51 protein-coding genes are annotated in these 50,455 nt (G+C 43.8%); 19 read left to right on the top strand and 32 right to left on the bottom strand.

What is annotated here, in order from left to right:
• Positions 1 to 872: 872 nt before the first annotated feature.
• Together QUA03_RS15980 and QUA03_RS29030 are read right to left on the bottom strand one after the other, a co-directional pair.
• Positions 873 to 1,310, bottom strand: coding sequence for a hypothetical protein (locus tag QUA03_RS15980; RefSeq protein ID WP_333213253.1), 438 nt, complete (start codon positions 1,308 to 1,310; stop codon positions 873 to 875).
• Between the two features lie 646 nt (positions 1,311 to 1,956).
• The gene (locus tag QUA03_RS29030; RefSeq protein ID WP_445304856.1) at positions 1,957 to 2,067 is read right to left on the bottom strand and encodes a Tn3 family transposase; all 111 of its coding nucleotides are present in this window, start codon (positions 2,065 to 2,067) and stop codon (positions 1,957 to 1,959) included.
• Positions 2,068 to 2,194: 127 nt separating this feature from the next.
• Between QUA03_RS29030 and QUA03_RS15975 the strand changes: the two genes are divergently transcribed.
• Positions 2,195 to 2,353: a hypothetical protein gene (locus tag QUA03_RS15975; protein WP_333213252.1), complete on the top strand. Its 159-nt coding sequence runs from the start codon at positions 2,195 to 2,197 to the stop codon at positions 2,351 to 2,353.
• A gap of 106 nt (positions 2,354 to 2,459) precedes the next feature.
• Here QUA03_RS15975 and QUA03_RS15970 read toward each other — a convergent pair whose 3' ends face one another.
• The 5 genes from QUA03_RS15970 to QUA03_RS15950 form a co-directional block, all read right to left on the bottom strand.
• Positions 2,460 to 2,738, bottom strand: a complete 279-nt coding sequence (locus QUA03_RS15970) for a hypothetical protein (protein ID WP_333213251.1) — start codon at positions 2,736 to 2,738, stop codon at positions 2,460 to 2,462.
• Positions 2,739 to 2,856: 118 nt separating this feature from the next.
• Positions 2,857 to 3,045 carry a hypothetical protein gene (locus tag QUA03_RS15965; protein ID WP_333213250.1) on the bottom strand — a complete coding sequence of 63 codons (189 nt, stop codon included), beginning with the start codon at positions 3,043 to 3,045 and terminating at the stop codon, positions 2,857 to 2,859.
• 1,036 nt (positions 3,046 to 4,081) lie between these two features.
• Positions 4,082 to 7,204 carry a DUF3854 domain-containing protein gene (locus QUA03_RS15960; RefSeq protein ID WP_333213249.1) on the bottom strand — a complete coding sequence of 1,041 codons (3,123 nt, stop codon included), beginning with the start codon at positions 7,202 to 7,204 and terminating at the stop codon, positions 4,082 to 4,084.
• A 105-nt stretch (positions 7,205 to 7,309) separates the two neighbouring features.
• Positions 7,310 to 7,483: a hypothetical protein gene (locus tag QUA03_RS15955; protein ID WP_194010830.1), complete on the bottom strand. Its 174-nt coding sequence runs from the start codon at positions 7,481 to 7,483 to the stop codon at positions 7,310 to 7,312.
• Between the two features lie 44 nt (positions 7,484 to 7,527).
• Positions 7,528 to 7,761, bottom strand: a complete 234-nt coding sequence (locus tag QUA03_RS15950) for a ribbon-helix-helix domain-containing protein (RefSeq protein ID WP_333213248.1) — start codon at positions 7,759 to 7,761, stop codon at positions 7,528 to 7,530.
• A 164-nt stretch (positions 7,762 to 7,925) separates the two neighbouring features.
• On the opposite strand from QUA03_RS15950, the gene QUA03_RS15945 reads away from it, so the two are divergent.
• The 10 genes from QUA03_RS15945 (at position 7,926) to QUA03_RS15900 (ending at position 13,832) form a co-directional block, all read left to right on the top strand.
• Complete coding sequence (locus QUA03_RS15945; protein ID WP_333213247.1) at positions 7,926 to 8,567, top strand: hypothetical protein; 642 nt, start codon at positions 7,926 to 7,928, stop codon at positions 8,565 to 8,567.
• Entirely contained in the window at positions 8,564 to 8,740 is a 177-nt protein-coding gene (locus QUA03_RS15940; protein WP_333213246.1) for a hypothetical protein, read from the top strand. The genes QUA03_RS15945 and QUA03_RS15940 overlap by 4 nt, the downstream gene beginning before the upstream one ends.
• Positions 8,741 to 8,745: 5 nt before the next feature.
• Positions 8,746 to 8,946: a hypothetical protein gene (locus QUA03_RS15935; protein ID WP_015179858.1), complete on the top strand. Its 201-nt coding sequence runs from the start codon at positions 8,746 to 8,748 to the stop codon at positions 8,944 to 8,946.
• A gap of 3 nt (positions 8,947 to 8,949) precedes the next feature.
• Positions 8,950 to 9,165, top strand: coding sequence for a hypothetical protein (locus QUA03_RS15930; RefSeq protein ID WP_015179857.1), 216 nt, complete (start codon positions 8,950 to 8,952; stop codon positions 9,163 to 9,165).
• A gap of 64 nt (positions 9,166 to 9,229) precedes the next feature.
• The gene (locus tag QUA03_RS15925) at positions 9,230 to 9,952 is read left to right on the top strand and encodes a hypothetical protein (protein WP_333213245.1); all 723 of its coding nucleotides are present in this window, start codon (positions 9,230 to 9,232) and stop codon (positions 9,950 to 9,952) included.
• A gap of 14 nt (positions 9,953 to 9,966) precedes the next feature.
• On the top strand, positions 9,967 to 10,512 hold the full coding sequence (locus tag QUA03_RS15920; protein ID WP_333213244.1) for a hypothetical protein: 546 nt from the start codon (positions 9,967 to 9,969) through the stop codon (positions 10,510 to 10,512).
• Entirely contained in the window at positions 10,512 to 12,665 is a 2,154-nt protein-coding gene (locus tag QUA03_RS15915) for a hypothetical protein (RefSeq protein WP_333213243.1), read from the top strand. The genes QUA03_RS15920 and QUA03_RS15915 overlap by 1 nt, the downstream gene beginning before the upstream one ends.
• 137 nt (positions 12,666 to 12,802) lie before the next feature.
• Positions 12,803 to 13,042, top strand: coding sequence for a hypothetical protein (locus QUA03_RS15910; protein ID WP_333213242.1), 240 nt, complete (start codon positions 12,803 to 12,805; stop codon positions 13,040 to 13,042).
• A gap of 8 nt (positions 13,043 to 13,050) precedes the next feature.
• Positions 13,051 to 13,503 carry a hypothetical protein gene (locus QUA03_RS15905; RefSeq protein ID WP_333213241.1) on the top strand — a complete coding sequence of 151 codons (453 nt, stop codon included), beginning with the start codon at positions 13,051 to 13,053 and terminating at the stop codon, positions 13,501 to 13,503.
• Between the two features lie 80 nt (positions 13,504 to 13,583).
• The gene (locus QUA03_RS15900; protein ID WP_333049008.1) at positions 13,584 to 13,832 is read left to right on the top strand and encodes a hypothetical protein; all 249 of its coding nucleotides are present in this window, start codon (positions 13,584 to 13,586) and stop codon (positions 13,830 to 13,832) included.
• A gap of 44 nt (positions 13,833 to 13,876) precedes the next feature.
• Here the strand turns inward: QUA03_RS15900 and QUA03_RS15895 are convergent, their stop codons facing one another.
• The 7 genes from QUA03_RS15895 to QUA03_RS15865 all read right to left on the bottom strand — a co-directional run bounded on the left by QUA03_RS15895 (position 13,877) and on the right by QUA03_RS15865 (position 16,692).
• Positions 13,877 to 14,017 (bottom strand): hypothetical protein, encoded by a 141-nt coding sequence (locus tag QUA03_RS15895; RefSeq protein WP_333213240.1) that lies wholly within the window; start codon positions 14,015 to 14,017, stop codon positions 13,877 to 13,879.
• 441 nt (positions 14,018 to 14,458) lie between these two features.
• The gene (locus tag QUA03_RS15890) at positions 14,459 to 14,803 is read right to left on the bottom strand and encodes a hypothetical protein (RefSeq protein WP_333213239.1); all 345 of its coding nucleotides are present in this window, start codon (positions 14,801 to 14,803) and stop codon (positions 14,459 to 14,461) included.
• Positions 14,800 to 14,982 carry a hypothetical protein gene (locus tag QUA03_RS15885; protein ID WP_333213238.1) on the bottom strand — a complete coding sequence of 61 codons (183 nt, stop codon included), beginning with the start codon at positions 14,980 to 14,982 and terminating at the stop codon, positions 14,800 to 14,802. The genes QUA03_RS15890 and QUA03_RS15885 overlap by 4 nt, the downstream gene beginning before the upstream one ends.
• Positions 14,983 to 15,095: 113 nt before the next feature.
• Complete coding sequence (locus QUA03_RS15880) at positions 15,096 to 15,500, bottom strand: hypothetical protein (protein ID WP_333213237.1); 405 nt, start codon at positions 15,498 to 15,500, stop codon at positions 15,096 to 15,098.
• A gap of 85 nt (positions 15,501 to 15,585) precedes the next feature.
• Complete coding sequence (locus QUA03_RS15875) at positions 15,586 to 15,795, bottom strand: hypothetical protein (RefSeq protein WP_333213236.1); 210 nt, start codon at positions 15,793 to 15,795, stop codon at positions 15,586 to 15,588.
• Positions 15,788 to 16,303: a hypothetical protein gene (locus QUA03_RS15870; protein ID WP_333213235.1), complete on the bottom strand. Its 516-nt coding sequence runs from the start codon at positions 16,301 to 16,303 to the stop codon at positions 15,788 to 15,790. The genes QUA03_RS15875 and QUA03_RS15870 overlap by 8 nt, the downstream gene beginning before the upstream one ends.
• Before the next feature lie 44 nt (positions 16,304 to 16,347).
• The gene (locus QUA03_RS15865; protein WP_333213234.1) at positions 16,348 to 16,692 is read right to left on the bottom strand and encodes a hypothetical protein; all 345 of its coding nucleotides are present in this window, start codon (positions 16,690 to 16,692) and stop codon (positions 16,348 to 16,350) included.
• A 244-nt stretch (positions 16,693 to 16,936) separates the two neighbouring features.
• Here QUA03_RS15865 and QUA03_RS15860 point away from each other — a divergent pair, with 244 nt between their 5' ends.
• The 4 genes from QUA03_RS15860 to QUA03_RS15845 all read left to right on the top strand — a co-directional run bounded on the left by QUA03_RS15860 (position 16,937) and on the right by QUA03_RS15845 (position 20,766).
• Positions 16,937 to 17,512 carry a hypothetical protein gene (locus QUA03_RS15860; RefSeq protein WP_333213233.1) on the top strand — a complete coding sequence of 192 codons (576 nt, stop codon included), beginning with the start codon at positions 16,937 to 16,939 and terminating at the stop codon, positions 17,510 to 17,512.
• A gap of 227 nt (positions 17,513 to 17,739) precedes the next feature.
• A complete protein-coding gene (locus QUA03_RS15855; protein WP_333213232.1) occupies positions 17,740 to 18,456 on the top strand; it encodes a hypothetical protein in 717 nt (238 codons plus the stop codon).
• 79 nt (positions 18,457 to 18,535) lie between these two features.
• Positions 18,536 to 19,549 carry a tyrosine-type recombinase/integrase gene (locus QUA03_RS15850; protein ID WP_333213231.1) on the top strand — a complete coding sequence of 338 codons (1,014 nt, stop codon included), beginning with the start codon at positions 18,536 to 18,538 and terminating at the stop codon, positions 19,547 to 19,549.
• Between the two features lie 686 nt (positions 19,550 to 20,235).
• Positions 20,236 to 20,766 carry an RICIN domain-containing protein gene (locus QUA03_RS15845; RefSeq protein WP_333213230.1) on the top strand — a complete coding sequence of 177 codons (531 nt, stop codon included), beginning with the start codon at positions 20,236 to 20,238 and terminating at the stop codon, positions 20,764 to 20,766.
• 374 nt (positions 20,767 to 21,140) lie between these two features.
• On the opposite strand, the gene dnaK is transcribed toward QUA03_RS15845, so the two are convergent.
• The 6 genes from dnaK to QUA03_RS15815 form a co-directional block, all read right to left on the bottom strand.
• Positions 21,141 to 22,922, bottom strand: a complete 1,782-nt coding sequence (gene dnaK, locus QUA03_RS15840) for a molecular chaperone DnaK (protein ID WP_333213229.1) — start codon at positions 22,920 to 22,922, stop codon at positions 21,141 to 21,143.
• 513 nt (positions 22,923 to 23,435) lie between these two features.
• A complete protein-coding gene (locus QUA03_RS15835; RefSeq protein ID WP_333213228.1) occupies positions 23,436 to 24,098 on the bottom strand; it encodes a pentapeptide repeat-containing protein in 663 nt (220 codons plus the stop codon).
• Complete coding sequence (locus QUA03_RS15830; protein ID WP_333213227.1) at positions 24,091 to 24,699, bottom strand: hypothetical protein; 609 nt, start codon at positions 24,697 to 24,699, stop codon at positions 24,091 to 24,093. Before QUA03_RS15830 ends, QUA03_RS15835 begins: the two co-directional genes overlap by 8 nt.
• Before the next feature lie 85 nt (positions 24,700 to 24,784).
• Positions 24,785 to 25,600, bottom strand: coding sequence for a pentapeptide repeat-containing protein (locus QUA03_RS15825; RefSeq protein ID WP_333213226.1), 816 nt, complete (start codon positions 25,598 to 25,600; stop codon positions 24,785 to 24,787).
• A gap of 26 nt (positions 25,601 to 25,626) precedes the next feature.
• A complete protein-coding gene (locus QUA03_RS15820) occupies positions 25,627 to 26,097 on the bottom strand; it encodes a hypothetical protein (RefSeq protein ID WP_333213225.1) in 471 nt (156 codons plus the stop codon).
• A 476-nt stretch (positions 26,098 to 26,573) separates the two neighbouring features.
• Positions 26,574 to 27,323, bottom strand: a complete 750-nt coding sequence (locus QUA03_RS15815) for a hypothetical protein (protein WP_333213224.1) — start codon at positions 27,321 to 27,323, stop codon at positions 26,574 to 26,576.
• A 479-nt stretch (positions 27,324 to 27,802) separates the two neighbouring features.
• Here QUA03_RS15815 and QUA03_RS15810 point away from each other — a divergent pair, with 479 nt between their 5' ends.
• From QUA03_RS15810 to QUA03_RS15800, 3 genes are all read left to right on the top strand, one after another.
• Positions 27,803 to 28,348, top strand: a complete 546-nt coding sequence (locus tag QUA03_RS15810) for a hypothetical protein (RefSeq protein ID WP_333213223.1) — start codon at positions 27,803 to 27,805, stop codon at positions 28,346 to 28,348.
• A gap of 316 nt (positions 28,349 to 28,664) precedes the next feature.
• The gene (locus tag QUA03_RS15805) at positions 28,665 to 30,371 is read left to right on the top strand and encodes a leucine-rich repeat domain-containing protein (RefSeq protein ID WP_333213222.1); all 1,707 of its coding nucleotides are present in this window, start codon (positions 28,665 to 28,667) and stop codon (positions 30,369 to 30,371) included.
• A gap of 316 nt (positions 30,372 to 30,687) precedes the next feature.
• Positions 30,688 to 31,158, top strand: a complete 471-nt coding sequence (locus QUA03_RS15800; protein WP_333213221.1) for a thermonuclease family protein — start codon at positions 30,688 to 30,690, stop codon at positions 31,156 to 31,158.
• 210 nt (positions 31,159 to 31,368) lie between these two features.
• Here QUA03_RS15800 and QUA03_RS15795 read toward each other — a convergent pair whose 3' ends face one another.
• The 7 genes from QUA03_RS15795 to QUA03_RS15765 all read right to left on the bottom strand — a co-directional run bounded on the left by QUA03_RS15795 (position 31,369) and on the right by QUA03_RS15765 (position 42,939).
• Positions 31,369 to 32,010, bottom strand: a complete 642-nt coding sequence (locus QUA03_RS15795) for a hypothetical protein (RefSeq protein ID WP_333213220.1) — start codon at positions 32,008 to 32,010, stop codon at positions 31,369 to 31,371.
• Between the two features lie 247 nt (positions 32,011 to 32,257).
• Positions 32,258 to 32,962 carry a thermonuclease family protein gene (locus QUA03_RS15790; protein ID WP_333213219.1) on the bottom strand — a complete coding sequence of 235 codons (705 nt, stop codon included), beginning with the start codon at positions 32,960 to 32,962 and terminating at the stop codon, positions 32,258 to 32,260.
• Between the two features lie 170 nt (positions 32,963 to 33,132).
• Positions 33,133 to 36,408: a helicase-related protein gene (locus QUA03_RS15785; protein WP_333213218.1), complete on the bottom strand. Its 3,276-nt coding sequence runs from the start codon at positions 36,406 to 36,408 to the stop codon at positions 33,133 to 33,135.
• A 6-nt stretch (positions 36,409 to 36,414) separates the two neighbouring features.
• Entirely contained in the window at positions 36,415 to 38,205 is a 1,791-nt protein-coding gene (locus QUA03_RS15780) for an AAA family ATPase (protein WP_333213217.1), read from the bottom strand.
• The gene (locus QUA03_RS15775) at positions 38,202 to 41,750 is read right to left on the bottom strand and encodes an Eco57I restriction-modification methylase domain-containing protein (RefSeq protein ID WP_333213216.1); all 3,549 of its coding nucleotides are present in this window, start codon (positions 41,748 to 41,750) and stop codon (positions 38,202 to 38,204) included. Before QUA03_RS15775 ends, QUA03_RS15780 begins: the two co-directional genes overlap by 4 nt.
• Before the next feature lie 350 nt (positions 41,751 to 42,100).
• On the bottom strand, positions 42,101 to 42,388 hold the full coding sequence (locus tag QUA03_RS15770; protein ID WP_333213215.1) for a hypothetical protein: 288 nt from the start codon (positions 42,386 to 42,388) through the stop codon (positions 42,101 to 42,103).
• A 50-nt stretch (positions 42,389 to 42,438) separates the two neighbouring features.
• Positions 42,439 to 42,939: a hypothetical protein gene (locus QUA03_RS15765; RefSeq protein WP_333213214.1), complete on the bottom strand. Its 501-nt coding sequence runs from the start codon at positions 42,937 to 42,939 to the stop codon at positions 42,439 to 42,441.
• 378 nt (positions 42,940 to 43,317) lie between these two features.
• Between QUA03_RS15765 and QUA03_RS15760 the strand changes: the two genes are divergently transcribed.
• A complete protein-coding gene (locus tag QUA03_RS15760) occupies positions 43,318 to 46,650 on the top strand; it encodes a hypothetical protein (RefSeq protein ID WP_333213213.1) in 3,333 nt (1,110 codons plus the stop codon).
• 204 nt (positions 46,651 to 46,854) lie between these two features.
• Here the strand turns inward: QUA03_RS15760 and QUA03_RS15755 are convergent, their stop codons facing one another.
• The 5 genes from QUA03_RS15755 to QUA03_RS15735 all read right to left on the bottom strand — a co-directional run bounded on the left by QUA03_RS15755 (position 46,855) and on the right by QUA03_RS15735 (position 49,527).
• Positions 46,855 to 47,178 carry a hypothetical protein gene (locus tag QUA03_RS15755; RefSeq protein WP_333213212.1) on the bottom strand — a complete coding sequence of 108 codons (324 nt, stop codon included), beginning with the start codon at positions 47,176 to 47,178 and terminating at the stop codon, positions 46,855 to 46,857.
• A gap of 65 nt (positions 47,179 to 47,243) precedes the next feature.
• Entirely contained in the window at positions 47,244 to 47,492 is a 249-nt protein-coding gene (locus QUA03_RS15750) for a hypothetical protein (protein WP_333213211.1), read from the bottom strand.
• A gap of 34 nt (positions 47,493 to 47,526) precedes the next feature.
• Positions 47,527 to 48,066, bottom strand: coding sequence for a hypothetical protein (locus QUA03_RS15745; protein ID WP_333213210.1), 540 nt, complete (start codon positions 48,064 to 48,066; stop codon positions 47,527 to 47,529).
• A gap of 717 nt (positions 48,067 to 48,783) precedes the next feature.
• Positions 48,784 to 48,945, bottom strand: a complete 162-nt coding sequence (locus QUA03_RS15740) for a hypothetical protein (protein ID WP_333213209.1) — start codon at positions 48,943 to 48,945, stop codon at positions 48,784 to 48,786.
• Positions 48,946 to 49,299: 354 nt separating this feature from the next.
• Positions 49,300 to 49,527, bottom strand: coding sequence for a hypothetical protein (locus QUA03_RS15735; protein ID WP_333213208.1), 228 nt, complete (start codon positions 49,525 to 49,527; stop codon positions 49,300 to 49,302).
• Between the last annotated feature and the right edge of the window lie 928 nt (positions 49,528 to 50,455).

Raw genomic sequence — 50,455 nt, 5'->3', positions numbered from 1 at the left:
CGAATAAGCCCCCAAATTCAGCTAAGAATTAAGTTGAGTTTGCACAAGTTTACTCGCACATTCTCAGAAAAAACAGCCAAAAACAGCCAAAAACTCACGAAAACTCAGTCCTAAAAAGTTAATTTTGAGGTTTTTTCCTGTCCCGGTACGCTTAAGATTTATTTAACAATTTAACAGCAAACTCTACAATCCCAAATTCAGCGATTGTAGCAGAGGCAAGCTACCAACTGTAGCATTTAAGCAAACTGTACTTTCATAATTGAGCAAGCCGAACTAAACGAAAAGACGGTTAAAGTTGCCTAAAAGATAGCGGCCTCGTTATTAGCCATTCAGCTATGGCATATTAATGTATCGGAACAATAGCGGTAGCGTTTTTCTCTTCTTGAGTTGCAGTACAGGGAGCCGAGTTTGATTGAATGCAGTGCTAACGCACTTTTGTATAAGAGAAGTGAAGTGGAAGAGTAATTTTTTCGGGCTGCCAGAATGCTCATGCAGAGTGTTCGCTATCTTCATCTGCTCTGTTGCCTCGCTGATTCAGGTACTAATGCCAGTGATGTTACGACTACTACAAAGGTCAGGTTCTTCTAAGAAGTAATGCCTGCCAGCAATAAGCGCGAGTTGCATTCTCCACACAGAGGGTGCAACTTTTTGTGAGAAGAAACAACATCACAATTGTTACTGAGGACTACAAAAAGCTTTATATTTTAACCCTTATATTTCCTCTTATTTCCTCTTATTTCCTAATATCTCCTACTTGTCCCTAATATTTCCTAATATTTCCTCCAAAATTCACAAAATTTAATTAAGTTAAATTAAGTTTCGCTGCTTTTTAATTGATTTTTTGTACTCCGACACCTCTTGAATCCTCCTAGTTAGTGCGCTAGTCGCATAGCAAGCCATGTCAAATAGACGTTATAGGGGGGTAAAAATGAGCAATTTATGGTTTTTATGGTTTTTGCAAGAGTGCCAGAGGATTTGTTGGGAGTTGAAGTTAGCGATCGTTCACTTTCGACAGCCAAGGCTCGAAAGTTTGGCTCTTGGCTGTTTGGACTTTGATAAAACTGTGCTTGACGCGAGCGTGAGTCGATATTGAGGCCAGGAGCGAGCCTGTTGGTGTACAGGGTAGCCGCCTTTACGATGGAGTGGATCATCGCACGACGCATTCGAGTTGGTGCTGTTGAGTATCGGCGGAGGACGCCCAACGCGATCGCGCCTTGCCCTCCTGTTTGCAAGCGAAGCAGCCGGCTGATGTCGATGATGGCGAGGGAATCGTTCGTCCGATAGCCAGCAAGAGCGCGATCGCCTTGCACTTAGGATTACCCCATTCATAAGAGTGCATCGTTTTTATTTAAAAGTAATAAATAAAGCTTTGTACGGACAAAACCATTGCTTGCTACCGAGAAAGAACCGCCATAACCAGCCTCAACAGGCAAAGGCAGTCCTTGCACAAAAAAACAGTAATTTGACCGAAAAAGTCAGGCATTTGCAGGATATTTTCAGGTAAATGCAGGTAAAGTGTACCCCCTGCAAATACCTGCTTTCCGCCTGACTTTATACTGCAAACGCCTGACTTTATACTGCAAATCCCTGACTTTAGCTGACGCAACAATTAGCTAATTTTTTAGCGTTTTTAACAAAATCCGAATTGATTTAATAGTCAAGTTACAGTATCTAAATTGAATAAAAAATCAAGTTGAGCAAGTGCGAGAAAAGTGGAAGCGCAGCAGCCGTTATCTAAATTGAATAAAAAATCAAATAAGGAGTATGAGAAAATTGGCACCACAGCAGCCGTTATGTCAGCCTTGACAGTCGCGTAAATTGCTGTTGTCGGACTCGCGCTTTGCAATGGGCTAAACTGTTGTTGTCTAACAAAACTTGACAGTCGGATAAAAATTTACCGCCTGACTCGGTTTACAGTAGTCGCTCGGTTTACAGCAGTCGCTCGACTCCTAGCTATCAATGGCAGTTATAATTCTCCACGTTATTAATACAAGCAGTAATCTCTTGCCGTAAAGAGCGATCGCTAATACATTCCCACAAAAAAATAGTTCGCCGTCCCTGTCCCATACCTTACCGCTCTTATTGATGTATTTGGGCTTCAGTAGCCACTCGCGAGTCGTTCCTTATTCCATATCAACAGGGGTTGAACTGTGGGTAAGCAATATGCTCAATATTGATGGGGGGTGGATATTTTTTGTCTGCACCAATTAGTCAGGTTTGTGATCACAAAAACATTGCTTGCTACCGAGAAAGAACAGCTATAACCGACCTCAACAAACAAATGCACTCTCGACCCAAAAAAGCAGTAATTTGGCAGGTATTTGCAGGTGGCAAGCAGGATATTTTCGGGTAAATACAGGTAGAGTGCAGTCCCTGCAAAAGCCTGCATTCTCACGTTCTTTTGTACAGCAAATGCCTGGTTTTATACGGCACTTGCCTGACTTTAGGGCACCCAAAAATTAGCTAATTTTTTTGGTGGCAGCTTCGATCGACGGTGCGAGTCGCGAACAGATAAGTCTGCTGGCGGGCGATCGAGTTACCGCATCAAGCCGATCGCCTGGTTCATTCCGTGTCAGCACGAAGAAATCAAAAAACGGGGCAACGATCGGCAATCCGCTTGAACCGGGCAAGTTCTGCCGCGCCGACAACCGCCACAACATTGGCTTTTGTGACTTTCCGGCGTCGATCGCCTCCACAAAAACCGCCACAACAACAGGAGCAATGTGAGCAATCGGCACAGTCGAATATCGGGTAAAAATCAAGCGCCTTGATACCTAAGATTCCCCATTCATAAGGGTGCATTGTTTTTATTTGTGTACGTAAAAGTCAGGTTTGTGATCACAAAAACATTGCTTGCTACCGATAGAGAACAGCCATAACCAGCCTCAACCAGCAAAGGCACGAACAGCACAAAAAAACAGCAATTTGACCGAAAAAGTCAGGCATTTGCAGGATATTTTCAGGTAAATGCAGGTAAAGTGCAGCCCCTGCAAATACCTGCAAAGCCCTGACTTTATACTGCACTTGCCTGACTTTATACTGCACTTGCCTGACTTTAGCTGACGCAACAATTAGCTAATTTTTTAGCGTTTTTAACAAAATCCGAATTGATTTAATAGTCAAGTTCCGGCATCGGAATTGAATTAAAAATCAAGTTGAGCAAGTGTGAGAAAAGTGGCAACACAGTAGCCGTTATCTAAATTGAATAAAAAATCAATTTGAGCAAGTGCGAAAAATTTGGCAGCGTAGCAGCCGTTATGTCAGCCTTAACAGTTGCATAAATTGCTGTTGTCGAGCCCGCGCTTTGCAATCGGCTAAACTGTTATTGTCCGATCAAGCTTGAAAGTCGGGTAAGCACTATGCTCAATATTGATGAGGGTGCATTATTTTTATGTCTGCACGCATTAGTCATGGTTTGTGATCACAAAAACATTGCTTGCTAGCAAAACTAAACAGCCTTAACCAGCCTCAACAAGCAAAGGCACGAACAGCACAAAAAAGCAGTAATTTGGCAGGAAATTGCAGGCATTGGCAGGATATTTTCGGGTAAATACAGGTAAAGTGCACCCCCTGCAAATACCTGTAATCTCCCTGACTTTATACTGCACTTGCCTGACTTTATACCGTAAATGCCTGACTTTAGGGCACACAAAAATTAGCTAATTTTTTTGGTGGCGGCTTCGAGCGACGGTACGAGGCGCGAACAAATAAGTCTGCTGGCGGGCGATCAAGCTTTCACATCAACCCGATCACCTGGTTCATTCCGTGTCAGCACGAAGAAATCAAAAATACGGGGCAACGATCGGCAATCTGCTTAAACCGGGCAAGTTCTGCCTCGCCGACGATCGCGTAAGAAATTTATATTAATGGTTCTATCCCTTCTAGCCGTAGGAAATATACGCGACCGGATGCGTCGCCTGCGACAATTGTGGCTCCATCGGTGCAACAACGTAACAGGCGATTGGGCGTAAGCGTGTTTATTGATGCCTACATCAGTTTGATTTTGAGGCAAAACAAGGACAACGAGCTACAAGTCACTGAAACCGGACAATTTTGTGTGGTTTTTTATTGACTGTCAAAATTAGCAGCTACCCTCCGAGCGTCGGCGAATCAGTTCGCCTATCCGCTCACGCACTACGGCATCCTCAGAGGCTAGCCAAGCGGTAATGGTGGCGACACCGTACCGAGTCCCCGGCGCACAATGGCCAAACATCTGTGTAATCAGGGTTTGAAGCTGTTGTGGGTAGTATTCGGGCCACCAAACAGTCGCAATTTCTCGCAATTTTTCGGCATCGGCGGGGGCGATAATTTCTGGCTCTGGCACGGGTTGGGGGGGGTTTGGTTCTTGCGGATTGTCGCCCAGTGCCATCGGCAGAGCCGTCAGTTCCGAGAATGTCGCTCGCTCCGAATCGGTCAAAGCGGCCCAAACTTTCTCGCGGTTGGCAGCTCCCCTGGCACAGACATCTTTAAGGATTGGCAGAATGTCGGCCGCTGCCCGTCGTGCGATTTCAGTATCGAGTTCTGCCGTTGCTACACGAATCATCTCCACCAAGTCACGCTCGTCTTCATTGAGTTCAAAGTGCTGACCTGAATGTAGACCTGAATGTAGACCTTGTGACGGCTGGATACCTTGCTCTGTATGGCTCGTGTAGACCGTGTAGACCGTGGGGGGGGGTGAAACTTCTACAGCATCAGCAGTAGTGTTTACTTGGTCAGATGAGGTTGAATCTGTACCAGCGTCAACAATGAGGTTTGAATTAGCAGAAGTATTTTCATTTTTTTCTGCAAGTTCTGAGGTTAGGTCTACATGGTCTACACAATCCTTATGGGGTATGGGTTCTAGGTCTACACTCAGGTCAGCACTGTGTAGGCTTAGGTCTACATTTTTCTGTTCAAGCGTTTCCTCTACGGTCACAATGCCTTTGTCGGTATCCGTCCGCAACCTCAACCCTTTGATTACTGCACCAGCAGCAGCACGCTCTTTGCTTACGTCTTTCCAGCCAAGCACTTCCCGGCAGAGTTCAACCAAATCTGCTGAGAAATTGTTCTTGCCTTTGGCGCTGTACCCACCGCCAGTACAGTAATGACTGTAGGAGCCAAACAAGGTAGAACTGGTTGGTATGTAAGTTTTATCTTTCCATTCGTTTTTGTCGGCTCCGACAGCAGTTTTAGCGTCGGCATCATGTATCACTAACTCATTGAGCCATGCTGCCATCGGGTCAGCGCGTACCCTGTCCTCCCAGAATGTGCTGTTTATAGATTGGTCTTCAGGGTCTAAGATTTGTTCAATTTCTGATACCGGGATTGAGAGTAAATACTTGGTAAATGCGCTTATTTCTGGCTCGAATTCGCGTACCAAGTTACGGTTGCGCTTAGTAGGAGTGTATGCAAATTCCTGCTGTATAATCCTTCGTTTCAACCAGGAAAGCGCACTTGCTGGGAAGCAGGGCTGGTTAGCAGTTATCAGTACCAATCCAGGGAACCGAAAAGTTACTGAACGCTCGTAAAGATTGCGACCGCTAATCAACGCACCGCCAGTCATTGACCGGAAGTTTGACAGATTGCCTGTATACTTTTCTTGGTCGTCAAAAATAGCTAATCGTTTGGTTTGTAATTCGGCTACTTTGTCTTGTTTGGTGAGGTCTTCAAGCTTGCCAACCCAAACATTTTCTTCTCCTACAACCATTGTTATCAATTGAGTAAGAGTCCCTTTCCCCGTGCCTCCATATCCAGTCCCTAGCAAGCATTTCTGAAGTTCAGCCTTTCCTCGCAAAGTAGCAGCACAAAAGGCTAATAATATATCCTTCATGTGCTTGTCGCCCTTAGTTGCTTGGTTTAGCCAATTTTCAATCTTTGACCATCCAGCATTCACAGCACTGCCTTTGTATTTATGTGGTAAAACCCAAGTCATTCTGAATCCTGGGCTGTGTTCGTGCCATTTATTGTTTTCAACTTCTAGTACACCGTCTTGAAAAGGTAAAAGTTCATTTGACGGTCGTTCCAGCCACTTGAATTCAAACAATGTGCGCTGGAGCCAGCCTAAAACATTCTTAATGAAATTGTCATTCGGCATTACTCTCCGCGCCCGACACAAGTTATGAACTAAATGCCGAACATAATCCTCTGCAACTCGTGTCCAAACTCCTGGGAATTCGAGACTATATTTCATCCAAGATTTATGAGAACTTGAATATAAGAGTTCGTCGCGCAAGTCCTCAGCGAGTTCGTCTCCGATGGTTTGTGGTGTTATCTCTTTCTCTTTCTTTTCCCCTTCGGCATTACCCTCTTTCTCGCCAAATAATTTGGCTTTGGTGAGGATTGCTCGGAATTCTTCAATCCCTTTGTGCTGAATAAAATCATCCATTCCTTTAAATTCATCCTTCGGACCGGCTTCCCAGCACCCGGTGACTGAGCGTACTGGCACATTAAATTTAGCCAATTGCTTGGCCAATTTCCGCTCGGCCGCACAGATATTGGAATTTGTGAGGGCATCAGCATCAAAGGCAATAATAAAGCCAAAACCAGCTTCTGCAAGCCTTCTCAGTGCGGGCACTAAAAATCGCTGATTTTCGGGGTCACGGGCCTTGCCAGTAAGACCTTGCTCTACTCCCAGCAGGGAAATTGTAGGGATGCCATTTGAGCATCCAGCAAGGGCCTTGAATACCCCCTCAGTAAGGAGGATATAAGGCACATCATTTATATAAAAAGCTTCTCGCTTTAGCGCTTCAATCTCCCAGTAGAGCGGGTTGTCGGGAGATGGGGGGACGAGAGCATCGAATTCTCCGACTGACGTTAAATACTTTGGCGGCTCCTTCTTGCCTCGCTTCGGTTCTCGGATATCCGGCCGGTATTGTACTTGCCCATTTTGCCCTATGAACAGGATGCCCGCCGATTTTGTCGAAATCCCATAGAGCGAAGCTTGGGCGATGCTGGCACTGAAGCTGCATTCGCGGGCCCAAGGATTGAGTAAGCCTCTGCCTGCGATGTGGGCTTCATGTTCGGGGGTGAGGAATTTTTCGCCGATGCTGCATAGAACTCCCCCTAACTCCTGATTTCCTTGCACCAGTGGGGGGCATTCTGCTAGAATTGAGGCAGGTTGTGTGTTTGGCGCATCCTCTTGGTGGGGGGATGCAGATTCAATTAAATTGTCTACAGATTGACTTGTATTTTCGTTAGAGTATGGCACAATGAGTGTAGCTTTCACTCTTTGTTAGAGTGTGAAAGCGATGTCCTAGCTCTTTAATCCGTAGCAAGATTTGGGGGAGTTAGGGTGAATATAGAAATTGCAAAAAGCGCGTAATCCCTTTGATTAGGCGCTTTTTTGCTGCGACGCTTCATCATCAAATTCAATTGCCAGAAACAACCGCACGGCGCGCTCAACCAGGCTGGAGCGCGTGAGTTTCTGCGTGGGGCCGCGATTCTCATCTAGGGCTTGGATAAGAACCGGGTCGATAGATACGTTGATACATTGTTTGGTTCGCATCGGTTGATTTTCCTCTGGGTTCTAGTAATAGTGTCACCACATTTTTAAGTTTTGCTAGTTTTACTCCTTTTGGTTTTGCTTGCTGTGGTTGGTTTGGCTGCGGGTGAGTCTTTGGGTTCAGGAGGGGGGTTGGTTTCTAGCCATATTTGCATCGCATCCTCAATCAAGATATTGCACAAATTAGATATACTCCTCCTTTCCTCCTTAGCCCGACGTTCCAAAGCCTGATAAAGCTCTGGGTCTAAATATATAGTCGTTCTCGGTTTTGGTGTTGGCACTGAAAGCGATTGAAAAGGGTGATGTTCATTATTCTCCCTTTTCAAGCTCCTTTTGTCATTCAGGTGCATTCTTTATTGACAAGTTCATTGTTAATTGCTAAATTAACACGTATATCGATAGAAATCGATTTTATCGATAAAGTACCGATTTTTCCTGATAAATTATGAAACCCGACGAACAAGCCCAAAGCCTTGCCGTGATTGATGTAGAGTCCGAAGCAATCGATAATTGTGTCGAACCAGAGGAGCTAGAGGAGACTGAGCAATGGTACTCAGCTTTGCAGATCCAGGGGCTGCTGCGGTTGTCTAAAGCCGGACTGCAACAATCGATTTCCAAGTTGCAAAGCATCTACGGGCTGGATATCACAACCCTACGCCGTGGCGCTGCCAGAGCTACCCAGTATTCTGAGCTTGCCCGCAAAGCTTGCAAATTGTTAAATGCTGGAAAACTTAGCGAATTGCGGAAACTGGTAGAAAACGCACCGACCGCATCCCCTGCTTCCCAAGTTTCCACGTTAACAATTTCGGAATATACCCCAGTTCTTGATAGACGGATTGCAGAATTGAAGCAAGTTTCTACTTCTAATTCCGCCTCTCTAAACCAAAATGTGCAGCAGCTTCTAGCTCAAATTGCTTCCGAAAATCAGGCAGCCCAACAGCGCGATGCTGACTTGGACAATGCTGAAATCAATGCTGCTCAAAACCGTGGGGCCACGCGTGCTCTGGCAGTATTTCAGGCTGAGCAAAAAGCTCAAGCTGAAGTTCTGGCACAACTGCGGGCAACGAAGCTGGGGGCTGAATCATGAGCTTTTACAAAGTGAAAGTGCAGCGCGAAAGCAACACCCCGCGAGTGTTTAATGTCAATGCCAAAAAGTCTCAGGACGCTGTTCTAGTGGCAGCCCAAAGCCTTCGAGAGGAAGGGATAACAGACGCGAAAGGTATCGAAGTCATCGGTCAAGTCAACAGTTTAAGGGATTGATTAATATGGTACGAATCATCAATGGCGTAGTGTTTGAAGACGGCAAACCGGGAAAACGGGTTATCAATACTAACGGCGGAAATTACGTTGAGAAAATCGAGGGTGATTTTATCGCTGGCACAGTTATCAATCACAAGCCGACTCCAACACGCCAGGACTTATCTAAAGATGGCGATGCAATTGACGTGAAATCTGAGGAGGTTTAGGCGATGCTTGATGATGACAAAGACTTCGACAAAAACGTGACACGGCTGATGATTGGCGGTGCGTTATTGACCAACGCTCTTGTCTTTGCGGTCGGCTACGACACAGGCTATCAGTCTGGAGCAAAACGAGTCCCGGAGCCGACAATTATTCACGGTAACGTCACGATTAACAACAACAACAGCAACAATTTCAGCCAGCCGTCACCCGTCGAAAAGTAGGCGGCTGGCTTTGTAAACCTCTCCTAGCTTGCGCTGGGAGAGTTCTATCTAAGGAGATTGTACTATGGATTTTGGACGCAACGACAGCAGTAGCATAGCGATACGCAACCCCGCAGCGGGACACAGCCCATACATTGATGAGAAGGCGGGAGATTGGGCTGACACAGAAGCGGACATCCTCTCTTACTTGAGCGATGTTAATAAGTTGGAGGCGATGGCAGATAAAGCTTCCAACGCCGAACAACTCGCTCTAGTTCTGGAACCGTTTTTGGACAACGCTACGACCTATCTGGAGGCGCTGGAAAAAATCAGTGACGGTCAAGTCAGGTGGACAGAAATTAGGAAGAAATTCGGCTCTAAAGTCGGGAATGCCATCGCTAAAATCCGCAAGCTCAATGCGGAATTTGGGGCTGAGATGGAGCAACTAGATGCCAAAGACCGTGCAGCAATGCTCAAGATTGAAACCAAGCGTCAGCACGGACTAGCCGAGATTGCTTCCGAGCTCACAGGCGACTTACAGGCCGAGCTGTGGCGACACGAGAACAAGATGGAAGCCATCGCCAATCGCGGTGAGGTGGCGTCCAAGCGCCAAACAATTCAAGAATCACTTCGAGAAAGGCGACAGAAGCTGCTTAGTCGCGCAACAGTCGGCTCGGACAAAGGGATTCAGGAAAAAGTACCAGTTGTCATTGGATCAGCCAGCCTCTCCAACAGCGTTTCGGCAACTGGTACGGCTAGAGGGTTTGGGGGCTGGTTTGCGAACGTAATGAATTTCAACAACCGTTAAGCAAAAGGGGACTTATGCACGAATTTATCGGGGCGAGTCCCCTTTCCTTTTCGGGAGGGGGAATTCAACAGCACCAGCACCAGCAACAGCAATATCAAGCTACAGCACCAGCACCAACAATTGACCAACCGCAGCCGGAAGAAACCAATGCCGAACGCCAATACCGGGATGCTGCTAATTTCTGTGAAGTTATCGCACCCACAGCTATTGGTTCAGCAGTGGTTTTTGCCTTCCATGCCATGCAAGTCGCAGGCGGGTCAATTGTTGCAATCGGGATTTACCAGATTTATCTATTAGCCAAGATTACCGGGCAATCGAAGCATCGCTTGCCTGCTGCAATTGTTGGTGCTGGGGTGACTATCGGCATGGTTGCTAGCCTTGCCGAGCCAATAGCTGAAGTACAACAAGCAAGCGATGCAAAAACACGTCTAGCGACAGGAATTAAAGAGATTCAGACAGTAAAAAAACCTGTTTCCAATAACTTTGATTACTTGCCGTCCATCGCACTTGCCGCCATCATTTTGTGCCTAATTTTCAAATTCAAAGGAGCGAGCAAGTAATGGCATTAACTTCAAAACACGCTCAATTGCTTAAATCTAATCGTGCGCTCCTCCTGACCTTTGAAAGCTTCCCGATTGCGGGTAAATTATCGGCAGTTGCTCTGGCACTTTTGCTGGGGATATATGGCGGAATAAACGCGCTCAAAGGGACGGCCAGCGATACGGTACAGGTCTGTATCCGCAACAAACAAGCGCTGCAATGTGCTGACAAGGCAGGTAAACCCTACATCATGACCAAGTACCACGCAGAGCAGTGGAAAGCGGACGGCGTACCCGGTGAGGTAGTTTTTCAAAAGTCTATCCCCGCAGCCAATCCACACAAAGCGCTGTGGATGGCACTTGCTGCTGGTAGTTTCGGTGTTGCGGGAGTGGGTTTAAGAAGCTTGCAGAACTCTGAACGCCAGCTTGCAAACTATGAGGTCATTGCAGAGAAACGCGACCTAGCAAAAGGGCAACTGGCTGCTCGTGCTGAGTTACTGGAAGATTACCGCAATGTGACAATTAGGGAAGTCCAGGTGCAGGGCGATTTGGATGCTACCGCCAACGATTGCGCTGTGGTTCTCAAGCAATGCGAAGTTTTGGGTGAAGCCGATATTAAGATTGCTCAACTGGAGGCTGAGGAAGCCATTTTTGATGCAGAAACTGCGGGATTGTCGGATGAGAAGAAGCAAGAATACATCGCCTTTTTGCGAAACCAAAAGACTCCCTTCCAATTGACAGGTACTCAAACACTCGACGGTATTAACAACCCTAGCGACAAAGTAGAATCTGATTCAGTATCAATAATTAAGTCAGCCAAAACCCCCGGAGAACAACTCTTAGATGACTTGGCATATTCCGACAAGTCAATGATTCTTGCAGGGTCTACCGGGGCGGGGAAAAGTCACACTCTGAGTGCGTGGTTAGATTCTGTGTACAGCCAAGCACGAAGCAAAGGACAAACTGCATCGGTATGGATTCTTGGACGGAAAAACGATAGTTTCTGCGGGTTGCGGGAAGCGGGGAAACTAACAATTTTTAATTCGATAGACCCGACGAAAGCTTACAAATTAATTGAGAATTTCCACAAGAATTTCTTAGCCAGACTCGAAAACATATCCGAAGATGAGCGCAAACATCTACCCCCGTTACGCTTGATTTTAGAGGATTGGTCATCCATCGTTTTGACGCTTCGGAAGGCTTACAAGGCTCTCTGGGCAAAGATTGAATTGATGTTGCTCGACATTATTACAGTCGGTCGAGATTACAATGTTTGCCTTCTAGTCTTAGCTCAGTCGCTAAACCTTGAAGCGCTTGGATTGGTTGGAGATGCAAACTTGCGGGCAAACATGGCGATTGTAGCCCAGGGGCTTTTGGTCAAGACCGCAGACGGTAAAACTAAGGGCGATTATCTGCTGGTTGAGTTGTCGATTAAGAACCAGTACATCGTCTCCGATAACGCTCAAAGGGCAATGCTCTTAGCACAGCTTAACGAGTTAATGGCTGAATCTGAAGCCAAGCAGATTCCAGTTTTCTTTACGACTTTGGGGAATGGAAACGTCGGTTTGTTGCCTCGCATCGAGAAGGCTGTCATCACACTTACGCCCAAAGAAAGACACGAACAATTGGCTTTTGATATCGAGAAATTCAGGCAGTATTTGATTCAGTGTGAGGCAGGGATAGCGACTGCTGAAACCTGCCAATATTCACAGCCATCTGGCTCTGAATATTGGCAGCGAACTTACGATTTAGAGTTTAATTTGGGCGATAAAAAGCCGTCCGATAGTCCGACAGAGGATTCCCCAGAGGATTCCCCAGAGGAAGTGTCCGACTATGACAACGGACAGCCAGAACCGTTGTCAGACAAGCTGTCCGGCGAAGTGTCCGGCTTCGTGTGGACTGTCCGACGGTTTGGTCAGATGTTCCCTAACCTGGCTCCTGAGCAATTATTTGTGTCCGTGTCCGAGGCTGCTTTATCGGGCGCAAATATCCGCACAATTATCAAGTCAGTTTTAAAGTGTGGTGAAAAAAACGGTCATCCCACACGCAGCTATTCACGCCACGGAAAAAGCCTCTTGAAGTGGTTAATTCAAAATTACGATGATGGAGAGATTGCACAGTTGCCAAAAATTCAAGAGTTCCTACAAAACGAAAGGGGTAATAACAATGCTTAGTAAGTTATTAAGGGTGATTCCCGGCTAATTGCTTGATGCAATTTACGATGCCATTTTTGCAGAGTTAGTCAGGCGCGGTGACATCATCCTCTCTGATGACTTGAACAACAACGACTACAACTAAGGAGAGCAAAACGATGCCAACCATGAAGCAGTACGAACATTCCGGCAATCCACCAATTCCTGATGAATTAGCTACCTGCATCGCCTTCTTGCAAGCTGCCCAACTCAGAGCCGAAGCGCACATCTGCAATCCATTTACAGATACGTCGTGGCTGGAAGAACCAGAACAGAAATTGATAGATATTGCCAGCGAAAGCATTGACTTAGCTGTAGCCAATGCAAGAAGCGTTAAGGGAGGCGTTGAGACGGAATGAGGATGAAGATGAATAAACCCAGCAGCACTTACTTAATCTCTGTCCGCCCGACGTGGGCTGATGCGTTCTTCCTCTCTCAGAATCCTAAGACGATCGAACTGAGAAAAGGCAATTTCGGAACCTCTCTAAAACCGGGCGATAATATTGCAATTTACGCCACGATGCCAGTTGCTGAACTGCTAGGAATTGTCCGGGTTTTGAAGCGTGAGATACTACCTATCGATCGACTGTGGCAAGCATCGCAGCACGGAAGGCTGGCAAAAGTATCACGCCAACAGTTCGATGCTTACTACTGCAATCAGGAATCAGGTATTGGGGTTTGGGTACAATCAGCCCAACTGTTACCTAAGCCGATCGCACTTTGCCGACTTCGCCAGTTCTGGGGTCATCGCTGGCAACCGCCCCAGCAATTACAACAATTGAGTGATGATCGACTGGCCGCACTGAACATCGCCCGCTGAACATTGCCAACACAACCGAGCGCTACGGTGTTACAGACAATTTGACTGAAACGAACTAACAACTAATAGGAGAAAAAAAGATGATAGGAGATAAAAGCTTTTACGATGTCTGTACGAAAATGTGGGGGGCAAACCTAGAAAAAGCACCAGAGGAGTACAAGCAAGAATTGCTAAGCGAATTAACAAGCCTGTACGAAGTAGGTGGCTGTTTTGAGGATGAAGGTTTCATCTCTTCGTCCTGCAATGAGGAAAAATTCACCATCAAGCCGATGAACTGGTTTCGGTCAAGAATCGAGTGTGAAGCTTTAATCGAATTCTGCAAGAGCTAAACCACTGAACATCGATCGCTGAACATTGCCAACCTAAACGAGCGCTACGGTGTTAAGCGCAATTTAATGCCGTAGCACCAACCAATACCCAAACCCAAAAACTTATGAGCTCGATCGAGACAATCTTCTTTTACCGCAGTTTTCTTTGCTGGTGCGATCGGCGAGGGGACTGGATTCCACTGCACAGATTACGGGTATTCTTACCCTGGAAAAGGTGGCAAGGATGCCGCTAAGGCACAAGTAGATTATTGCCTAAAACTGCGGTACGGGAAGCGCCAAAACCCCTAGACCCGCTATACTGCGATTATTGGGGCATAGGATGAAATACCAATTGCCAATTACCAATTATCGATTACCCATCGTGTAAAAAGCTCCCCCGACCGAAAATGTCAGGGGAGCTTTTTTGTTTGGACGATCGGGCAAGCCAAAAAAACCCGGCATTAACCGGGGTATCGATTCCTAAAGCCTGGGATGTGTCTTCCAGAACTCTTCAATTATCTCAACCATCGCATCAGCATCACCTAAGCTAGCCTTCGATTTTGGATTCTTGGCTTTCAACTGATTGAGCAAGTCGGCCGCTTAAATTCCCCAGAACCAGAGCGGATTTGGAGGAAGATTGAAGCACATCAAACTGACACCCAATAGACTTCCCCGGTTTCGGCGCTTACATCAACCACGCAATCACCCATCCGACAGCGCCACCACCGGTTATCCGGGGAGGTATCGTTTAAAAGTTTCAGCAATTCACAACACTTCCTCCAATCTTCCAAGCTCACAGAAGCACCCCATTCCGGTAAATCCCCACGCTCTTGCGCGAACAGAATTAATTTGATTGCTTCCTCTACGTTGGGTACGGTTTGCTCCGCTAAATATTCTGCTTTAAGTTCGGCAGCCCTCTTATCGTATTCCGCCCAAGGTAGACGTGCTCTTCCTAGCTCAGTGAGTCTGGCGTGGTACTCTTCAATTTTCATGCTCCCTCCAAAATCTCCAATATCGTCTCCACATCTGCAAGCTCCACCTTTGATTTATTGCGTCGCCCTTTCAACTGGTTGAGCAAGTGGGCTGGCTCTGGTAGTTCGATCAAGTTAGCAATCGCCAAAACTACTGAAGCCGCTACACTGTGGTTAATTGGAATAGCACCCGTTGCCAATTATCGATTACCCTTCATTGAATGCCCCCGACTTTGTGCCGGGGTTTTTGTTTGAGGGGCGATCGACCACTGCATATAACGGAATTATCCGCATTGTCAGTTTTATACAAACTTTACAAATTTCCCCTATCGCTTCTGCCGAGTACAGCGTCGTAGGGGCGTGGACTCGGCCCGCCACGAGCGGCAAGAATCTTTTGCAGAGTGGGACTGATAACCAACTCTGCAGGCGACATCTCTAGCCACTTGCAAATAGCCAAAAAATCCTCAAAGTGGATATAAGCTAGTAAAGGTCGATTCTCGATGTGGGCTGTTTCCGCCCTGTAAATGGCGACAAGAGATACTCCAATCTCTCTTTTTACATCCTTGTAACCACGTCTTCCCCGCTTCTCACTGACTAACCTCCCCAACCTCTTCGCATCAAAATCACTTGGATTGAGATAGGGGTACTGTGACTCATAGCTTGTGCCTCCGAGTACAGCGTCATAGGGGCGGGGCTGTGGTTGTCGCTGTTCGTTCATTTTTCTGTTTTTTAGATCTAGTAAAGCCCCGAAGTGAACCGGGGCGGTAGCTTCCTAATTTCCTGGGATGTAGCTCAGGACTCTTCTATTCTCCCCGCTCGAACCGCTGCATTTCAGCATAGTTTCGCATCTCTTCCCGCTCCTCTCCTTCGAGATCGGTGATGTTCTCAAAAGTGTGATTGCAGGCTGCACACCGATAATTGGTAAATTCCTCCAACGTTTCACGGTGGCTTACGGAAAGCACGGTCAGCTCGGTGCTGCCACAGTTCGGGCATTCAATCGGTTCGTCATTCATTGCCGTCTCCCTCAATAATTTCTAAAATTGTCTCAATATCGGAGAGCGATGCGGTGGACTTTTTACCCAAAGCTTTTCTTAATTTTTTGAGCACGTTGGCCGCTTCTGGTAAATCTTTGTTGGCAGTGGCTGATTTCTGTTGCAGTTCAGCCACAGATTCCAGCTCGTCTAGTCGATTTTGCTTCTCTGCCAGCCGTCGGGACTGTGATTCATCCCGATATTCAAGGGTTTTGATTTTTTCTTCGAGCTTCTGCTTCTCTTCCCTGCTTTTGATGCAGAGTAAGCGGTTGCGCTCCTCTAATTCCTCAATCTTTGCATAGAGCTGATGCTGTGGCTGTGGCTGTGGATTTTGTTTCAGTTCTGCGACTTGCGCTTCAACCTTCTCCCGTTCTTCACGTTCTTCTCTAAGGCGGGATTGTAATAGTGCTACCACCTTGCGCTGGTTGTCGATCGTCGTAGAACTCGATTCTAAAAGCTGATCGTAGTCCTGCTGATTCTCTGTCGGCATCGAGTCTAATTGCCGCCTGAACGGTTCGTCATGGGTACGATCGGTCAGGCTGCGGACTCCCCCAACAGTTCAGCCTTTAATTCTGCCTTTAGCGCTGCGCGCAATGGTTCAGTCTTACGCTCGATAATTTCTGTAATACGCGCATCTAACAAGCTGTCTGACAAGTTTTGTCTTACGTCAGACGGCTGTTGTCTGACTTCTTCAGGTGGGGGTAACACCACGGAGCCATCATTTAGCGCCTCGATGCCCGCCCGCATAATGTCGATCAAAGTCTTAGAGCGATCGCACCCGTGTTTAGTATTAGTCGCCGGATAACGCTCTTTCCCTAGATTGTCGATCGCCTCCAACACTTCATCGGGACAGCGAAAAGTTAACGATGTTGACGCCATTGCCTTACCTCAATCAAACGTGTATGACGCTATTGTATAACACCTATCGCCGTTTGTATGACACATAAGCAGAATCTGTCATACGCTTGCTTGTCATACACCTTGCTTATGTCTAACAAAATAGTCTTACAACCGCTTGACAAGTGTCTAACAGATTGCTAGTATGTAAGACATAAGGGTAAGACACCTCAAACAAACCCATATACGGCAAGCACTACAGCCACATCACACCACAGGAAAAACCATGCAATTACTCGCCACCAAATTCAACCAAATCGCTACAGCAATCGAAACGACTAACGCCCAGATTGCAGCCCTACAAGCCAAGCTCAGCGAACTCCAAGAACATCAACAGCAGCTCCTATCAGTCGAGCAAGCTTGCCAGTCCGCACTTGCCCAAGTCGGGACAGCGCTGAGTATGCTCAATCATGTAGATCCCGCCGAAATTGGCACGTTTAAGGCAGCGGTTGAGGCACAGTTCGGGACTGACGCGATCGCATTCTTGGAACCCGCCGCACCAGCGGAAACAGTCGAACCGGAACCGACAGTGCCGACAGCGCCGAAACCAGCAGCCACGCCAGAGATTGAGCCAGCTATTGATGTCGAAGTTGCACCAGCAACGGAACCCGCAGCGCCGATCGTCCCGACACCGACAACAACAGCAGCCGACATCGAGGGACTGCTTAATAAAATGTCGATTCAGAACATCCGCAAGCTGGCATCAGCAAAGGGAACCGACACAAAAGGGACGCGGGCAAGCATCGCAGCGAGGTTAAAAGCACTCGTCACACAGGCTGATATCTGGGATGCCACCGCCTAACCCAAAGTACAAACTAAGGCAAGCGTAAGACCACAACCTCACCCGGTCTTACACTTGCCTTAAATTCGTCTTACTTATGTCTAACAATTTGTCTAACTACTATTGACAAGTGTCTAACAATCTGTCATAATGTAAGACATACAGGTAAGACAAGCTTACCCAAAAACAAACCACCGCCCAAAGTTTACGAGGCCGCAGGCGGTGGCTAGCCCTAATAGGACATAACAATGAAATTAGCACAATCAACGATCGCCCGCCCGACTTCCCCCACCGCACTGACTTGCTCTGTCTGTCCTTTTGCCCGCCAGATTGAGGATAACCGCTACGTCTGCCAAGTGTCTGAGACTGCCGCCGATGTAGTTCGCGGTCACTGGCCAGCTAAGGCAAGCTGTCACGAAGCGGTTGAAGCAGCCGAAAAAGCTACCCAAGCACCGATCGCCCAAACCGACACAACCGAACAAACTCCGATCGCGCCCACAGCAACCGCAACACCTGCACCCACCGCGACAGGGGAGAACGACGAACTCCCGAACCGAGGCGACAATGGGCGAGGCCGGCTGCAACCTATGCCAGTTAAAAAAGTTTCGGCTGCTCCGATTCCCGGTAAGAACAGTGATGAGCCGATCGCAGCCAAAAAACTAATGCTGACATTGGTTGCCGTCAAGCGCATTACATCGGATGTGGCGGCTTCCAACTTCGATCGCAACGAGCTAGAAATTGCTGGTGAGCTCAGTCTGGCGATCGGCGGTTTTGTTATTCCCCCGGTGGTGGTGCGAGACAGTCACGGGTACAAGATTATCAGCGGGCATTTTCAGTATCACGCGGCAGTTCTGGCCCGACAATTAAATCCCAGAGCCGGCGAGCATATCCCAGCGATCGTCCTTGAAACCGAAAATCAAACGACAGCCTCAGCAATGCTTAAGATGCTGAAGTTCGCGGCCTAGATTTGTAGCCCCGCCTAAAACGGACGGGGCCCCTTTTTGTCCTAGTGTTATCGGAAAGAGCGATTATCAATACCGTACAATGAATAAAATATCAGTTTCGATCGCACCCCTTGAATCTTCCCTAAGTGCCAAAATTGAGAGGCACTTTGCCCCACTACTGGATGAAGACCCCGACGTGCTTAAGCAACTTTTGGCAGATAAACGCTCGCCGAATACCAAGCGGGCTTATGAAAAAGACGTTAACGACTTTTTTAGAACTATGACGGGCAAGCCTCCGAGCCCTGACAGCGTTCTCGAATTTTTGCACCTCGAAGGGTCGCAGGCTGTGGCGGTGGTACTCAAGTACAAAGCTTTGCTGGTCAACGGTGACGGACAGAAGGCAGCGCTTTCCGAAGCCACAGTTAATAGGAGGCTGGCGGCTATCAAATCTCTGGTGCAGATGGGGCGGAAACTGGGAACCTGCTGTTTCACCTTAGAAGACATTAAGGGGGAGAAAACCCAGAAATATCGCGACACGACGGGCATTGATGCGGCGACTTTTTCTCAAATCTTGCAACAGTGCGATCGGGCGACGGTGGCGGGTAAGCGAGATTACGCTTTGCTCAGACTGCTGTGGGGCAATGCTTTGCGACGCAACGAAGTTAGCCAGCTCAATCTTGCCGACTTTGATCGGGTACAGGGGACGCTGCGAATTTTGGGCAAGGGGCGGGGGATGCAAGCGGAAACAATAGAACTAGGGGCTGCGACGGTGGCGGCTATCGGCGACTGGGTGGAAGCTAGGGGCGGCAGTAACTCACCGGGGGTTCCGCTGTTCACCGCGCTTGACTTTGCTAACGCAGGACACCGCTTGACTGGCGACGGTATCCGCAAAATTGTGGTCAGACTCTGCGAAAAAGCTGGCATCAGCAAACAGATGTCGCCTCACCGCATCAGACACAGCGCTATTACGGCAGCGCTGGATGCGACGGATGGGAATGTACGGAAAGTCCAGAAGTTGAGCCGCCATCGTAAGCTTGACACCCTCATGATTTATGACGACAATCGGGGCCGTGACCAACAGGACGTTACCGATTTGCTTGATGGGATGTTCTAGTAGTTTTAGATCCAACAAAAAATCCCCAAGTAGCTGAAGCTTGGGGATATCCGGTTTGTTTCTTTCTTCATCACCTTGTAGCAATTTCAGGTAATGCACTTTCCCAGCCTAGGACTCGAAACGGTTACGGCTAGGTCAGCATACAGAAATTTCTGATTGACTTTCTAGCTTTTAGAAGTGGGATGCCATTTTCAAGCAATGGTCTATCAAGCATCTTGGCATCCAACTCAACCCCGATATTCTAGCTTTTGATACAGAAGTGAGAGAGTAGGGGTAAGGGTAAGACATCATTACCGCCAGCGTAAGACATCCTTACCATAAATGATAAGACATCATTACAATAAGCCGTAAAATACCATTACCATAAATGGCTATATTATAGTATTTTTTATCTTAAAAATTATTTTTAGTGGGTTTATGTCAGTTAGCAATGATTTTAATACCAGTTGACTATACCCCTTTTTTTTGATTAATATTCTAGTAGACAATTATAAAATTTTAACTCAGGATATGAATTTATTAAATTTGGTTGTGAGGGTATAACTGAAAGTTCTTTTGTAGGATATAGTGTCAAGCTATATCTGTATGTCTGCTTAACTGAACATCGGAACTGTAGTTGTGAGATCATTTGTGACCTGTATCTGACTTTTCCCCGATTTCTTTCTAACTTTTAAGGAAATTTAACAATGAACCTGAAAAGATTTCTGTGCTACAGTGCGATTTGCTTAACGGTAGTTTGTGTTTATTCAAGCCCAGGAGTTCTTGCACAACAAGCTCGTGGAAGGCTTATTAGGAACCAATTGTCTGGCAAATGCCTTGACGTATCTGGCTATCCGGGTACTGCAAATGGCACACCATTAATTCTTTATGATTGCGAAGTGTCTGACCCTAACACAGACCAAAGATGGATAATGATAAGCGGAGGATTCATCCAAAATCAACTATCTGGCAAATGCCTTGACGTATCTGGCTATCCGGGTACTGCAAATGGTACACCATTAATTCTTTATGATTGTGAAACGTCTGACCCTAACACAGACCAAAGATGGATAATAACAAGCAGAGGATTTATCCAAAATCAACTATCTGGCAAGTGTATTGATGTTGCTGGTGCTCCAGGTCAACAAAATGGCGCACAGTTACTACTTTGGGACTGTGAAACGTCTGAACGTAATGGTGACAATGGTTCAGTAACAGATCAACGATGGAGTCAGTAGAAAATCAAGTTAGCTTAGTATAAGCGTTACGTTCTGCCACCTCAGAACAACCCTGGTGCAGCGGATTGTCTGAAGTCGCTTGTAGTGTTACAACCCACATTCCGCACCCTCAACTGGCAGACATACAGTTGGGGTGCTAATGGAGAGTCGATCAATCTGTTAGGATTGAGTAGAAATACTTAAAAAGCGGTGTCACGATCATTCTAGTGGTCAATTCTGGAAAATACACCTGAAAATGGTTCCAGAAATATCTGATCAACCCTTCACTCGACTGAGCCAGAACGAAATCTTGAAATATTGACTGTCTAAACCTTCCAGAACTATTTAGCTTCTGATGATCCGAACCTTGCATGTACCCCGAATTAGCTGTAGATTTACTCAGAAGCAAATAAGCTGATAATGCTTATCACAGCTTCTGCCACAGCCGCGACTCCACTAACAAAGTTTGCTGTTCCGTGGGCTATCTCCCCAAGGTCTTGAACATTTTGCTTCATACTAGATAAATTTAGATTTGGATTAGCTGCCTCCTGTTTTAATGAGTCTAAACACTCAGTAGCCCTTGCTCTTTCCTCAGAAGGAATCTCTGTAATGTTGAGCTCTAAAGACCTGATATTTGTCATTAGAGATTCAGTAGCAAGGGTATTAATACTATTAATTCCAACACCAGATACAGTCATACCCATTTCCTTGCCAGATTCTTTTTCCTTGGCTCTTACATCCAATATGCCATTCGCATCAATAGTAAAGGTAATGTCAATTTTCTGTACACCTTTTGGTGCAGAGGGAATACCATCTAGCCGAAAGATTCCCAGGCTGTGGTTGTCTTTAGCCATTTTCTGCTCACCCTGAAGAATATGCACTTTTACATTGGTTTGTCCATCTATTGTTGTAGAAAAAACCTTGCATCTTTCAGTTGGAATATTTGTATTTCGGGGAAGTATAGGAGTCATTACCTCACCAAGGGTTTCTATTCCCAAAGACATTGCCATAACATCGAGAAGCAGAACATCCTTTACACTGCCCTCAAGCACACCAGCCTGAATAGCAGCTCCCAAGGCAACTGCTTCGTCAGGGTTGACAGTTTGATTAGGCTTCTTACCAATTAATTGTTTTACTAAATTCTGAACAGCAGGAATACGAGTGGAACCACCTACTAAAATCACCTGATCAATACGATCTCTGCTTAGACGGGCATATCGAAGGGCGTCCTCTACAGGCAAACGGCAGCGATCTAATAGATCACTGCATAATTCTTCAAACTTTTGCTGCGTCAGAATCATCTCTAGATTCTTAGAACCTAGGTCAGTAATGGCAATGAAAGGAATATTAATCTCTACTTCTGGCAAGGTAGATAGATCAATTTTAGCCTGCTCGGCTGCTTCCAAAATCCGCTGCATGGTCTGCTGACTCTGCCACAGATTAATCCCTTCTGTTCTGAAAAATTCCCTAGCTATGTAATCAATGATCTTCTTGGTGAAGTCATCTCCTCCAAGGTGAGTATCTCCGGATGTAGCTAGGACTTCAAACGCGCCATCACCAACTTCCAGAATCGATACATCAAAGGTACCACCACCCAAATCGAATACCATGATGGTTTCATTGCTAGCTTTATCAAATCCATAAGCCATAGCTGCGGCAGTTGGCTCATTGATGATCCGGAGTACCTCCAGACCTGCTAGCTTTCCGGCATTCTTCGTTGCTTGGCGCTGAGAATCATTGAAGTAAGCAGGAACTGTGATCACTGCCTGAGTAGGAGTTTCACCCAGATAACTCCCCGCATCTACAACCAACTTTTTCAAAACTTGGGCCGAGATAGTCTCAGGAGATAGATTTTGGCGCAGAATGGGGCATCTCAGCTTAGCACTGTTGTTGCTATCTCTGGTTACTTGGTAGACAACCTGTCGGGTCTCTTCTTTGACATCATCGTAAAGTTGACCAATAAAACGCTTAGCCGAGTAAAAAGTGTTTTCTGGGTTTACTGCCGCCTGTCGCTTTGCAATTCTGCCTACAATACAGGTAGCAGCTTTCGTGTAAGCAACTACTGAAGGAGTTGTACGAAAACCGTCAGCATTAGAAATGACGATAGGTTTACCTCCTTCCATTACTGCGACTACAGAATTGGTAGTTCCCAGATCAATACCGATAACTTTACTCATATTCAAAGATATTGGAATTTTAGGTACGTGTGCTATGAGATAGCCTATAGGCAGTCAAGCAATCTTTTGAAAAACATCTATATAAAATAGATGTAAAAATCGGTAATTTTGCTGCTGGGTTTCCTGAGCGTCTTCACTAATTCTAGCAAGACAGTCCACTAAGTGAGGCTTAATTGGAAGCATCCCAATTAAGCAAAAGTATTGGGTAAGTAGGTAGGCGCTGTAAAATACAATTATGTAAACGATTGTAAAGCATTTAAATACCCTAAGCGTGGCTAAGTTAGCCCTGTTTACATACTGTTACATAGCTCGGTTTAATCCTGCTTACCTACTTATACAGTCTCGCACTCCCAAAAATTTCTTATCTTGATGAAGCTGTAGCAGTTCCACGCCCTGGGTCAGGATATGCTTCTATCCTGATGTAGCGGCAACAGTTACAAGTTCTAGGCTGGGAAATACCGAATGCCTCATTCCGAGTGACATAGCAATCCTAAATCATTTGTGAAATTTCTCTTACTGTGAGTTTTTGGCGTCTTTCGCTCTTTCTTTGATGAGTGATGACCGAAAGCTCTCCAACAACATACTTACAAAGATACTCACAAAGAAACCTATCAAGGAGATCGTAGGATAATAGAAAGTAGTAAAAAAAATACATAAAGTAAAAACAATGATAATGAGATAGGTGGAGGTATCCATCAACTTGGCACGGCTCAACTTGTCAAGGCTCCACTTGGCGCCTTTCAACTTGGTACCTCTCAAATCGGTTGCTCTTAGGTTTGCACGTCTCAAGTCGGCATCCCTCAACTTGGCACCTCTCAAGTCGGCTCTGCTCAAGTCGGCACCGCTAAGCTTGGCACGACCCAAGTTGACACCGCTCAGGTTAGCACCGCTAAGCTTGGCAAAGATCAGGTTGGCACCGCTCAAGTCCGCACGACTCAAGTCCGCATGAGTCAAGTTCGCACCACTCAAGTCCGCATAAGTCAAGTCCGCACCACTCAAGTTCGCACGACTCAAGTCCGCATCCCTCAAGTCCACACCACTCAAGTCCGCATCAGCAAAATCTGTAGCAATATCTAAACCAGCAATTTTCGCCAATTCCACAAAGTTATTGGTTTCTGCCTCAAGAATCTGCTGAATAGAGTGTTGAGGTTCTTGCAAAGAGTTTTCATTAGCCATATCGCAACTCTACTCGACTCATATATGGTTGTAATAAGCTATATAAATTTTTTCTAACCCTTACTTGCGCGATTCTCTGCTTATTTATAGAACTTTGTTCTGACCACAATCCCTCAATTCTCGTAATATGAACGTGTTTTAGTCCAACCTCAAAAGTTGCTTCCGCACAGCAAGGCTGATTATTTATAGTCACAGTTCCTAAGTTTTCCTTTGGTAACGTTCCTTTCAACACTGACGAAGCTGTCTTAACTTCAAACAGCCAAGCTGGATTTGACTCCGAACCATTTGTTGTTACTTCGCATATAGAAGGGAACTGCAACGTTTCAGTTGCTTGTCTTTCTTGCAGCATTTTTAAGCCAGTCAGGTTACACAAATTTTGAGGAATATAACCATTTTTCAGATTGAGATTTAGTGTTCCACCTTTCAAACCAAACTTGACACGTCCCCCCTCGACCGATTCCCACTGTTCGTTAAACTCAATGGTAATTGGCAGGTTAATTTGCTCAGATTCAACTAGAATTCCTTCTAAGTGCATATACAAGCAATCTGGGAACTTATTTTCATGGTGTACTTGAGACATTGGGGGTAGGGTGTCTGGCATTACTTAGATGGAATAATAAATTTAATTTTTACCTGAAATACACCCTAATATGACGCTGTAATTGTTTTGCAGTCTAAACAAAATTTTACACTTGTACAGGGATCAGTTCGTCTTGCGGGAAAATTGCACCTCGCCTTTTTAATTCATACTTTGCTTTTTCATCAAGTCCGGCATTCTTACCAAATTGAGCATTTTCTACTTGGGCATTGTTCAGATTTGTGGATGTCAAATTAGCATTGTGCAAATTAGCATTGCTTAAATTGGCAGTGGTTAAGTTAGCATTAATCAAATCGGCATCGCTTAAGTTAGCATCGCTTAAGTCAGCAAAACTCAAGTTGGCATCCATCAGCAAAGCATTTCTCAAGTCAGCACTACTTAAGTCGGCACGACAAAGTTTTACATTTATTAATTTAGCATTGCTTAAGTTAGCAAAACTTAGATCGGCACGACTCAAATCAGCTTGAGTTAAGTCAGCACCACTGAGATTAAATCTACTCAATTTGCAGCCAATTCCTTTAACACTACTTAAATCAGCTCCTGCTAAATCTTCATACGGATTTAGACCCGCCTGTTTCACCAATTCAGATAAATTATTTGTATTGGCTTCGAGAATTTGCTTAATATAATTTTGGATTGACACCTGCGATGTAGACTCAGGAGAGCTAGGAATTGGCGATTGTCGCACATAAAACTTAGTCAGTCGCTTTTCTTCACTCCAGGCAACAAACGCAATTCCCCCAACTACACTTAACCCTACTGTAAAAGCGGGTGGGTTTCCCCCTGTCAGCAACAGCATCATCAACAAACCCGCACCAACTTGAGCTGTTTGCTTGACTAAAGAATTTAATCCAGCTTCAGCTTCTTCATAAAGACTAATTTGTTTGCGCTTGATTAGAGTCATATCCAATATCTCCTAGGGGTTATTTTTTAAATTCTTAAGTCTGCCCTAAACCGAGAAATGATTCGACCTGCGAGAACTATCCACAATAGAAAATCAGAAGTTACAATAATGAAACAAGCATAACGGGATATACCCCAAGGGCTTTCTTGCAGACAAATATTGAAACTTGAAAAATCTTCTCCGATAATAATTTTACTGATTAAACCGGGAAGTTTTAAAATAATACCTATCGCGATTGCATCCTGAATTGACCCATAAACTATTCTTCCAAGTCTACCCATTAACGCATAGAACACTTGATCGACCAATTCCAAAACATTCATCACGACCTTTTTCGTGAATGTACCCAATCGCGTAGTTACTGGAGGAGATGGCTCTACAGAAATTGGACTCGATGAGGGTGGTGTCGGTGTCGGTGTCGGTGTCGGTGTCGGTGTCGGTGTCGGTGTCGGTGTCGGTGTCGGTGTCGGTGTCGGTGTCGGTGGTGGTCCAGTCATTACTGCACGGTATAAATTTTTATATATCTCGATTATTAGGTTGCCTAATTACTCACTGTAACGTGAGATACTTACCTTAAACTCTATTTCTCGTCTTGTTAATCCATATCCGGAAGATTGAAAATGTTTACAGATCAAACTCATGTGCAGCAAGAGCTTGATGTCTGTTGTCTGAAAAATATTCACGAAAAGTCTGTAAACTTTAGAGAATAAGGTTTTGGAATGAGTGGGAAAATTGGATTATCCCCGCCTAGAACAAGGTTTTGGAGTGACTGGGAAAATTACCCTTTCCCGCCTAACTTCTAGCGGGATTTTTTCGACGGGCTCTTAAGTCTTTGTCGCAGTGAAAAAGATTTAGAAGACCGTCGGAAAAATAGCCACCTGCCCGTCCGGCTGAGGACACTTACATTCGTGTGTCACGCGCTTGAAAGTATTTAATGACTTTAGCGGTTCCAGGCTCTGGCTCAGGATATGCCTCAAACGTGCTTCGGTAGTATAGACGAATCGGATGAGTGGGCAGCTATCAGATCCCCGATCGCCTCAAAATACTCATTTGTTACACCATGCGCTGTGGGATGTTTTGCGATGACGAAGAGCGTAGAACCATTAGCACCAGATTGAAAGCCATTCTTATGAGTGCTGAAATTGGCTCCCTCTGCAATCGCTCTCCACCACTGCTGGTACCAAGCATCTAAACTGTAGAACACAACCGCACGCGGCTTGTATTTCAAGACTCGATGCCGGATGTGGTCGGCGCGTTGAGCAGCATAAGATTCTCGGTAAACCTGTCTCTCCAGAAGTTGTGGAAGCTGTGAGTAATCGGAGTACAGCCATATACCAGCACTGGGCGAAGGTAACGGGAGCAGCTCTAGCAGGCAAGTTTCTCCACCCTCTCTCGCTAACTGCTGTCCCTGATATCCTCTAACCTGATCACGTGTGGCTTCCTGTCCTTTTGCTTTCAGTAAACTTCGGATCAATTTCCCCCAAACGGGCTGTATGTTCGGGTGTTGACCGAAGCATTTGGATTCACCAAATGCTTGGTGATACTCAAAAACGTCTTCCAGTTCTCTACATCCACGTCGAGACCAAGCATTTAAACGCTGCAAAGCATCTTCAATAGTTCCCCCGCCTCCCTCCTCTTTACCAACAAACCAAAAGTCTCCGTGATAGTTGCCATATCCATAGAATGTATGGATGTATTTTTCCAGCAATTGATCGTCAAGCATAGTGAACCCTTGAATTCATCGCACCCTTATCGCAACCAGCAAATATTCAATGTAGCAGCAAGGGTTTGAGATGATCAATCAGAAAATATGAATATCGTGACCTAGCCGTAACAGTTCTGTCTCCTATAGCAATCCGATCTGAGTCTCACAACACAACGCCATCTTGTCTTCCTAGACTTCTTGTATAGCAAGACTTTCAGATTTTCCCTATCTAGAAAATCACTTAGGATTGCTATAGATGGGGAAATTACTCTAGCCTGATAAGTCTGTAATGGTTCCAAGCTTGGTGTAGAGGTATGTTACTTTCCGTGAATAGGTAGGTGACCAAATTGGTCTGCCAATTTTTTTGGCTCAGACTCATATGCAGCAAGAGCTTAATATCACTAATAATCAACGTAAGAAGGGATGGACATACTATAGCAACTTGCAGTATTTTGTTGCTATAGTATGTATTGGGTAATTTTTAAAGACTTAAAATTATGATTACAGAGCAAGAATTGAGAGAGGGAATAAAAAAGTTTGCATCCGAAATAAGCTCAGAGCCTTTGGGCGAGGTATACCACCAGCCCGAGAATGGGGCTAGTCCTTTCTGGTGTTTCCAAAATGTGTTGATTAAAGTTAAAAAAGATGGGGGAGGTATTCTTTGTGGTTGGACTTTCGGTCACCGCTTTAACCCTGAGTATGGAGATTACTTGGTGGCAACACATCACGCAGTTTGGTGTAGCGCAGACCAAATATTAGATATAACACCCTTTACTGCTGATAAAAATCATCATCCGCTCGGTCGGAAAAATTACGTTATTTTTTTAGCTGACCAATTGGCGGAACCTGTTCAACTTGGGGATTTGATAGCACCGTTGCCACTCAAATTTTTGGCTCTCAGCGATAATTACAAACTTATAGAATATGTCAAACAAAAGACACAAGAAGAACATAAAATATGCCAGGAAATATACGAGGGAAAATTCAGCCCTCATCAAATTACTGGTCGTTTGTACAAAGGTGAATTCTACATAGAGAAATAAGCGAATACGACAGGCTGTGATAGAATTTTTTCTTATTGCAGTGTACTTTTCCTCACCTCAAAAAAACCTATTTTTTTTCTTGCTGTAACGGCTCCAAGCTTTTGGTAAAAATTTTTCATTTTCTGACCTAACTGCAACGATTACAAGCTCTGAGCGAGGAGATAGGTTTATCCTGATGAAGCTGTAACGGTTGCAAGCCTAGGGGTGGAAAACAATTGCTTTCGTGGTTACAAGTCCTAAATGGGGATAAACCCGTTTTATCGAACAGATTAAATTATCGTCACAATATAATAAATATTATTGAGAGGTAAAGGACATGACCCGAGAAGAAGCGGTGCGACGAATTGAGTGGGCTGCTGAGAAAAAATTGAAGGAACTGGATTTATCTAAACTGGGGTTGGAGGAATTGCCGCTGGAGATTGTCAAGTGTACACTTCTGACACGGCTTGTACTTTGTGACAATAAAATTACCTCCATCCCCGATGTACTCGGACAACTGTCGAATCTGGAAAGACTTAACCTGAATAACAATAAAATTACCTCCATCCCAGAGGCATTCGGGCAACTGTCGAATCTGATATGCCTTGAGCTTAATGACAATGAGATTACCTCTATCCCAGAGGCACTCGGGCAACTGTCGAGGCTGATGTGGCTTCACCTCACTAATAATCAGCTTACTTGTATCCCAGAGGGAATCGGGGAACTGTGGAATCTGAGAGTAATTGACCTTAGTAATAATCAGATTGCTGGTATCCCAGAGGCAATTGGGCAATTGTTTAATCTGAAAGTAATTGACCTTAGTAATAATCTGATTGCCTGTATCCCAGAGGTAATCGGGCAACTGTGGAATCTGCAAGAGCTGTTTCTTCCTAACAATCAGATTGCTGAAATCCCGGAGGCGCTCGGGCAACTGTCGAGTTTGAAAACACTTTACCTTCGTGGCAATCAGATTACTTCTATCCCAGAAGCGCTCGGGCAACTGTCGAATCTGGACAAGCTCCACCTCGGGGAAAATCAAATTACCTCTATCCCAGAAGCGCTCGGGCAACTATCGAATCTGAAAGAACTTTACCTTACTGACAATCAGATTAGGGAAATCCCAGGGGTGATCGGGCAACTGTCGAGTTTGAGAGTGCTTTACCTTAATAGCAATCAGATTACTACTATCCCAAAGACGCTTGGACAACTGTCCAATCTGAAATTGCTCAACCTTGGGAAAAATCAGATTGCTGAAATTCCGGAGACGCTCGGGCAACTGTCGAGTTTGAGAACGCTTTACCTTGGTGGCAATCAGATTACTACTATCCCAAAGATGCTCGGACAACTGTCGAATCTGGCAAAGCTGCTCCTCCCTAACAATCAGATTGCTGAAATCCCAGAGGCGATTCGCAGCATGAAGAATTTGGAAAAACTAGATTTGCAAAATAACCCGGTGCTGATTTTCCCGCAAGTTCTGGGGCACGGTCAAGATGATGGAGGTTGTGGTGATTTGCGAACCATTCTCGACTCTTGCTTCCACACCTGCAATCCAGGGTTACCTGAGCTAGATGCTGAGCGTCAGAAAATTGAATCTGAGGAATACTTTGACGCTGAAACTCTTCAAGATGCCAGACGACGGACAACTGCTTCCATTGTGCAGCGACAAGGACAGGCTGAATTTCGACGTAAGTTGTTAACTGCTTACGGTGGTCGATGTCCAATAACTGATTGTGATGTAGAGTCAGCTATTGAAGCAGCACATATAATTCCATATCAAGGTACTCAAACCAATCATCCAACAAATGGTTTACCACTCAGAGCCGACATACACACTCTGTTTGATCTGCATCTACTATCAATTCGACCAGATACCAATGAAGTGGTGATTGCCCCTGAACTCGTCGGCACCTGTTATCAATATCTGGCTGATCGGAAACTGACTTTACCACAGGATCAAAAAACAGCACCAAATCAAAACGCTCTCAGTAAGCATTATGAAACTTTTCTCAGCAAATGCAAAAGTGGTCAGTTACAACGGTTATAAGGTGTAGATGGGGATTTTTGAGTTTCCCTCCCTATCCGTTTATGGAAATGGTATTAACTGCACAGTAACTAATTGTGCCTTACAGTTTTGTCTTACTATTTTTATTTAGTAAGACACTAGAGCCACAAGACTTCCACGTCCTAGGCGGGAAAATATCACTTTCCCGCCTAAGCCCTGTAACTTTTGCAGATGCATCGAGAAAACACATATTTTGACATAAAACATTATCAAATTCAAAAATATCCAGAGTATAAACTCAAAAACAGGTATAGTTAGATTAATTACCATCTAAAAACCTAACAAATAAAAGAAAATAATGATCTTGGCTCAAGCTGTTTCAGCACAAGTTATTAACGCCCAAATAGTCAATATTGAAGACGGCGATACACTCACTGTTCGCAGTAATAAAGGACAAAATATAACAGTAAGGTTATCTTGCATTGACGCACCTGAAAAAAATCAAGAAGGAGGAAAAGAGGCATATAATCGCCTTAACACACTACTTCCAAAAGGTACATCAATCAAACTTTACCCTGCATATAAAGGCCTATATGAACACCAATTACTGGTAGTTTTGGTGGTTTTTGACAATAAAAATATTAATTTACAAATGGTGCAAGAAGGGCAAGCATGGGTCTATGAAAATTATATTGGTGTTGGTAGATGTAGCACTATTGTTAAAGAATTGCGTCAAGGTCAGACTACCGCTCAACATCAGCGAATTGGACTATGGAATAAAAATAATCCTTGTCCACCTTGGGACTATAGAAAAAATCAGTGTAAATAGAATCCCATTACCCCACAAAAACCTGCACCTAATCCCCAAAGACCCATACCCAATTAACAAACAAAAAGACGGTATGGCTTGTGAGTAAAACTTTCAACAGTATCTAAAAATCATCAAACCCGCTAGACTCCAACTCTGGCGGGTTTCTATTAGCTACCAGTTAGACACATCATAAACCTTACTATATCAAGTTAGACTTAGTTGAAGACTTTACTTGTTTAAATACTCTTCATTAACATCTTTTATTCTGGGATCTTTTTCCATTATTTTAGTGATTAATTCCCGCAGAGTAAAAGGATCTCTAAACACACCTTTGTCAATAATTCTAGTTGTTATTTCATTGATTTCTTTAGTTCCTTTATCAGGATGACCCACTATTATTAAGGTAAACTCCGAAGAAAATTCAAAGTATAAATTCTTTATGAGTAGTTCGAGGTCTAAATCGTGATCGGGATTATATGAATCATCGTATTCACTTGTAAATTGCGCTTTATATTGCGCTTGTATAACTTTTGTTAAAATTTGAATTGAACTTCTATAGGACTCATAAATTTTTTCTCGATACCATTTTTGTCTCTCAGTTTCTTGTTGCCAAATTCTTTGTTGATTTTCACGATCCAATTGAAATTTATTGTTAATCCAATTATTAATTAATAACGAGACGCTAGACAATACAGCAGCTAAAAGAATATAAATACCAGGTGATTGGGAAAGCATATTGTTTTTATCTATGTAAAAGCATAATAATGATAGCTCTTTACATAAAAGATTAGCAACTGTGAATCTTTGCGGATTTTTAACCGCACTCCGACCGCTCTCACCGCTTTCTGAGTGCCAGCGCTCCCACCACATCCAGTTTTTTAAAAAGCACTCACTTGCGACGTGCGAGTGTGACGCAAAAAAGCCCTAACTGTAAGTAGTTGGGGGATTCCGGTTTGGTTGATTGTCGGCGAAGCCGATCGGCTTTGCCGCTAGAGAACAGAATACCAGCCGCTCTTTTTGACCAAATAATTTCAGGTTTTAGATTTTGACAGTGCAGTTGCCCTGCCAACCGCCCAAAAAGGCGAATCAACGGGAATTAAAATGCGTCAAGTTTCCTTTACCTCTCGCAACCAATGCCGTCCTTGTCTCTATCAAATCCATGTGGGTCTGGTTGCAGTACGCGAAAGCGTTTGTGAGAAATGTCGCCACAATTTAAATCAGGCGGTGCGGGCGGGATACAAACATCGGGGTAACTCGGGTCACAATTATTTCGTGGACTTGACGCAGGCCTTTGTGGAGTTGGTGCAGGTTTTTGTGGCGCAGCAGCGGGCTGTGCTACACACTGATTTTTTCTAAAGTCCCAGGGAGGGCAAGGATTAGCTTGACTCCATAACCCGACTCGGTTTTGCTTGGCAACGCTTTGAGCTTGGCGCAATTGGTCGGCGGTCGTGCGACAGTTGCCTATGTACTGCTCATACACCCAGGCTTGTCCTTCTTGTAAAAGTTGTACATTAATATTTTTACTGCCGTTGAAAACAACTCCAACTGTGCGACCATACTGGTCTTTATCTACAACGACGACTTTAACTGATGCACCTTTGGGAAGAAGTGCAGTAAGGCGATTGGCTGCCTCTTTTCCTCCTTGTTGGTTTCTTTCAGGCGTGTCAATGCAAGCCAGCCGCACAGTTATATTTTGCCCGTTAGTGCTGCGAATGGTGAGAGTGTCGCCGTCGCCGACACTAACTACCTGGGCATTAATAGCTTGATTGTTTGGCTGAGAAACTTGAGCCGTAATTGTTGAGACGAGCGGTGCAATGAACATTAATTACTAGACTCCATTTCGTGTTTGCTAGGTGGTTAATTGCTGTATTTGCTGCGGTGGTTGTTGAAGTATAATGCGTGAGAATGCTAAAAGCAGCTTCGCCAACACTGTCCTATTTGGATTTTAGCCCTACAAGCTAAAGATTTATCTTGATTGTTTTCAGGCTGTTGTCAACTTGACTTAAACCATTCGTAACAAACAAGTTGCACATCTTCCTTTTTGATAATGTCTACCGAAGTTTCCTCCTCCATTTCAATATCTTGTCCTATTTCTTTTTCTATGAAATATTCCTCAAGATCGGCAACAAGATTAGTGAGGTTTTTATCTGACACATATTTATCCCAAATATTTTTTATCTCTTTCTCGAAGGTTTTCATATTATTAGTCGAGGTAATAACCTTCAGGACGTGATCTTTAGCCTCTATTTCTAATTCATCATTATTCGACCGCAGGTCTTTTTGTGTTAATGCTGTGTATATCTTTTGCATTAATTTTGATAACTGTGGCTTTATATAGCTGCTAGCCTGCTGCTTTTGCAAGTCTTCTACCAGATTATTAACTGCACCTGGCAAAACAGCAAAAATTGCATTATCAAAATTTACTGGCGGTAAATCGTCAGGCTTTGGATAATCACTTTCCTTGCACTGAATCATTTTAAAAATCTTTCGTTTTTCATTAGTTATTATCAAGTCTTTGTAAGTTGAGCTACGGTCTGTAGTTATCGCACCATTAATGCGTGGGTAAAAATGCCATATACTGCGGTCTTTGGCACTGAAAGCTAGAAATATACCATTTGGCCCATCTTTGCGGGTGCTATGAATTCCCATTGGGATTTCTTCGATAAGTTCTCTGCTTTTGTTCGTGAGAAACTCTAACAATGGAAAACGCATCTCATCTAGCGACATGAGATCGCCGCCTTGCTCTAACTCTTCCAGAATTGCGGCTTTTTCTGCATCTGTATCAGCTTGTTTAAGTTTACGTAATTCTTCAATTGACTTCTCTGAGATAGTTTCCCCTAGAACGCTACCGTCTAAACCAACTTCACGATCTATTCTGGCTATCCGTTCTTGTAATCGCTTAACCAGTCCTAATAGCTTTTCTAAACCTTCCTCTGGGAAACAGTTGTAAATAAATAATTTTTCAAAATCTGTACCCAGGCGATCGATGCGTCCCGCGCGTTGAATCATGCGAACTGGATTCCAGTGAAGGTCATAATTTACTAGCACTCCTGCATCCTGTAGGTTTTGCCCTTCCGATAGCACGTCAGTACAGATTAGAATGTCGATAGGATTGTCTAAGCATTCTTGCAAGTCTTCTGCATTTTCACAGTTAGCTTTGGGAGCAAAGCGCTTGACCTTATCCTGCCGCATCTTGGGAGATGTCGCGCCAGTGATAATATCGATCGCCGGGTTACCCATAACTGCTAACCATGTCTTATCCTTAATTAGCTCTTGATACAAATAATTAGCGGTGTCCTTGAAGTAGCTAAAGACAAGGCTTTTTTTGTTCTGTAACTGCTGTTGTAGTAAATTTTTGAATGCGACTAACTTTAGATCGTTCTCTGTACCCTCTGCCACAGCTTGACGAATGTTTCGCAATTTATTGATAATTTCTTCGAGGTTGTGAAAGTCTTCAGAAATTTTTTTCTGAAGTTGAGTGATATCGTAATCCTGCGGGTCAATGTCTGTAAGAGATTCTAATATTTCCGTAATTTCAATATTTTCCTCTTCATCTTGTTCAGCAGCTACAATTTTTTGAAATTTATTAGTGGTTAACAGTTTGCCATCTTGCAGGCAGCTATTGAACTCAGATTGAAACTTTTGCTGTCTTGTAATGCTTGTTTCAAAAGCGACTATTGAACTTTCTAAGCGCTTTAACCATAGAGATTTCATTAAGGCGGCTAGTGCATTATTTTTTTTGACTTCTACTTCGTCATTTTTATTTTTTTTGCGCTTAAATAACTTGATATTATAGGGAGCTAAGTTCAAGCAATCTATTTGCTCAGCAATCCTAGCATATAATCCTTGATAAGTCTCTTCAAAGTTATAGGTGAATTTTTCTAACTGACGGGTAGGAAAATGTATCTCTTTACCACCAATAAAAATTTGTTCCCCGGCTTTCTGTCGTTTAATGACATCCAAGCGCGATCGCCTCACCATTGTCTGCATAAGCAGTTCTGTAATTTCGATATTGCCTTTATCTAAGGCTCGGAAGTAACTGGTAAGATTGCTGATACCCCACTCGCGGTAATAGGTCGGGGTATTACGTGCCATGAGTAGCATTTGATGATACAGGTCGTAAACAGTGTTATTGATCGGAGTTGCCGTCAATAGCACGATCTTTTTATTACGCTTACCTGTGCTAATTAGCTTCTGAAGATTAAGAAAGCGGTTAGTTCCAGAGTTACGGAAATTGTGCGATTCATCTACCACAACGATGTCATGTTTGGTGAAGCGTCTAATATCAAACTTGTTGCGCCCCAATTCTTCCTGAGACACGATATCTGCTTTGATACCATATTCATCCAGTTTTTTAATCCATACAAAATCTCGCAACTGGGCGGGGCAAATTACTAGAGCACGCGGTACATAACCAGGACTGCGCTCTTCCTGTAGGTAATGCTCAATTAGCCTCAAACCAATATAGGTTTTACCTAAACCTACTGCATCAGCAACCATGCAAGCATCGTGGCGATCAATTAACCTGACTGCTTGCTCAAACCCTTGTTGTTGAAAACTTGCTAATTCTAAGGTTGTGCGATCGCTCCCTTCGCTCTGGGTTTCATCTTTAAATAGCTCGTACAGTGCTTTGACGAATACCTGGTAGGGCGTGTAAGCTTTACTCCCAAACTTGGAAGCGTTGAGCGCGCCTATGAGTTTGGTTTTATAGTCAAGGTCAACGCTGGGGTCGTTCCAGAACTTTTCAAACCAGTTGTGCCGTAAGTCACGCGCAATTGCCTCAATCTTGTTGACCACGTTTAGCTCGGTGTTGCCACTCAACCCCGATGGAGTAAAGTTACTAGAACCAATGATGCTGTACTTGTCGAAGATATAAGCTTTGGCGTGCAGAAATTGGGTTTTATCGCCCACTGCCCCAAACAATCTTACTTGAATGTGCTCTTGCTGGAGATAGGCAATCAAGCGGTCTATCTGTTGCTTGTACTCCAGTTTGAAGGTTTGACCCTCTAGCTGCTGTTGGAGGTCGCGCCGAAGGTAGTGGATCAAGTCAATGCGATCGCTCTCAGCGGGACGGATGGTAGGGTCGCGCCCAATCAGGAGTCTAAGACTGGTTAGGGCATTCATAGCATCTTCTAGCCGCACCCATGCCTCAATACGGAAAAAACCAGTGGCGATGTCGAGAATGAGTTGACGATCGTCTTTGATTAGGGTTTTGAGGACGGCTTCGAGCTTGTATTGGGAGTTGTCGATATAGTCCGGGAGGGGCATATTGTTCTATGGAGCATTTCCAGGATTAACGATCATATCAAGAACTCTTTCTAGTCGCTCAACTGTATCAATTGCAGCTTGAATTTCTCCAGTTGGCGCGATTGCCAGTTGGGCATAGCTGAGGCGATTCATTATGTAAGAATGATAAGTTTGTATCTCTGACTGTAAACTTGCATCAATGTAATGTTCCGTAATAATAGCGTCCCAAAAATCCTTAAGGGGTATCTTGTTTGTTGGTTCTTTATACTTAACACGGAGACTCATTTTTTCGCAAAACCACTTGATTTTCAACTCAAAGGCTGAGCGTAAGTATTGTGCCGATAAATTATGCTCGTTCGCCAATAAAAAACATCTTGCTTTGTCAATATCTTTTTGCTGTTGAGTTGGTGGTTTAACAATTGCATCAAGTGCTTCTTCTAATCGCTTAACTGTATCAATTGCAGCTTGAATTTCTCCAGTTGGCGCGATTGCCAGTTGGGTATGACTGAGGGGGTTCATTATATAACTAAGAGAAATTCCCATATCTGTTTTTAGATTTTCATCGATAAAATTTCCCTTGAGGATAGTTTCCCAAAATTCATTTAACGGTATTTTTTTTGTGTCTTCTTTATACTTAATAGGGAGGTTCATTTTTTCACAAAACCATTTAAGTTTTACCTCAAAAGCTGTACGTAAGTATATTGCTGCTGCTTTGTGATCGTTGGTCAATAAATATTCTATAGCCTTATCAAGATATTGTTTATTTTCAACTAGAATCGGCATTTCGTAATCTGTTCCATGACCAGCATATAGTTCTAGGGTTTTCCAAGAGGGAAAATGACGCTTAAGGATTTCATACCATTCCTTATCGTAAGTCATTAAGAAGATGTGGAAATCATTGAATAAATTTTTAAGAATAGTGATAACTGGTAAACGGTTGGACATATCTAAGCCAATCAAAACATCATCAAGTACCAATACTTTTAAAGCACTTGGTGGATTGACTTGCAAAGCCGCTAGGTATATTGCAAGTGATATGGCTGACAGTTTGGCTTCATTGAGAAATTGATGAGGTAGAAGAAAGTCGGTATTAAGAAATTTAACACAAAGAACAACTTTATTACCTATTAAGCATTTGTTGGCTCTATCTACAGTTACTCCTTGGAATTGCAAGTCGATCGTAACTGGATATCCAAAATATTGGAGAATATCCAGTGCTTGATCTCTAAGCTGATTTAGGATGCTAGCTAGACCATTGTTAAAATTATTAAGTGCATCCTCTAGCTCTTGTATTTTGCGAGTATGTCTACTGTGTGGGACTTTTTTTTGCTCAATTTCCGCCCATTCCTCACTAAAACGTTTTTGTGTCAGGCTATTTATGCTGTTAGCAAGAATAGTTTTTATTAAAAGGCTAAACAGGTCTACTTCACTATCTTTTGGATGTAAGAAGTAAATTTCTAAGAGAGATTTGTAATCCAGACTACCTTTAGTTTTGGACGCATCGATAATTACTTGAGCATTGGTTTCGCGGGTAATATCAGACCATTCATAAGTAGTTTCTGGAGCGAGATGAGTAGACCGCATAGAAATTTTGACATGACCACCATCAGTATCAGTTACAAAAAAATTGCGATGTTGAGAAAATGCAATATTGCGTACATGAGAGTCGATAAATAACTCAATTGCTTTGAGTAAGGAAGATTTACCACTACCATTTTCACCATATATAATTAGGTTTCTACCTTTTTTACCCAAGTCAATGGTATGTTCTCCATAGAAAGCTCGAAAGTTTTTGAGTTCAATTTTTGTGATTTTCATGTAATCCCTCTAATTGTCCGCACTACAGGTACGCTGTCTAAAAAGAATATACCAACGCGAATCGGATGATCTTTTTCAAACAATTGCCGAAAAATCGGACGTAGTGCCTGCATTTTGTCACCTTTAAGTTTGTCTAGACTTGGCAAGTTTTCTTGCAAGAGATGGCGCATAAAGTATTTATCCTGGGCATGAAGTTCATCGGGTAGATATAGCTCCATTACTACTGCATCAATAATTTGCTCAAAGTAACTCAGCATCAATTTGTCATCAGCAACTGCCATAAGTTTCTCGCCATGACTGGGAATGTCTTTAAGTTCGGCCGTGAGGTAGAGGACATAAAGCACAAGGGTTTCTATTGCTTTACGAACTGGTTCAGTAGTAGTGGGAATAGGAATTTGAGAGACATAGATGGATTTGAAACGTCTAAAATCACCTCGAATAGTAGGGAAAATTTGATTAATAAAAAATTGTCCAGATACTGAATTTAAAAAACTTAATAAATAGCTTAACTGTGAAGGTATAAAAAATAACGTGCAGTCAAGGAAATAACTATTATTATCAAAGGTAAATTCACCACGATTGGCAATATCTGGATAAATGATCTTAGGCTGAGCAAACTCTTGCCAGTATTTGCAAGAGCGCAATTCCCAAAAAAAATTACCCTGATCTTCTCGCTTGATTAAACGCTCCCTAAAGAGTTGCAAATGTTCGTAAATCGCAGGGTAAGTTTTAGAAAAAATTTTTTCTGCTTCTGGTTCAGGCTTATTTGACCAGGGATGTATTTTATTTTCGGATGACTCAATTTTAATTAGATATTGTTCGGCAAAGTCTACTCTCCAACGCTTAACATCACGACCACGCAGAAAAGGCTTAAGAACTTCAGATGATGACGGATGTTGGGCAATCAGCCGATCTCGTGTTTCACTCCCTACAATAAAAGCTTCATTCAAACCTGTTTTAATACCGTAATATAACTTACTATTAACGTACTTTCCTAATGAGGTTCCAGCCTTTCGTAGTTTCTCTAGCAATTCAAAAGCTGCTGGAGAATCAATACGCCAACTATCAGATTTTAATTCCGATTGAGGCATAGCAAAGCTTTGCGCTTTAAAGATTCGCGGTAAATCGTCAATTAACTTAGCTTGCTCCCAAGTTAGTACCTGTATCTTAGTTTCTGAAGTAGGCTTTTCTTTGCTAAGAACTACAATACTTGGATATGCGATCGCTTCAAACACTGAAGTATCTCCAAAATCAATTAATATCTGAACGGTTGACTCTTCTCCTAAAAACTTACGGAGCTTTTCACCATAGCCTGACCGAAAATATTTATTAGAGGTGATGTAGGTAAGATGTCCACCATCTCTTAAAAGCCTAAAACCCCGCTCGTAGAAATAAACAAAAATATCGGCGGTTCCTGCAAAGCATTCAAATTCTTTCTGTAAAGCAGGTTTTAATGCCTTAATTGATTCTTGGCGCACATACGGCGGATTGCCAATCACTACATCAAAACCACCCTTCTTATCAAACACATCCCTAAAGTGCAGATGGTACTGGAAAAAATTAAGTGATCGCTCCCCACTTTCCACCTCAAAAGCAAACCTATCCAACTCAGTCAACTTAGCAGCGATCTCGGCTAGTTCCTTTTCTTGAAGCTTAGAAACCTTACCCTTCATCGCTTTAATCTTGCGTTCTAAGTCTTGCTGTCTGCCTACCCAATACTGGCGACGATCGGCCACAGCCACCCTAAACACATTGGCTTCTGTTTCTAAAATCTGCGATCGCAACTGGTGGCGTTCTTCGGTTTGAGCATCAAAATATCGATGTTGCAACTCTAGTAGTGGTTGAATTGCTTGCTGGATCGGTGTTACTGCCAACATTCCCTGCTGAGTCTTAGTAGGGTCAGGAATCAGTCGCTCACCATAAATAGTAGAAATGAGGGAATCACCGCACATTAACTTATAGTCAAGGTTTGGCAGTGGTTCTACATTGTCAATGTTGGGAATATCCACCACCAGCGACAACCACATCCGCAGTTTAGCAATTTCAATCGATTCCGGTTTGATATCCACACCATAAAGATTATTCCCAATAATCTCTCGTTTCCACTCGCTCATGGTGAGGCTACCACGCTGTACAGTCATCCCTTCCCGACGAGCGATTGCTTGCCGCACCTGTAAAATAGTTTGCATCATGCCCAATGGGAAAGCACCGGAACCTACAGCCGGGTCAAGCACCTTAATATTCTCAACGGCTTTCTTGAGCGATCGCGCCTGTTGAGGACTCATTAACTGATTAAAGTCAGTGTCGGATAAATCAGGGTCATATTCTACGAATTGCCTTACCGCGTCTAAGTCCATCCCCGATTCATCAACCAGATAACGAGTCAGCACCTCAGCACACATAAACTGAACAATCCCTCTAGGAGTGTAGAACGTACCCGATTGTCCTCGTTCCTCGGCGGCTAACATATTCTCAAAAACCTTACCCAACATTTCAGGGTCAACGGCGACATCTTCATCACCCGCGACGTTCTCAGATACAGTGAAATTGTAGCTATTGAAAAATCCCAGAATGCCGTCACTGCTGCCGGGGTCAAATAGAGAATTAGGTAAAGTAATAGTTTCTGGTGTTTCTCGTCCGGCTGCGTCTCGAATGCCTGCACCATAATCTCGGTCAAACAAACCGCCATTGAGATAGGGAATTTTGCCCCAACGTGACTCAAAGTTAGGGCGTTGTGCGTTAAGAGTTTCAAAGAACAGCGGTTCTAGGACTTCGCCGTAATAGTTTGTATCGTCGGGTTTGGTTCTGAAGGGCTCGTATTGTTTGGTAAGGAAACGGCGATCGCCTGCTAAAAATTCCTTCTTTTGCAAAAAGTAGAGGAACATAACCCGTCCCAGTAAGCGCTGCGAAAACTGGTGCAAGCGGTCTGAATCGTTAAAGTACGAGTGCGGGTTATGTTTCTTGACAGCAGCCTGCACCCGATCAAATAATTCTTTGTAACCCCGATAAAACTGTTTGGTGAGTTTTTCAACATCAAATGCTTCACACTGGGCCGCATACAGTTCTCGTGGTGTTCGATGACCAGCGGCAATGGCTTCTAGGCGATCGCGATCGTAAGCAGTAGGATTGGTACGGTCAATTAATAGCTTACGGATACTGGTTTTAACGTTCATTCCTTCGTCGAAGGTTCTTCGGGGGTTAACCAGCATTAATTGGTTGTAATCTTTGGTTGCCAGTAGTAAAAATTCGTTGGCGCTACGGCAAACCTGATTGGCGATCGCTTTCATCCGAGTGCTAGCGGTACTGGGAGAAGCCCATTCGTCAGGGTGCAATTGAAACAGTAAAACTTGGAGTTCGCCATTTCCCTGGTCGGCAATCAAATGCGCGTTACAAATCGATGTGGCATTCCGCTCCGATAAATTAAAGGTTTCCACACCAAGCTGTTGAGTTTTTATAACATAGCCCAATTTCTGAAATAGAGAGGCGACTCTTTCCGGACTATCAACATTTCGTAAATCGTCAAGTTGCAACAACCTCTCTGGCATAACTTTCTTTATCTAAAGTTCAACTCGAATTGTGACGCTATTTCTTCAATCTGTTTCATCGCTAATAGTAATGGAACTAAAAAATCTCTTGCCCACCTGCGAGCATGAGAAAGCAATACGTCTAAACGAAAGGCGAATTGTGTTGGGTCAATCCAGAGCTTTTCTTTACTTGGCAGATAAATTGTTGAATGTCTGCCTTAGTTTGCATGGGTACTATCAATTAACATGAGTACCTAACTATATATCATCTCACTAGGCAAATGGTCGCGCCTTCAGAAAGCTTAATACCTTGAAGTGCCTTTCAGACACGATCGCCACTAAATCTGCCACCTCAAATTTCCCCGTGTCGATCACATCTGCCAAGTTCCAGTCAATACCCAGCGCAACACCCAACAACTTTCTGCCGATCGCCCATTGAATCCGACTTGCAAAACATTGGGCAATTGGCGGCGGGGTAAGTAGTCGGCGGTATTCAGTTTGCTCAGATGCTGTAAGGGTCTGCCAAATGGCGGCGTGATCGGCGTGTCCCTTTTCGCAGACTTCTTGAGAATGGTGGCTATTTGGCGGGCTGTTGTTTGATGGCTGAGAGCTATTGTCCAGCAGATTAAGTTTACACAGTCGGCTTGGCTGTCTTTCATTGGGGAAGGTGATCGAAACAACTATTATTCAAAACAATCGCCTTAAAATGTCATATTTTTTCAACCTTCCATCCAGCCTGACTCCCAACTTTGTCGGCTCGGATGAATGCAAAAGCGCCCCGCTTGAATCGATCGCCACTGGGCTTAACTCCGATGAGCGCCCTAACTTCGGCTGTCGATAAAATCCAACCGGAGGCGATCGCCTGTTCCAACGCTGCGTAATGTTGCAGAGGGTCGCGATTTGCTGCAATGTGTCTGGTGATCACCTCGATGAGCTCAAGAAAGTTTTCTCTGTCTTGATTTATAGCTGTTGTGGTCGCAGGTTGGATCGCTTCTGTTTTGAAAATTTCGGTGTGGCTGCTCTCAAAATCAGATAGGGTGCCACCAGATTTTAGATGCTGATTTAACTTGTCCAGTTTGTCCAGTTGGTCACTGGAAATTTTGCCTCGGGCTACTGGTTCGATCGATAAAGCTTTTATGCGATCGTACACAGATTGCTTGCTGCTTAGGCTGTAGCGCTCTTGCAGGCTTGCGATCGGGTAAGTTTCCATATGTCCAGTTTGTCCAGTTTGGTACTGGATAAATTGTAACTCTGATTAGTCCAGTAAGCGACTGGACAATTAACTGGACAAATAATCTTGCGGTTTACAAGCAAGGATTTGACAGGCTCAACCCAACTTACACCGAGGGGCGATCGCAACCAGCATTCTCATTCAAGAAACGCTCATGACAGTTTCGCCTAAAGAAAACCTTTGGATTAGACAAATTTTTCTTTGGCATTTGAAAATAACGTTGATGCTAAGGTAAGCCTGTAAGTTTAATAATTTAAGTTTTTTGAGATGAGTCCTAAATAAAAATTTGCCAAGTATAATAGTAGTTACGTACTATCAAATAACATTTAATTTTCTAGTTAAGGTTTAAAAAAGTTTATGAATGAAAAGCATCAGCAACCTGAATCAGCAGTCTTTTGTCCTTCGGATTTCATGAGGGCGCGACGACCCTATCTGTTTTCTGATACACAAGTAGTTGGAGAGCCACTTTTAGATCGGAGTTTCCTTGAATACCACTTAGAAACTTTGACTAATCGTAGCCAAGAAAAAGATTTTGAGCATTTCTGCCGACGATTAGCTGAAAAAGAGCTTTGTCCTAACCTTTTGCCCCAAACGGGACCCACTGGAGGAGGAGATAGCAAGGTAGACTCTGAAACATACCCTGTTTCCGATACTGTTTCACTTCGCTGGTATGAGGGCATTGGACGCGAAGCGGCTTCAGAGCGTTGGGCATTTGCCATCAGCGCAAAAAAAGAATGGCGTTCAAAAGTTCGTTCTGATGTACAAGGCATTGTAGAAACGCAGCGTGGCTACACCTTGATCTATTTCATCAGTAATCAATACATCAAAGATAAAGATCGAGCCACTATTGAGGATGAATTGCGTATAAAATACAACGTTAATGTACGAGTTCTGGACAGAACCTGGATACTTGATAAGGTGTTTCAGAACAAGCGAGAACATTTAGCTATAGAAAATCTCAAAATTAGTTCATCACTGACTCAATCTATTAAGAAAGGTTCTTTAGATACAGCTCGTGAATCTGAGTTAAAGGAGTTAGAGGCGCAGATACAAGACCCCACTCGTTATCAAGGCATTGAGTATCAACTTGTTGAAGATTGCATTGAGGCAGCTACACTGTCACGTGAACTTGAATGGCCACGTGTAGAAGTCGAGGGACGTTTTACACGAGCTGAACGTGTAGCCGAACAATATGGAACGCCTCAGCAGAAGCTTCAGTGTGCTTACGATAAGGCTTGGACTTCTTTTTGGTGGCATGATGACTTTAATACTTTTAATCGAATCTACGATAACGTTGAACGTTTAGCAGTTGGTAGCAACCAAGTTAAAGATATTGAATTGTCAGTTAGGTTGTGGCAGTTATTATGGGCTACTGTTCAACGCTCACAACTTAATGCTTCTGACGCAAAACTAGATACACGAGCTAAAACTTTACGTATTGAATTACAAAGACTCCAGGCTGAGCAAGACCGACCAAGCACTGTTTTACAGTCACGATCGCTTGAGTTACTGATGGATGTTAGCGAGTTTAACGATAAACCTGCTGAACTTAAAAGAATATTTAGTGAATTCCGTAAAGTATTTGAGGAAGGCAAAGGTTTAGTTAACTTTCATGTAACTCCTCTCATTAAGATCCTTATGGAATTAGGTGAGTATTTGCCTGATGATCCTGGCTTTGATGAGCTTTTTGAGTGCATGCTTCTACTTTCCCAAGAGCGAGAGAGTAGAGCGACTTCTGGGCGTATGCTCCTGACGAGAGGAAACCAAAAGCTTATCAGTGGAAACCATTACGAAGCAATTCGTCTTCTTGGTCGAGCGCAGCATGATTTGGCTATGCGTGAATGCCGTGGGGAGTTAATTGCTGCTCTAGCCTTATGTGCGAGTGCTTATGAATCAGCAGGTTTACTGTGGGCTGCACGTTCTAATATGCTTCTAGCAGCATCTCAGGCTTTTAATCAGTATTGGGAAGATGGCACAATTACTATTCAAGCTTTCGCTTGTTTACAGCGTTTGATTTGGATTGAATTACAGTTAGGGCAAATTCCAATTACTCTCACGTGGATTGAAAATGTCACAGCTATTGCACAAGTGCTTGGATTTGAGGAAGAAACCCAAGAGAGATTCTTGAAAGAGAGAGAGGCTCAGGATCGAGTTCTTGGGATACTCCTTCTTAAGACTACCTTCAAGGACTTACATTGGTTGGAATCTATTCCAGAAATCCTCAAAAAGCTTAGTTTAAATCATTCATTTATAGCATCGCTATATGCACTAGGACATGAAGATGCTCTTCGTTCTGAAGGTTGGATTTTACAGGAAGAAAATGAAGCACGTGTCCGTGAATTTTTTGAGGCTTGGATAGCACAACAAGCGAGTCACGATTTACCAGAGGTTCCTGAGTTTTTAGCAGAGGACAAAGTAGAACTTAGCTCTCAAGTATTGGGCTGTAATATAATTGCTGAAGCACCAACCAACAATAGATCTTTATTTATTGCAGAGTCAATTCTTGCTGCTTTTGAAGCTTTTCTTGCCACGAGTCTTGATTCTAGGTTGTTCCCACATCAGTCAAATATAAGATTTCAAATTTCTCCTTCAAATTCAGTTGTAGGTGTTATTAATTTTAAAATTCAGATGGAAACTTCTGCAAATAATGAAACTCTAATGAAAGTGCAGCATTCTGTCAATGAATCTTATGCAGATATTAATTCTGAAACACTAAGTAAAGAATTGGCTGAGTTAGTTATTCAATTAGTTTTTCACATAGCTTTTATACCAGATCCAGGACCGTACTTTGATAGGCTGCGAGAGGAGTCTGCTTTTTCACGTGCATTTGATTTTACTAACGTAGCTACTGCTATTTGGAATATTTTGGGCAAAACTCCAAAAATTAAACTTGCAGACTGGCAAGCCAATGATGGAAATAAGCGTTTTCCAGCTCACCGAACAACCGTTTGGAATAATGAAACAATTCAGGCTGCTTCTGTTGAACAGACTACCTCGATAACAGCTAAATCAGGTCAGGGCGAACCTCCTCCAGAGCTTAAGAGTGTCGATCATCTAAAGCATCGTGATCGTAAAGTTTATTCTCTGCTTAATGTTGCTCTTTGGGATAAAGCCAATTGGAAAGGAACAGGTTTCGGCTTCATTCCAAACAGTCAAAAATTACCACAGTTAAACCTTGCACTTTTATTTGGTAATGAGAATGCAGGCAAGCAGATTTTTTCTCAATGGAAACAAGAGTTTGGGGACGAAGATATAGAGGAAAGAATAAGGCTATCCATCATTACCGGAATTGATTCGGATAACCCAGCAGCTTATCGTGTTGTTATCGGAGTCAATCCTGACTGGGTAAAAGCCTCTAACAATTCACAGTTTATCTTGACATATCAAATTAATACTATGAAGCCAAGAGATTCAAGAAATCTAGATCAGTTTGTAGAGTTGTTTGAAAAATTAGGTTTTTATATTCTTACTCCAGCGTATATATCTCAAGATTTTTCTAGCGCAGAGTCCTTCGAGGAATTAGGGGTTTTGAAACGACAAATATTTACTCGTCCTGCATGGCAAATAGGGGAGCATGATTTTGACTTATGTGGTATTCAGCCGGATGATAAAATAATTATTCCTAAACACATTAAAGATCCCCCTATTATACGTGCTTTGGCACAAATCCGAAAAATGAAATCCAAATAAGTCATAAAAACTTGTTGGTTACCAAGTCCTCTAGCGGCCTAACAACCCCAATGCACCTGATACCGAGAGGGTATCGATGAGTTTCCAAAATCATTTTCTGCGAGTCATTAAGACTGGAGTTTAGACTAAAAAACGCTCGCATCTAAAAGTAGCTGCCTTTCAACAGAAGGCAAGTTATTGCTCAACAACTCAAAAAAGAGGAGATTAAACAACTAATCTTGAAGACTTTTTGCGTCGAGAAACTCGTTTCTTGACAGTGGGATATCGCGGTGCCGATATCCGTACCTTTCCTGTTTCCCAGCCAGGAGATTTCCCCCTATGTTTAGGTAGTTGAGCCGGAGTACCAATGTCAACTAAAACCGATAACATTGATTGGGCAACACGTCCAGGAGTTAAATCGATCATAGCAGACTGCCAAGGCAGTCGATTTTCGAGAACTAAATCCCTAGCCAGCCAGAGTTGCCAACTCCGGGGCGGCATTAAATCACTCCAACGCTCAGATTGTTCGGGAGTTCTCAAGTTAGGCAATGTCCAATGTAATCGTTGCTTAGCAAACCGATACCAATGATCCACTCTCTTTGCGTCGTAAATACTTAAACCAAACAGTTTCTAAGGATAGAGTTCGTTCTCCCACCCAAACCAACCACAAGGGTGGAAACGGCTGACCGCTTGACATGGGATTCATTCTTAAGGGCGAGGATTAAATTAACTGGATGTCCCGGCGCACGATAAAAATGTAAGTCAAGCCGTTGACTGACTCGGACTTGTCCCAACTGTGGATGTTCATCCATTTCAATCACAGTATCCGCTTCGAGCCATGTGGTTGGGTCATTGAGTCTCATTTTGGACCCGTGTTTCCGTGGTCTACCGCGACCACTATAGGCTGGTGGTGCCGACCACTTTCCAGGCATTCTTTCGGACTCTCATTAAGCAATCAGCTTGAATATCTGCTTGCGCTAATACCCAAGTTGCATTGCCATATTCTCGGTCTAAAACTGCTAATACTGGGTTGAGGCTCTGTTCACAGAAAAGTTTGAGTTGGGAAGCTGCTTGAAGTATGGGTGAAGACCCACTACTAATTCGTTCATGGAGTAGGGGTAATGCCCAACTTCCATGAGCTTCAGGTATCCAGGCAATTGTACTGTACCCTTGTCCTATAATTACGCCCCCCTGATATTCATGGGTTCTGTCTTTTAAGGTTTTAGCGTCCGGTCTCCCCCATACAGTATGATCGATCGCCACTAATATATGTTCTGTTGCGGGTACTTGCTGTTCTAATTGCTCTCGATACAACTCCATCAGTTTTTTTCGGTCTGGTCTACAGTCTTGTAAGGCTTCATAGATACTTGACCATTGTCTATTGAATAGCGGGCTGAGTGAAAATTCTGCCAAACAAGACGCATTCCTGGTGGTCATCACTGCATCCATTAGCTCGAAAGTGGCATAGGAGAGCTCGCACCAATAATTCGTATGCTGCTTGACGAAAGTCCTTTAATCGTTCACTGTTCATTGAGGGAGTGGATAGGTTTTATTTTTCACCCTCATTCTCTCCCGGCGCGGTGGCTCAAGTCCTGCTTTTGCCACCGTTCTCTCTTTTTTAGTCTAAACTCCAGTTAAGAACGTCAGATCGCTATGGATGCGATATAAGCTACAGGTTGTAATCAAATAAAGGTTAATCATGGCAGGTTTTAATTGAAACTTCTAGAGATTGCAGGTAGGACCAATGCTTAGACAGTGAAGGGTGACTGCTAGATTCACAGTTTGAAATCTAATTTCACGATCGGATTTTCTGCAAAGGTACCCTTTTTAAAAGCGTCTTGTGGGACGCTTTTTAGGTGAATTAAGAATATACAAAAGAGTGCCGTTTATCCTCTGTCGATCGCAAGGGATTTTTGGAACACAGCAGCTTAATCGCTCGACTCCTTCCGATCACGGTCATCATCCAGCCTAGTCTTTGCATTATTCCGATCACCCTTCACTCTGCTCACCGACTGCTGAAAGTCGGCTCTCTACAGTTGCTGGCTTTAAAGAGCGCGATCGTATAAAGCTTAACTTGTCCAGTGATATGGTGGACAAGTTACTGGACAAGTTACAATTAATTATTCTCTGACAGAAGCGCAACTGGTTTCGCTTTTAGAGCATTGCCTCTAGTAGTTCAATAATTTCCTCTATTTCATCTCTATCCATCTCGCTGGCAATTTTGAGAATTTTCTCTTTATGGTTGGCTTTTGTGCCAATGTTCCCGGTGTTGAGCTTGCGGCCGCTCTTGTCACTTCGCTCACTTATTTCTGGCAAAAGTCCCTCTGACTGTAAGTGCTTACGGTGCTTGCTAACAGTGGGTGTGCTTAGACCGCAGAAATCGGCAGGGGTGGTGGCTATTTTTCCGACAGTCTTCTAAATTTTTTCACTTCGACAAAGACTTAAGAGCCCGTCGAAAAAACCCCACTAGAGGTTTAGGCGAGAAAAGGGTATTTCCCCGCCTAGAACGTGAAAGCAGCGCCACTACGTCAGGATACAGGAATTTCTGATTTTTATTTGACTCTAGCTTTCAGAAGTGGGGTGCATTTTTAGCCAACGGTGCATCAAACATCTTGGCAGCCAAATCAGTCCCAACAATCCAGATTTGATACAGAAGCTAGAAAGTTGTAATCAGCGCAACTTGGGGAAAATTTGGAAGGACTGCCACATCTTGTAGATTCCAAACTCCCTTTCATTTGCCTTCCACTGCGCTATCCCTACCTCAACGGTCTGAACCTCTGATCGGGCTTTTGCTAAATATTGAACCTGCTGAGCCTTTAGGCTTTCCAAGTCAATACGCGCAGCCTCAACTTGTAATCGAAGTTCGGACAGGGCAATGTGAGTTTGTTGAGCTTTCATATTGTCAATTTTAGATTGGTCTTATCTAGTGTCAACAGATTTCTAAAAACAGATTTTAGCTGGGGATTTTAGGGCAAAAATTGCGATCGGCTCAGGGTGCAGGGTGAGGTATGCGAGTTGCAGGGTGAGGTTAGGTATCTCAAAGTGGTTTTATAAATACCCAACACGCCACACCCGAAGGCTAGGTCAGGATAGGTGCATATCCTAACCCAGGGCTTAAAACTGGTACAGCACGGTTACTCCGGCGCTGGAAGGGGGTCGAGTCGATCTCCCGATTGCCCTTCACTCCCTCACCGACTGCTGAAAGTCCGCTCTCTAAAGTTGCTGGCATTGAAGAGCGCGATCGAATAAAGCCCAACTTGTACAGTGATGCGGTAGACAAGTTAGGGGGTAAATGAGCAGTCGTACAGAAACTTACGAATCGGCTGAAACTTTTACTGGATAAGCATTCTGGGAACTACTTTTTTTGTCTCTCAAAAACTTAAAGAGTTGAAAATTAAACTGTACCAACTAGAGCATAGGTTTTTTGGTACAGCTTTTTTGTACGGCACAGTAAGGATTTGAGGCTTTTAAATTTCAGACAGCTCAATTGGTACAGGTTTATAAGAGGCGAGCGCAGTATTCAAAACGACTAATCAATTCCTTAGCGTAAGTTTCTGTTCGACTGCTCATTTCACCCCGCATACTGCATCGAAAAGTATTTGTTGAGCCTGCTAATTCTACTAAAACTGCGAGGGCGATCGTTTGCCTAATTGAATTTTTGTTCAATACTGAGCGTGTTGTGGCTCTACCATACAAACGCTCCTCTTTATTGGAGAAGTTTTTTATATTTTGGTATAAATATATCTCTGAACATTGCTATTGCTACGACTCATTCCTGCTTTTTGTGCAAGCTTCCTCTCTGGCATAAGTTTGAGTTTTCATGCGT

The sequence above is a fragment of the Microcoleus sp. S36b_A4 genome (assembly GCF_036700645.1).
Lineage (GTDB): Bacteria > Cyanobacteriota > Cyanobacteriia > Cyanobacteriales > Microcoleaceae > Microcoleus.
The sequence above is the reverse complement of the archived record's forward strand: the minus strand, read 5'-3'. Positions and strand labels throughout refer to the sequence as shown.

Bases quoted from the DNA above. Each gene is read 5' to 3' on its own strand.
- QUA03_RS29030 (WP_445304856.1), bottom strand. From the start codon at position 2,067: ATGGGACAGGGACGGCGAACTATTTTTTTGTGGGAATGTATTAGCGAT.
- QUA03_RS15955 (WP_194010830.1), bottom strand. From the start codon at position 7,483: ATGCGAACCAAACAATGTATCAACGTATCTATCGACCCGGTTCTTATC.
- QUA03_RS15945 (WP_333213247.1), top strand. From the start codon at position 7,926: ATGAAACCCGACGAACAAGCCCAAAGCCTTGCCGTGATTGATGTAGAG.
- QUA03_RS15940 (WP_333213246.1), top strand. From the start codon at position 8,564: ATGAGCTTTTACAAAGTGAAAGTGCAGCGCGAAAGCAACACCCCGCGA.
- QUA03_RS15935 (WP_015179858.1), top strand. From the start codon at position 8,746: ATGGTACGAATCATCAATGGCGTAGTGTTTGAAGACGGCAAACCGGGA.
- QUA03_RS15930 (WP_015179857.1), top strand. From the start codon at position 8,950: ATGCTTGATGATGACAAAGACTTCGACAAAAACGTGACACGGCTGATG.
- QUA03_RS15925 (WP_333213245.1), top strand. From the start codon at position 9,230: ATGGATTTTGGACGCAACGACAGCAGTAGCATAGCGATACGCAACCCC.
- QUA03_RS15920 (WP_333213244.1), top strand. From the start codon at position 9,967: ATGCACGAATTTATCGGGGCGAGTCCCCTTTCCTTTTCGGGAGGGGGA.
- QUA03_RS15915 (WP_333213243.1), top strand. From the start codon at position 10,512: ATGGCATTAACTTCAAAACACGCTCAATTGCTTAAATCTAATCGTGCG.
- QUA03_RS15910 (WP_333213242.1), top strand. From the start codon at position 12,803: ATGCCAACCATGAAGCAGTACGAACATTCCGGCAATCCACCAATTCCT.
- QUA03_RS15905 (WP_333213241.1), top strand. From the start codon at position 13,051: ATGAATAAACCCAGCAGCACTTACTTAATCTCTGTCCGCCCGACGTGG.
- QUA03_RS15900 (WP_333049008.1), top strand. From the start codon at position 13,584: ATGATAGGAGATAAAAGCTTTTACGATGTCTGTACGAAAATGTGGGGG.
- QUA03_RS15890 (WP_333213239.1), bottom strand. From the start codon at position 14,803: ATGAAAATTGAAGAGTACCACGCCAGACTCACTGAGCTAGGAAGAGCA.
- QUA03_RS15880 (WP_333213237.1), bottom strand. From the start codon at position 15,500: ATGAACGAACAGCGACAACCACAGCCCCGCCCCTATGACGCTGTACTC.
- QUA03_RS15875 (WP_333213236.1), bottom strand. From the start codon at position 15,795: ATGAATGACGAACCGATTGAATGCCCGAACTGTGGCAGCACCGAGCTG.
- QUA03_RS15870 (WP_333213235.1), bottom strand. From the start codon at position 16,303: ATGCCGACAGAGAATCAGCAGGACTACGATCAGCTTTTAGAATCGAGT.
- QUA03_RS15865 (WP_333213234.1), bottom strand. From the start codon at position 16,692: ATGGCGTCAACATCGTTAACTTTTCGCTGTCCCGATGAAGTGTTGGAG.
- QUA03_RS15860 (WP_333213233.1), top strand. From the start codon at position 16,937: ATGCAATTACTCGCCACCAAATTCAACCAAATCGCTACAGCAATCGAA.
- QUA03_RS15855 (WP_333213232.1), top strand. From the start codon at position 17,740: ATGAAATTAGCACAATCAACGATCGCCCGCCCGACTTCCCCCACCGCA.
- QUA03_RS15850 (WP_333213231.1), top strand. From the start codon at position 18,536: ATGAATAAAATATCAGTTTCGATCGCACCCCTTGAATCTTCCCTAAGT.
- QUA03_RS15845 (WP_333213230.1), top strand. From the start codon at position 20,236: ATGAACCTGAAAAGATTTCTGTGCTACAGTGCGATTTGCTTAACGGTA.
- dnaK (WP_333213229.1), bottom strand. From the start codon at position 22,922: ATGAGTAAAGTTATCGGTATTGATCTGGGAACTACCAATTCTGTAGTC.
- QUA03_RS15835 (WP_333213228.1), bottom strand. From the start codon at position 24,098: ATGGCTAATGAAAACTCTTTGCAAGAACCTCAACACTCTATTCAGCAG.
- QUA03_RS15830 (WP_333213227.1), bottom strand. From the start codon at position 24,699: ATGCCAGACACCCTACCCCCAATGTCTCAAGTACACCATGAAAATAAG.
- QUA03_RS15825 (WP_333213226.1), bottom strand. From the start codon at position 25,600: ATGACTCTAATCAAGCGCAAACAAATTAGTCTTTATGAAGAAGCTGAA.
- QUA03_RS15820 (WP_333213225.1), bottom strand. From the start codon at position 26,097: ATGACTGGACCACCACCGACACCGACACCGACACCGACACCGACACCG.
- QUA03_RS15815 (WP_333213224.1), bottom strand. From the start codon at position 27,323: ATGCTTGACGATCAATTGCTGGAAAAATACATCCATACATTCTATGGA.
- QUA03_RS15810 (WP_333213223.1), top strand. From the start codon at position 27,803: ATGATTACAGAGCAAGAATTGAGAGAGGGAATAAAAAAGTTTGCATCC.
- QUA03_RS15805 (WP_333213222.1), top strand. From the start codon at position 28,665: ATGACCCGAGAAGAAGCGGTGCGACGAATTGAGTGGGCTGCTGAGAAA.
- QUA03_RS15800 (WP_333213221.1), top strand. From the start codon at position 30,688: ATGATCTTGGCTCAAGCTGTTTCAGCACAAGTTATTAACGCCCAAATA.
- QUA03_RS15795 (WP_333213220.1), bottom strand. From the start codon at position 32,010: ATGTGGTGGGAGCGCTGGCACTCAGAAAGCGGTGAGAGCGGTCGGAGT.
- QUA03_RS15790 (WP_333213219.1), bottom strand. From the start codon at position 32,962: ATGTTCATTGCACCGCTCGTCTCAACAATTACGGCTCAAGTTTCTCAG.
- QUA03_RS15785 (WP_333213218.1), bottom strand. From the start codon at position 36,408: ATGCCCCTCCCGGACTATATCGACAACTCCCAATACAAGCTCGAAGCC.
- QUA03_RS15780 (WP_333213217.1), bottom strand. From the start codon at position 38,205: ATGAAAATCACAAAAATTGAACTCAAAAACTTTCGAGCTTTCTATGGA.
- QUA03_RS15775 (WP_333213216.1), bottom strand. From the start codon at position 41,750: ATGCCAGAGAGGTTGTTGCAACTTGACGATTTACGAAATGTTGATAGT.
- QUA03_RS15770 (WP_333213215.1), bottom strand. From the start codon at position 42,388: ATGAAAGACAGCCAAGCCGACTGTGTAAACTTAATCTGCTGGACAATA.
- QUA03_RS15765 (WP_333213214.1), bottom strand. From the start codon at position 42,939: ATGGAAACTTACCCGATCGCAAGCCTGCAAGAGCGCTACAGCCTAAGC.
- QUA03_RS15760 (WP_333213213.1), top strand. From the start codon at position 43,318: ATGAATGAAAAGCATCAGCAACCTGAATCAGCAGTCTTTTGTCCTTCG.
- QUA03_RS15750 (WP_333213211.1), bottom strand. From the start codon at position 47,492: ATGAGACTCAATGACCCAACCACATGGCTCGAAGCGGATACTGTGATT.
- QUA03_RS15745 (WP_333213210.1), bottom strand. From the start codon at position 48,066: ATGACCACCAGGAATGCGTCTTGTTTGGCAGAATTTTCACTCAGCCCG.
- QUA03_RS15735 (WP_333213208.1), bottom strand. From the start codon at position 49,527: ATGAAAGCTCAACAAACTCACATTGCCCTGTCCGAACTTCGATTACAA.